The organism is Yinghuangia seranimata (genome assembly GCF_029953285.1).
Classification (GTDB): domain Bacteria; phylum Actinomycetota; class Actinomycetes; order Streptomycetales; family Streptomycetaceae; genus Yinghuangia; species Yinghuangia seranimata.
In genome coordinates, this window is record NZ_JASAOI010000031.1 from 57,672 (window position 1) to 115,342 (window position 57,671).

Genomic DNA, 57,671 nt, shown 5'->3' on the forward strand with positions numbered 1-57,671 from the left:
GCGCGGCGGCGTTGAACGCCTCGACGAGGGCCTGGCCTCCGTCGGCGGTCCACTCGGCGCGTTGGACGGCGTGCATGTTGTGGTCGAGTTCGCACCAACAGGCGACCTCGACGGTGGCGGTCACGCTGACGCGGGGGCCGTCCTGCTGCCAGACGTCGAGCCCGAGTTCGAGCCAGTCGCCGTCGGATTCGTAGAGCAGCAGCGCGGTGCCGAGCACGTGCGGCTGCGCCTCGGGTTCGGGCTGCGGGTCGTCGGGGTCGGGCTCGTTCCAGAACCAGCGTGCCGGGTCGTCGAGGGACCGGCGCAGGTCGAGGGCTCGCGCGGCGGTGCTGAGGCGGTCGCGGCCGGAGTCGTCGAGCTGCGGGAACAGCCGCTCGAACGGGATGTCCGAGGCCGGGCGTTCGGTGGGGGGCACGCGGGCATTCTGCTATGCGGTGGGGTCGCCCCGTCAATGTCGGATGGGTGATCGGTCGGTGTTGTGGTGTGTTCTTGACCCGCCGATGTCCTCGTGTGTGCCCTGTGGCCTGCGGTGACGCCCCGCGGGCGGGGGTGGTCCGGCCGGTTGCGAGAATTCGTGTGGATCGTTGGTTCGGGCCGGCCCTGGAGGGGATTCGCGTGCGTATAGCCGTTTTCGCAGGTTCGGCGTCGGGGGTGGGGCCGCGGTACCGCGAGGCCGCCGAGGAGTTGGGCCGGACGTTGGCCCGGGCCGGTGTGGGGATCGTGTACGGCGGTGGTCACGTCGGCCTGATGGGGGCGGTCGCGGACGCGGCGCTCGGGGAGGGCGGCGAGGTGATCGGTGTGATGCCGCGTGACCTGGTGGAGCGGGAGATCGCGCACCGCAGGCTGACGAAGCTCGAGGTGACGGAGACGATGCACGAGCGCAAGGCGTCGATGGCGGCGCTGGCGGACGCGTTCGTGGCGCTGCCGGGCGGTGCGGGCACGTTGGAGGAGGTGTTCGAGGTCTGGACGTGGCAGCACCTGGCGATCCACGGCAAGCCGGTCGCGCTGTTGGACGCGGCGGGGTTCTGGACGCCGATGCTGGCGGCGTTGGACGCGATGGTGGAGGCCGGGTTCATCAAGGCGCGCTACCGCGAGACGCTGCTGGTGGCCTCGGACGGCGCGGGGCTGTTGGCGGCGTGCGAGGCGTGGGTGCCGCCGGCGCCGAAGTGGGAGGGCGGGCTGGATCCGCAGGCTGTGGGGCGCTGAGCGTGGTGTGCCGCCCCGGTGGTGTGCCGGGGCGGCGCCGCGTCATTCCAGGATTTTCTTCAGGTCCGTCTTGATGGTGACGGGTCCTGGGGTGGCGACGGTGATCTGCGTCCACTCGTCCTTGTCGTCGGCGCGGATGTGGACGCCCTCGCGGTCCGCGGTGAACCAGAACGTGGGGTGGATGCGGATCCGGAAGACGCCGGGCTGGTCGGCGACGAAGGTGAACTCGGACGGGGTGAGCCGGGTGAGCCGGCCGGGCCCGTCGAGCAGCGGTGAGGGGTTCTGGACCTCCCACACCTGCCAGTGCTTGTCGGACCAGACGGGTTTGAGCCACGGGACGCCGGACTTGATGAGGTCGACCTCGGGCTGTGCCGACTTGTCTATGGGCACGTCGGGGAGGGCGACGAACCGTACGCCCATCTCCTCGACCCAGGCGCGGTATTCGGGGCCGGTGAGGATGGGCTTGTAGAGGACCTCGTTGACGGAGCGGTCCATCTGTCGGAGCCAGCCGCGTGCGAGCGGCATCTTGTCGGCGACGTAGACGCTTTCCCAGTGGCCGCGGGTGAAGGGGATCTCGATGCGGCCGAGCGGCTGGTTGGCGGTGCCGAGGTACTTCATGACGTCGGCGTAGTACTCGTACTTCTCGCCCTTGCTGTCCTCGCGGTCGTGGTTGATCGCGATGGTGGCGGACTGGAAGCCCCACACGAGCAGCGGGATCGCGAGGATGACGACCAGGCGGCGGCGGCCGAGGGAGAGCAGGACGATCGCCATGATCGGGCCGGCGATCATCTCGCCGAGGCGCGCCAGGTTGCCGCCGAGGGAGGTCGGTACGAAGAAGAAGACGACCGCGGACGCGGCGTAGAGCCACAGGAAGCGGCGCGCGGTGCGTTGTGTGGTGGGCAGCAGCCACAGGCCGACGGCGGCGAAGCCGATGATGGGCCAGAACCGCCACCACGGGAACGGGAACGTGCCCTCGTCGGGGAACAGCAGCGCGGTGACGAGGCCGAGTGCGGCGGGGCCGAAGGCGAGCCGGGTGGGCCACACACGCTCGTGGGGCACCCAGGCGAGGGCGGCCATCAGCAGGAACGCGGCGGAGAGCGGGCTGGCGAGGCCGCAGACGAGGGCGGCGACGCCGGTCAGCACGAGGCGCTTGTTGCGGGCGGCGAGCAGCGCGAGGAGGCCGGCGGCGACGCCGAGGGCGAACGGTGTGCGGCCGATCAGGTAGTCGACGCTGGCCATCACGGCGAACCAGACGGCGCCGGTGCGGCGGGCGAGGTCGTTCTTGCCGACGTCGAGGCGGGACCACGCCCACGCGGAGACGATGCAGGACAGCGCGGTCAGCGTGTGGGTGCCGATGGCGCTGGACAGTACGGGGGTGACGACGCTGTAGCCGGGGAGCAGGTGGCCGCCGTACCACTGGTTGTTCCAGAGGATGGCGCCGTGGTCGCGGACCAGCTGGGTGCGGAATATCGCGGCGGGCCAGTCGGGTCCGGACAGTCCGAGCAGGATGATGAGCCCGATCAGGGCTCCGGTGATCAGGTACGGCCGGTCGGCTATCGCGAGGCCGAAGGCGGCGAGGCGTGTGCGCAGTCGACCGCGGGTGGGTCGGGGCGTGCCTGCCGTGGGCGGCGCGGGGGCTTCGGTCGTCACGTGGGTGGAGTCTTCCAGAAGGCGGCGCCGGCGGAGGATCCCGGCCCGTTAGGTCCAAATTTGTCGGTTTGTCGTCTCTCAGTATCGGGTGGGCGGGGCGATGGCGGTGACCTCGCGGGCGCACGGGACGGCCGCGAGCGGCACCGGATAGCCGGGCCGCGTGCGGACGGCCCAGGTCACGCGGGGTGCGCCGGGGCGGGGCCGGTGGCCTTGGTCGTGCGTCACACCGTCCTCGTCCCCGGTGCCGTCGCGGGGTCGACGTTAGTCGCGGGCCGGCCCGGGTGTCCGCTGGACAACCCTCACATTGACGGCCGCCCGGGCCGTGACCTTTGTGTGGTCACGGCCCGGGCGGCGGCGGGTGGGTTCGGGGGCTTACCGGGCCGAGGCGTCGCCGCCGCGGACGGTGGCCGCGACGAGTGCGCCCAGGACGCTGAGGGCCACGCCGACCAGGATCGCGCGGTCGCCGCCGGCCGCGAGGGCCTCGGCGGGGGTGGAGCCGGACGCCGACTGGACGATGGCGACGACCATCGCGCCGCCGAGGCTGGCACCGGTGTAGCGGGCGGCGTTGGCGGCGCCGGCGCCCATCGCGGCGCGGTCGGCGGGCACGCTCTCCACCGCGAGGCGGGTCGAGGAGGCGTTCAGCAGGCCGAGGCCGATGCCGGCGACGACCAGGCCGGGCACCACGCGGACCCACGATGTGCCGGTGTCCATGCCGTACAGGCCGAGGAAGCCGACGCCGATGACGGCGAGGCCGAGCGCGACCTGGCGGCGGGCCCGCACCTTGGCGGACAGCCGCCCGGCGGCGACGGCCGCGACGACGGAGGTGGCGGACCAGAACGCGAGCAGCCCGGCGGACTGGACGGGGTCGAGGCCGAGGACGCCCTGGAAGAGGGTCGGCAGGTAGGACGCGATGGCGATGACGGCGAGGCCGGTGACGACGGAGCCGAACATCGACACGGCGAACACGGGGCGGCGCAGCAGCCGCAGGTCGAGCATGGGCTCGCGGCCGCGCAGGGCGGTGGCCGCGTAGGCGGCCAGGAACGCGACGGCTATGGCGAGCAGGACGAAGACGGTGCCGCGGGTCCAGCCCTGGCGGCCTTCGACGAGGGCGGCGGTCAGGGCGCCGATGCCGCCGCCGAGGGTGAGCGCGCCGAGCGGGTCGAGGCCGCGGCGGACGGGGGAGCGGGACTCGCTGAGCGTGGCGACGGCGACGAGGGCGAGCAGCGCGCCGGCGGCGGTCTGCGCCCAGTAGGGCGCGGCGTGTCCGGCGGTGCGGGTCAGGCCGGCGGCGGCGAGCGGGCCGAGGGCGATGCCGCCGCCGATGGCGGCGCCGACGGCGGCGGTCGCCCGCACGCGGGCCGCGCCGGTGGGGAAGGCCTGGCCGACCAGTCCGAGTCCGGCGGCGAGCAGGGCGGCGCCCGCGATGCCCTGGAGGACGCGGCCGACGACGAACGGTACGAGCGATCCGGCGAGCGCGGTGAGCGCGGACGCGGCGGCCAGCAGGAGCGCGCCGGCGAGGAAGACGCGGCGCCTGCCGAGGATGTCGGCGAGGCTTCCGGCGGTCAGCTGGGTGGCGGACAGGCCCAGGCTGATGCTGCTGAGGATCCAGGCGGGTCCGGTTGGCCCGGCGTCCAGATGTCGGACGGTGTCGGGAAGCACGGCGAACGGCGCCGTGTAGGTCATCAGGACGAGCAGGGTCGCGGCGACGACGACGGCCAGGGTGACGCCGGGTGCGCGGCGGCCTGACGTCTGGGCGGCGGAGTCGGTGGCGGTGGTGCGGGCGGGGACGGCGGTGGCGGACATCTGGATTCCTCGGGTGCGTGGCGGAAGGCGCGAGGGACAGGAGTGCCGCACCTCGGCCCGTGTTGGTTCATTCATTGAACCGAGGCGACGGGACGACTGTAGCACCAAAGTTCAATGAATGAACCAAGGCGGGGTAGGCTCGTCTCATGGCACTCGGAAAGGACTACGCGGGCCAGGACTGCGCCCTCGCCCGCGCCCTCGAACTCGTCGGCGAGCGGTGGACCCTCCTCGTCGTGCGCGACGTCTTCTACGGCGTCCGGCGCTTCAGCGACTTCCAGGCCCACCTCGATATTCCCCGGGCCGTCCTCACCGCACGGCTGTCCGCCCTCGTGGACGGAGGCGTGCTCGAGCGCCGCCGCTACCAGGACTCACCGCCGCGCGACGAGTACGTGCTCACCGAGGCCGGCGTCGCCCTGTGGCCGGCCGTCTACGCGCTCGCCCAGTGGGCCGTCGCGTTCCTCCCCACCGCGGCCGGCGCCATCCGCGAGTTCGCCCACGTCACCTGCGACGCCGTCGTCGACCCCGCGGGCCTGTGCGCGGTGTGCGGACGCGTCCCGCCGGCCACCGAGCTCGAGACCCGGCCCGGGCCCGGCATGGCGACCTATCACCGCGACGACCCGGTCAGCGTCGCGCTCCGCCGCCCCCACCGGCTCATCGAACCGCTCCAGCCGGCACTGGCCGAAGCCCGCGCCTGACCACCGCCCCGAAGCCGGCATCCCGTCCGCGCCCGGCCGCAGCCCTGAGCCAATAGGGTGTGCACCGGCGGCCGGGCCAGGCCGCCGGGCCGCCGTGCCACGGCGGCGCGACGACGCGGCGGAGGAGTCGTTGGGCGTGAAGGCTGCGGGACTGCGGGCGTTCGTCGCGGTCGGGGTTCTCCTCGCGCTCTATGTCGCCCTGTCGCTCCCGTTCGTCGTCGCGGCCCTGTTCATCGGGCTGCTCGTCGGCGGCACCGACCTGTTCGCGTCCGGGCAGGCCGTCATCGTCGCCGAGCTCGTCATCGTGCTCGTCGCCCTGGTCATCGAGGTCGCCGGCCCGCGCCGCCTGCCCGCCGGAGTCTCCGTCGGACCCCGCGACCAGCCGCGGCTGTGGGCCCTGGTGCGCGCCACCGCCCGCGAACTCAACGTCCCCGAGCCCGACGGCATCGTGCTCACCGGCGGCACCGCGGTCGGCGTGCGCGCCGTCCGCCGCCCCGGGATAACCCTGCACAAGCACCTCGTCCTCGGCTCCGCCGTGCCCGGAGCGCTCACCGAACCGCAACTGCGCGCCGTCATCGCCTGCGCGCTCGCCGGACTGCGCCGCCGCAGGCCCCCGCTGCCCGACCAACTCGCGCTGCACGGCCTCGACATGGTCGCCGGGCTCGCCGAATCCGCGCGCTACCGCAGCGCGCTCGGCGACGCGGCCGCCGCCTTCGCCGAGCGCTACGAGTCCATCTGCGCGCCCGTCGTCGACCTGCAGGAACGCGTCCAGGACCGGTACGCCGCGAACGTCTACGGCACCGACGCCGTCGCCGACGGCCTCGACGCGCTGCGCCGCGTCCGCACCGCGTGGGGCTGGTACCGCCGCGGCTACCTCAGCGCCGGACTGGCCTCCGGCTGCGTCTCCGCCGACCCCCTCGGCGACTTCAAGGCGCTCCTCGCCGACCCGGTACGCGCCGCCGCACTGGCCGAACTCCCGCCCGGCGAACCGCCGCACCCGCTCGCCGCCCGCGCCGACCGGCTGCGCCGGCGTCCGCTGGACGGCACCCTCCCGCTGCGCGGCGGCGAGGCCGGCATCGCCCTCGGCCTGGACGACCCGCGCCGCGTCAGCGCCCACCTGCACGCCTACCTGATCGCCACCGACGACGAAGGCCTCGCCGCGAGCGGCGCGTTCGAGGTGCTGGACGGCATGACCTCGCTCGACCGCGAGGCCTTCCTGCGCCAGGTCAGCGGCTACCGCGCCGCGTACCGCGGGTCGCGCATCGCCCCCGCCGCCCGGCAGGCGGGCGCCGAACTCCCGGTCACCCTCGGCGGCGTGCTCGGCCTCCTCGTCGAAGGACGCGGCGAGACGCTCTCCCGCGAGTACGCCAACCGCAACGCGCACCGGCGCCCCGCGTCGGCCGCCACGGACGCGGGCGGCCCCGACGCCGTCGACCCCGCGGTGACCGCCCTCGCCGCGCTGCTCGCCTGCGCCTGGGTCGACTCCGGGCGCGCCCGCTGGAAACTGACCTGGTCCGGCCACGACGAGGTCACCGCCCACGACGGCACCCCCCTCGACCTGCCGGGACTCGCCGCCCGCGCGCTCGCCGGGCCGGAAGGCGCCCGCGAGCTGCGCACCGCGATCACCAGCGCCGGGGTGTCCCTCTACTACGAGGCCAAGCTCCCCGTCTCCTTCGCCGCCGCCACCGAGCGCGAGACGGCCGTCGGCCACCGCTAGGGCCTGGTGGAAGACCCGCTGGGCGCGCGACGCCTGGCACCGCGCCTTGGGGCATTGCGCGGGTGGGCTGTCAGCGCCCGGCGTCCTCCGAGTACGACCGAGTCCGGAAGCGAAGGCAGCCGTGCATGGTGGCCGTTCCCGTGGTGCTTCTCGGCCGAACGCCGGGGGGAGCCTTGCGATGCACGGCACGAGAAACCGCGTGCCGTCCGACGCGGGTCATGGCCGTCGGGCGTTCTTCACGGACCTCCTCGCGTGGTCGCCCGTCCGGTGATTCGGGTCGCCGCGTCCGGCCGCTATAGCCTGGAGGCGTGCCCATCCCCAAGCAGTCCCGCGCCACCGCGGCCGAGCCCGTCGCGCGGACCGGGGCGGACGAGCCCGGCACCGCCGCGACGAGCGTGGCCGAGGCCGCACCGGCGCCCGCGCGGAAGCCCGCTGCCGCGGCCGCGAAGACCGCGGTGAAGAAGGCCGCCGCCAAGCAGGCCGTCAAGAGGACCGCCAAGGCGGCGGTGAAGAAGACCGCCAAGAAGGCCGCGAAGAAGGCCCGCCCGGCCGGGCCGACCGATGTGATCGAACGCGAACTGATCGCCGCGGGCGCGCAGGTGGTCGCGGGCGTCGACGAGGTCGGTCGCGGCGCGTGGGCGGGTCCGCTGGTGGTCGGCGCGGCGGTGTCCGCGAGCACGCCGCCGCCTGTGGGGCTGACCGACTCCAAGCTGCTCACCGCGCGCAGGCGCGAGGAACTCGCGCCCGCGGTCGCGGAGTGGGCGATCGCTTACGCGTACGGCGCGGCCTCGCCGGAGGAGATCGACGCGCTCGGGATGACCGCCGCGCTGCGGCTCGCGGCGGTGCGCGCGCTGGAGGCGCTGCCGGTCCGTCCGGACGCCGTCGTCCTCGACGGCAGCCACGACTTCCTGGGCGCGCCGTGGCAGGTGCGCACCGTCGTCAAGGGCGACAGCACCTGCGTCGGCGTCGCCGCCGCGTCGGTCCTGGCGAAAGTCCATCGGGACGCGATGATGGCCGAACTCGGCACAACACACCCCCAGTTCGCATTCTGCGACAACGCCGGCTACCCGTCGCCGACGCACCGTGCGGCGCTGGAGGAGCTCGGGCCCACGCCGTACCACCGGATGTCCTGGGCATACATGGACGACCTGCCTCGCTGGCGGCACCTGAAGCGGGTGCGCAGCGAGCTCGAGGACGCCGGACAGACCGCGTTGGACTTCTGACGGCCCGGCGTCGCACGGGGTGCGGCGCCGTTGCCGCGGCCGGGGCGTGGGAGGCGACGCGCGTCACGGTTCCCTATAGCGGCTCCCGCGATCCGGTGGGCGGGCGGTAGTTTTCCCCGCGTGACTGCCTCGATACCTCCCGGCTGGTACGACGACCCTTCCGCGCCCGGCATGGAGCGCTGGTGGGACGGCAACCAGTGGACCGAATCCTCGCGCCCGCGGTCCGACGCGCCCAGCGTCCCGCCCGCCCCTGCCTCGGCTCCCGGCTTCGGCGCCGAGCCGATGCCGCCGGGCGGCATCGGCGGGCCCGGTGCGCCGCCGCCGTTCCCGCCGGGTTACGGGCCCTACCCGCCGATGGGGCCGCCGCCCGCGCAGAAGCGCAACCGCGGGCTGGTCCTCGGCCTGGTGGCGCTGCTGGTGGTCGGTGGCCTGATCGCGATCCTGGTGTTCGCGCTGGGCGGCGGCGGGGGCGGCGGCACCGCGACGTCGGGCCGGCTCGCGGACCCGACGACGGGTGTCTCGGTCCCGCAGATCAAGGGCTGGGAGCACACCGACAAGCACTCGCCGACGCACCAGATCAAGGACCGCATCCCGTGCTCGGACGAGAGCAGCAACCCGTCCCTCGGGCCGTCCGACAGCCCTTCGGACAGCAGCGACGAGTCCGAGTCGCACTGCTACCTCGGTGAGATCGAGGTCGGCGCGATCCCCGGCAAGTCCTTCGACAGCGCGGTCAGCAAGATGAGCACCAGCGCGGCGAAGAACAGCGGTTTCAAGATCACGAAGACCACGCGTGACGAGCGCATCAAGATCGACGGCAAGGACGCGCACATCCTCGTCTACGAGGTGGAGGACAAGAAAGGCAGCGCCAAGCGCTCCGCCACGGTGCAGTTCATCGTCATCGACGCCAGCGTCGAGGACGGCGGCAGCAAGGCGTACCCGATCGTCTTCACCGGCGTCGACCACGACTCCAAGGCGCCGGACAAGTCCGTGCTCGACACGGTCCGCAACGGCATCAAGGTCGGCCAGCCGACGCCGACCGACAGCGCGTCTTGACCGTATCCGGACCTTGCACAGCGGCGGGGCACGGGTGATCGGGCGTACAGTTCGGTCACCCGTACGCCGTCCCGTCCTCGCGTGCGAGACGCCGCGAACGGGTAACTTCCTGGGCTGAGGGATCCGCCGGAGACCCTCATGCGCCGTCCGGGGTGCCCCGCACCGCCCGCGGTCGGCAGAGATCATTTGGGGGGTGACCGTGCGTCTTGGGGACCGCCTGCAATGTCCGGGCTACGCCGTGGTCGGCGTGGAGACCACCGGGCTGTCGCCGCACCGCCACCGCATCGTCGAGATCGCGGTGGCCCTGTGCGACACCGACGGGCAGGTGACCGACTTCTTCACGACGCTGCTCAACCCGGACGCCCCCGTCGGGGACTTCCAGACGCACGGCCTCTTCGACGACGACGTCGTGGACGCCCCGGCGTTCGGCGACATCGCGCCGTGGCTGGTCGGCCTGCTGCGGCAGCGCGTCGTCGTCGCCCACAACGCGCGGTTCGAGCTCGGCTTCCTCGAGCGCGAGTTCCAGCGGCGCCGGCACCCGACCGTGCCGCCGCTGACGATGCTGTGCACGATGCGCGAGGCCCCGGAGTACCTGCCCGAGGCGCCGCGCTTCACGCTGATGGCGTGCTGCGAGGCCGCCAGCGTCCCCGTCGACTCGGGGTACGGGGCGGCGGCCAAGGCGATGGGCGCGGCCCGGCTGCTGGCCTACTACCTGGAGCAGGGCGCGGGCGAGGCGCGCCACTGGCAGCAGGCCCGCACGGTCGCCGCGTCGCTGAACTGGCCGCGCCGCAAGGCCGACCACGCGCCGCGGGTGTTCTCCCGCGACGACGCGCACGCCGCGCGGCGGGCCCGCGAGGAGGCCGAGCAGGCGCGTCGCCGCGTTGCCGTGTCCTACCTGGAGAAGGCGCGCGCCTCCGGCCCGCCGACCGGTGTCGGGGAGGGCCCGGACAGCTACCTCGCGGTCCTCGACGCCGCGCTCGAGGACCGGGTGATCACCCCGGAGGAGGCCACCGACCTGGCCGAACTCGCGGTGACGCTGGGCATCTCCGAGGAGCAGCGCAAGGACCTGGACCGGCTGTACGTGACCACGCTCGCCGCCTCCATGGTCGCGGCGGGCCCGGTCATCGACCGTGAGGAGCGCGCCGACCTCACGCGCGTCGCCGCCCAGCTCGGCATCCCCCGGATCGCGCTCGACGAGATCATCGCGATGGCCCGCGACACCGCCCACGACCAGGGCGCCGGTCCCGGTGCCGCCCGCATCCTCGCGACCGGGCGCGCTCTGCTGCGCGGGCAGCACGTGCTGTTCCACGGCTATCTGGCGGTCTCCCGCTCGGAGTTGGAGCAGCGGATGGCGCGCGCCCGCCTGGAGCTCGCGTCCGGGATCCACGACCACGTCGACGTCCTGGTGGTCGCCGACCCCGACGAGTCGGCGGACCGCACCTACTGGGCGCGGCAGCGCGGCATCCGCGTGCTCATCGAGCCGGTGTTCCTGGCGCTGCTGTCCGACCTGGAGCGCGAGAGCGGCTCGGCCGCGGACGCGGCCTCCCGGGTCGCCGCCGCGGGTGCGCTGGCGCATGTGGGGGCGCCCGCGGGAGCGGCCGCGGCGGCGTCCGGCGGCGTCCCGGGGCCGCGTACGACGAGCGGGTTCCTCCTGCCGCGACCGGGCAGTTCCGGCCATACTCCGCCGCAGACGGCCGGCCTTCCGCCGTACGGCACGGACGACACCCCGACCGGGCCGGTCACCGGCGACGCCGGGATCGGCGAGGACGAGACCGAGGCCGGGACGGTGCCGATCCCGCCGATTCCTCCTCCGCCGTCGCCCGAGGTGACGGCCGCCATCAGCTCGGCGGGTACGGAGGTCCCGACGATGTCCGAGGCGCCGCTGCCCGGTGTGCCGGCCAAGCCGACCGAGCCGCCCGCCCTGACGCAGGGCGTTCCCGTCGGCGGGGCCGGGACCGGCGGCGCTCCGCTGCCGCGGACCACCGCGTCGCCGGTGCCCGGCACGCTGCCGGCCGATCCCGTCGGCAAGTCGCCGGACGGCCCCGGCCGCCCGGTTCCGCCGAAGCCGGCCGCGCCGCCGCCCGGGACGATCGCGGCCCCGGCGGCCGCCAAGACCGCGCCCGTCGCGGCCCCGGCGGCCGCCAAGACGGCGCCTGTCGTGACCCCGCAGACGCCTGTCCAGCCCTCCGTCCCGGCGGCCGCCCAGCCGCCCGCCGAGCCGGTCGAGGAGCCCCGCGCGCTGCAGCGCGGCCAGGCCGTCACCATCGACGAACTCGGGACGTTCACCGGCGCGCTGCGCGTCGAGGCGGCGTGGTGGGGTCCGGAGGAGGTCGACGCCGACGTCATCGTGCTGGTGCTCGACGACGACCGCCGCGTGGGCGCCGACGAGGACCTGGTCTTCTACAACCAACCGGTGCACCCGAGCGGCGCCGTCCGCCTCGCGGGCAAGGTGCAGGACGGCAAGCCGGGTTCGGACTCGGTGGACATCGACGTCACCTCGCTCGAGCCGGGAAGGGTCCGGGTGCTCGTTGCGTTGACGCTGGACACGGGCTCGGGGGTCACCTTCTCCCAAGTCCCGGTCGCCGTCGGTATCGTCGACCCTGTCACACGGCGCCGCCTGGCCGACTTCCGGCTTACGGGCGGGGAGGAGACCGTGATGATCCTCACCGAGGTGTACCGTCGCGGGGACTCGTGGCGGCTGCGCACGGTGGGGCAGGGGTACGCGGAAGGTCTGGCGGCCCTGGTGACCGAATACGGAGTGGTGGTGGACGAATGACGCGGTAGCGACCTCCCGACCGCCGCGACCGCTCCGCTCGTTTCCGGCGGGCGCCCACCCGGGTCCGGCCGGTGTCCGGCACCCGCTCCGCCCGCCCGTCCCTGTGTGACCCACCCGCCCACACCGACCCGGTCTGTGCACGCCCGGGGCGGCTTTGATAAGACTGGCGACCATGCCGCGTGTGTTTTCCGGGGAACCGGACGCCGACCTGTCCGGGGCGTCCCCGCGTACCTCCGCCTCCGGGCACTCCGGACCCACGACAGACGACCACACCGTTCCCCAACTCACGACTGCGAATCCGGTGACGACAGCAAAGTCCGCGGCACCCAAGCCGTCCGCTCCCCGTAACCCCGTCCACGCCTCGGGCGTCCCCAAGCCCGGGCCGCCGCGCCCTGCCGCGCCGAAGCCCGGCCCCCCGCGTCCGCAGGCCGCGGTGCCCGCACCGGCCGCTCCCGTGGAGCGGACCGAACCGACCCCCAAGCCCGCTGCCGGCGGGGCGTCCGTCCCGGCCGCGCGCCAGGAGACGCAGCCGTCCGGCCCCGACATCCGCCTGGTGTCCGCCACGCCGGAGACCGCGCTGGACGTCGCGGACGAGACCGTGGACTCGCTGCTCGACCAGGGCACCGCGCCCGACTCGATCCTCGTGCTGACCACCGGTGAAGCGCACCCGTGGCAGCAGCACGAGGAGTCGTTCGGCGCGGAGCAGTACTGGCGCCAGTTCACGGAGGGCCGCGACGTGTTCTACGCACCGGCCCTGAACGACCGTCAGCTCCGTCGCGACACCGTCGTGCTCGTCGTCAACGGCTTCGCCGACCAGGCGCGCTCGACCGACGCGATCGTGTCCGCGCTCGGCGCGGGCCGCGCGGTGATCGTGTGCGGCGACCTCGACCAGGTCCGGGCGCTCACCGGACTCTGATCGCGGAAACCGCCGCGGAGGACCGCCCGGTGCGCACGATGCGGCCGGGCGGCTCGACGCTGCCTACCACAGGCGGGGTTGCGGCGACGCAGTCCACGGACGACCCGCACACGCGGGCCGGAAGTCGGCTACGGTTCCTTCCCATGTCGGAATCGTCTTCGGTGGCCCGGCAACCGGGCCCGTTCTCGGCCGAACCCAGTGGGCTACGGTTCCCTTCCATGTCCGAATCCCCGTCTATAGCCCAGCTGCTCGACCGCTTCCTGAGCGATCAGGAAGACCGGTTGACCCTCCAGCAGTACCGCGCGTGCAGCACCGTCGTGGACATGCTGGCCGCGTACCTCAACCGCTATGCGTTCGCGACGCTCAACGTCGTGGACCGCAAGGAGTGGGACGAGGCGTACGAGGCCGGGGACACCGAGGCGTTCTGCAACCTGTTCGGCGTCCGCAAACTGGTCATCGGGATCAAGCCGTTCCACGGCGAGCACCTCAGGGGGCGTCTCCGCGCTCCTGAGATGGTCCAGGAGCATGCTCTGACGGTCACCTCCGAGCTCGCCGACTGGCTGGCGTCCGAGGGCCTGTCCGGCGGCGCGTGAGGCGATCTGCGGCCCGTTGAGGGCCGCGCGGGCCGCACCCTGAGGCGAGACCGACGCGGCGCGTCTCGCCGCCCGTTCCTGACGTCCAGTCAGAGGCGGTGTGCGGAACCGCGATCCGAGCCTGCCCCGCGGCGGCCGCGGCGGACCGCCCGAGTCGGGCCGTGCCGCGTGCCCTCGTCGTGCCCCGGTCCGAGCGACGGCCCGGCGCGCGTGACCGTTCGACGGCTCGGCGGCGAACTGCCGCTGGGTGCACACCTCGTGGAGCGTCGGCACGGTCGCGAGGACGGCACGCGGCGCTGATCCGTGCCCGGCGGGATTCCGGTCCCGCGCGGGTCTGGCGTCAGGACCAGGCGGTCAGGGGCGGGGCCACGTCCGACAGGTAGCGCACCGACGCGGTCGCGTGCAGGGCGGGAACATCGCCTGCCGCGATGCTTCCCGGTTCTTCCACGCGTCTTGGCGCGGACGGGAGTTCGACCGCGCGGGCGACCGCCACCAGTTCACCGCCACCCGCCACGCGGACCGGCGGGGCCGACGACGCGGCGGGCGCTGCTGCGGGTGCCGGGTTCGCGACGATCGCCGCAGCGGCGGGACGTTGCGGCCTGCTCGGCGTGACCCGGCTGGGACGGGTGCCGCGCCGCCGGGTTCCGGCGGCCCGGGACGGATCGCGCGGCGTTTTCCGCGCGCTCTGGACAACGCCCGCCGTCGTGCCCGGTACGCGGACCGGCACCGGGGTGCGTCCTTCGCGGCCGTCGCCGACCACCTGCCAGCCGTCCTCCGCCAGGACGACCGCCGCGCCGCAGCGCAGGCCGTGCAGCTCGCAGGCGTCGCGCAGGCCCCACATCCACCGGCCGTCGTCCGGCTCCCAGCCGCGCGAGCCGTCGCGGCACAGCAGCAGCACGGTGGTGCGCACCGGTGCCGGGCGGCGCAGGTCGTCCGGGACGATCATGCGCAGGTTGGCCAGGATCACGTTGCGGCACTGCCAGCCGTCCGGCTCGCCGTCTCCGGTGTCGAGCGGGAACGAGGCGCTGGCCACCGGCCGCCCTTCCGCGTCCAGGACGGCGACGACCGCGGTGCCGGCCTCGGGCCGGTGCAGTTCGTGGAGCCGCGCGACGAGTCGGCGCGGATCGCGCAGCAGCGGCACCCCGGAGGCCTGCCACGCGGCGGGGTCGAGCAGGCGCACCGGCTCGGCGGCGATGCTTCTGGTCAGCGGGGTCCGGACGGCTGAGGCGGTGGCGGCGGTGGGCACGGCCCTCCTTCGGTCCGGGGGCGGGCCCGGTCAGCGCGGACCCCGCCGTCAGCCGATGTAGTCGCGCGCACGCCGAACCAGGGCTATCGGACCACAAAGTGATTCGATGCCTGAAGATCGCCAGGGCGCTAAGTCGATTCTCGCGTGTGTGTGGGAGGACCGGCAACACGCGGGCGTGATCGGCTGCATAGGAAATGCAGGTTTCACGTCCCTGTCATCTGTGCGCCGGGCGGAAGCCGCATGCTCCGGATCAATCGGAATTGATAAGGAAAGCGTCATTTGCGGCAAATTCCCGAGCGTGCTCACGCCGACAGCCCCGCCTGCGGGTCGGCGTCGACCGTGGTCCTGGCGCCGCCGCTCAGGCTTCGACGGCGAGGACGAACGGCAGGACCTCCTGGGCGCCGGCCTGCCGCAGCAGCCGGGCCGCGACCGTGATGGTCCAACCCGTGTCCGCCCGGTCGTCGACCAGGAGGACGGGCGCCCCGAGGCCGCGCACGGCCTCCGCCAGCTCCGGCGGGACGGTGAACGCGCCCGACAGCGCTCGCAGCCGCTGCGCGCTGTTGCTGCGGGCCGGGGCCGGCACCGCCCCGGGCGCGTACTCGATCCGCCCCAGCAGCGGCAGCCGCCCGACCTGGGAGAGCCGGGCCCCGAGGCTGTCGACGAGCGTGCCGTGCGTGCGCGAGGCGAGGGTGACCACGCCCCCGGGCCTGCGCTCCCATCCCCAGGTCGCCAGGACCTGGACGACGGCGGCGAACACGTCGTCGGGCACCGGGCCGTCCGCCGCGTCGGGGGCCAGCAGCGGCCGCAGCCTGTTGCCCCACCCGATGTCGGACAGACGGCCCAGCGCCCGCCCCGTCCCGGCCTGCTCGCCGGCCGGGATGCGGCCCTTGAGCTCGACCCCGGCCTCGCTCATGCCGGTCGGCCACATGAGGCGGGGCTTGAGATCGACGCCGGGGCGGCCGAGTTCGGCGCGCGCGGCCTCGAGCGCGGCCGGGTCGACGCGGTCGTCGTAGCGCGGTCCGGCGCACGCGTCGCAGCGGCCGCACGGCCCGGCCTGCTCGTCGTCGAGCTGGCGGCGCAGGAACTCCAGTCGGCAGCCCTTCGTCGCCACGTAGTCCCGCATTGCCTGCTGCTCCTGGGCGCGGGCCTGGGCGACGCGGTCGTAGCGCCCCGCGTCGTACCGCCACGGCTGGCCGGTGGCGATCCAGCCGCCCTTGACCCGGCGGGCGGCGCCGTCCACGTCGAGCACCTTGAGCATGAGCTCGAGGCGGTTGCGGCGCAGGTCCACGCGCGGCTCCAGGGCGGCGGTGGACAGTGGGCGCCCCGCCTCGGCGAGAACGTTCAGCGTGCGGTGGACCTGGTCCTCGGGCGGGAAGCCGAGGGAGGCGAAGTAGCGCCAGATCGCCTCGTCCTCCCGGCCAGGGAGCAGGAGGACGTCGGCGCGCTCGACGGCGCGGCCCGCGCGGCCGATCTGCTGGTAGTAGGCGATGGGCGACTGCGGCGCGCCGAGGTGGATGACGAAGCCCAGGTCGCCCTTGTCGAAGCCCATGCCGAGGGCCGAGGTCGCGACCAGGGCCTTGACCCGGTTGGCCAGCAGGTCGGCCTCGGCGGCCTGCCGCTCCGCGTCCTCGGTCTTGCCGGAGTAGGCGGCCACCGTGTGGCCGCGGGCGCGCAGGTAGGCGGTGACCTCCTCGGCCGCCGCGACCGTGAGGGTGTAGATGATGCCGGAGCCCGGGAGCTCGTTGAGGTGGGTGTCGAGCCAGGCGAGCCGGTGCGCCGCGTCGGGCAGGCGCAGCACGCCGAGGGTGAGGCTCTCGCGGTCCAGCGAGCCGCGCAGGACCATGGCGTCGGTGTTGTCGGCGCCGGTGCCGAGCTGCTCGGCCACGTCCGCCGTGACGCGCGCGTTGGCGGTGGCGGTGGTGGCGAGGACCGGCACCCCGTAGGGGAGGTCGCCCAGCAGGGTGCGAAGCCTGCGGTAGTCGGGGCGGAAGTCGTGGCCCCAGTCGGAGACGCAGTGCGCCTCGTCGACCACGAGCAGGCCGCAGGTGGCGGCGAGCTTGGGGAGCACGGTGTCGCGGAAGTCGGGGTTGTTGAGGCGCTCGGGGCTGACGAGCAGGACGTCGACGTTTCCGTCGGCGACCTCGGCCTGCACCGCGTCCCAGTCGTCCATGTTGGCGGAGTTGATCGTGCGTGCGCGGATGCCCGCTCGGGCGGCGGAGTCGATCTGGTTGCGCATGAGCGCGAGCAGCGGCGACACGATGACGGTCGGGCCCGCGCCGCGTGCCCGCAGCAGCGCGGTCGCCACGAAGTAGACCGCGGACTTGCCCCAGCCGGTGCGCTGCACGACCAGCACCCGGCGCCGCTCCGCGACCAGGGCGTGGACCGCGCGCCACTGGTCCTCGCGCAGCCGCGCGGAGTCGCCCGCCAGGCCCCGCAGCACCGCGTCCGCCTCGGCGCGGAGCGCGGCCGCGTCGGGGTGTGCGGAAGCGTCGGAGGGGCCTGGGCCTGGGGTGCCGGCTGCGGTGGTCATGCGCTCCTTTCTAGTCGGTGTGCCGGACAAACCGGGAATCCGCGCCGCGCGGCAGTGGAGAAACGTTCAGGCTCGGCCGTCGGCTGTGGATTTCCGGTGCCGGGGCTTGGCCGGCGGCGCGCGGCGCGGAAGTGTGGGCGGAAAGCGGGCGAAACGCCGGCGGAGGGCTACCGGGGAGGACCAGGTGCGCTATCTCGACGTCGAGGGGTTCCCGAGGATCAGTCGGATCGGCCTGGGCACGTGGCAGTTCGGCTCGCGGCAATGGGGCTACGGCGACGCGTACGACACGGTGACCGCCCGCGCGCTGGTCGGCCGCGCCCTCGAACTCGGCGTGACGCTCTTCGACACCGCCGAGGTCTACGGCCGCGGCGCCAGCGAGCGGATCCTCGGCGAAGCGCTCGGCTCGGAGGCGTCGCGGGTGGTCGTCGCCACGAAGTTCGCGCCGGTCCTGCCCCTCGCCCCGATAACGCGCGCGCGGGCGCGCGCGAGCCTCGGCCGGCTCGGCGTCGAGCGGATCAGCCTCTATCAGGCGCACTTCCCGAACCCGCTGTTCGGCATGGACACGGTCATGCAGGGCCTCGCCGAACTGCGGGACCAGAAGCTCGTGGACGAGGTCGGGGTCAGCAACTACGACCTGGCGCGGTGGCGGCGGGCCGAGCACGCCCTCGGCCACCGGGTGCTGAGCAACCAGGTCGAGTTCAGCCTCGTCCGGCCGGGGCCGGCGCGGGACCTCGTGCCGTGGGCCGCGGAGCACGGCCGGGTGGTGATCGCGTACAGCCCGCTGGGCCAGGGGCTGCTCGGGTGCCGGTACGACGCGTACAACCCGCCTTCCGGATTCCGGGCCCGGCGGCCGCTGTTCCGGCCGGACAACCTGCGGCGGGCCACTCCGCTGCTCGAACTCCTGCAGGAGGTCGCGGCCGTGCACGGCGCCTCGCCCGGCCAGGTCGCGCTGGCGTGGGTGCTGCGGCACGGGCCGGTGGTCGCCATTCCGGGCGCGTCGAGCGTCGAGCAGCTGGAGCAGAACGTCGCGGCGGCGGAACTGGATCTGACGGACGACGAGTTCGCGGCGCTGAGCGAGTGCGCGGCGGCGTTCTCGCCGCTCCGGAGGGTCGGGCATTTTCCCGTCAAAGGCGGGTCGGCGCCATTCCCCGGCAGGGTGAACTCTCCCTGATATCCACGGATTTAATGGCGCATTTTGGGTTGTCCACAGGCCGTTTCGCGTCGAGCTTGCGATTGGCCCACGCTCATGGGCATGAGCGACATCGCCCTGAACCCGATGACCAATCAGACCGTGATCAACGTCTCGACCCCGGCCGACCTGATCGAGGCCGTCCCCTACCTGCTCGGCGCCCAGCCCACGAACAGCCTGGTGATGGTGGGCATCCAGCCCGGCCCGAACGGCCGCGTCGCGCCGGTGCTGCGCGTCGACCTGCCGAACCGCACCCGGTTCGCGCAGGCCGCCGAGCGCTTCACCGGCGTGCTGATGCGGCACGGCGCGGTCGCGGCCTCGCTGATCGTGCACGCCGACGCCGCGCCGCCCGAGGGGGACGCGCGCGACTACTACCGCCCGCTCTACCGGGCGATCGGGGCCGTCAGCAGGAGGGAGGGCCTGCGGCTCTTCGAGGCCGTGTGTGTAGCGGACGGCAGGTTCTGGTCCTACTTATGCGAGGGCTTCAGCTGCTGCCCCGAGGAGGGGCGGCCCGTGCCGGCCGGAGGCGACTCGGTCGTGGCGGCGGCCGCCGTGAGCGTAGGACTGCCGCCTCCGGTCCCGCTCGCCGACCTCGCCGAGCGGATCCGACCGCCGGAGGGCGACGAACAGGCCGCGGTGGAGGCCGCGTTCCGTGAGTGCAGGGCGCGCCTGCGGGCCCGCGCGCACGAGGACCACGGCGCGGTGGCCGGCCTGCGCCACGAGTCCATCGCGCTGCTCCAGGCGGCGCGCTCCCGGTTCCGCAAGGGCGACCGGGAGCTGACCAGCGCCGAAGCGGCCCGCCTGGTCTGCGGCATGCACGACCTCCAGGTCCGCGACCACGCGATGTCGTGGCAGGACGACAGGGGCGGCGGCCTGCTGGCGCTGTGGACCGGCCTCGCGCGCCTCTCGCCCGCCCCCGACTCGGCCGTTCCGCTGACGCTGGCGGCGTGGATCGCCTGGACCACCGAACAGCCCGCGTTCGCGCGCGTCGCGGTCAACCGCGCGCTGTACGACGACCCCGACTACACGATGGCCGGCCTGCTGCGCACGGCCGTCAACAGCTCGCTCAGCCCCGAGGAGTCCCGACGGGCGTTGTTCCCCAACGGCCGCGCCCCGCGGTTCAGGACGGAGATGTGATGCGTACCTTCCGAAGCGCCCTGCTGCCACACGCCCTGCTCGCCGACCCGCTGCTGCGAAGCCCGCTGACCGAGGCGCTCCGGCGGGGCCGGGACGCCGCGCTGTCACGGCTGCGCGCCCTGCCCGCGTCGACCGCGCAGGGGTGGCGGACGGGGGTGGCGTGGGCCCGCCCGCGGCTGACGGATGTGCGTTCGCGTGTGCTCTCGCGTGACCCCGGCGGCCTCCGCGCGTTGGCCCTGCGAACGGGCACGCGGATCCGGACGTGCCTCAAGCCCGGCTCGGGGGCGGTCCTGTGGCCTCCGTGGGCGGCGACGCGAAGGCGGCAGGCCGGCGAGGAGCTTTCAGGTGACCGGGACAAGAGCGCCGCACCCGCTCGCGCACGACGCGTTGATCTGCGTCGACGCTCCGGGCATGGCGGTCTGTCCGCAGGACGGGCAGCTGCGCGGCCGGGGCGTGACGGGCCTGTTCCACGACGGCCGCAGGCTGCTGGCCCGCTCCCTGCTGACGGTCGGCGGGACCGAACCGGAGCCGATCTCCTCGCAGGTGGTGGGCGCGGGGACGGCGCGGTTCCTGGCGATGCACCGGTTCGTCGCGGACCCGACGCCGGATCCGGCGCTCGTGGTGGACCGCACCCGTCAGGCGGACGGCCGCGAGCGGGTGGTGGTGCGGAACACGGCGGCGCGGCCGGTGCGCGTGCCGGTCGAGCTGAGCCTGGGGACGGACCTGGCGGGTCTGGGCGAGCTGCGCCTCGGCCGGCGCGGTCCGGACCTGCCGGCCCGGGTGTGCCCCGGCGGGCTGAGCTGGACGGCGCCCGACGGGTGGGGGGTGCGCGCGACCGCGAACCCCGCGCCCGAGACCGCGCTGGCGGCGACCGGCCTGCTCCGCTGGGACATCACGCTGGAGCCGGCCGCGTCGTGGGCGGTCGAGCTGCGGGTCACCGGGGAGCCGGCCGGCGCAAGGGTCGGCCACGCGGCGGGCCACGGGATTCCGGCGCCGAGGGCCCCGCTGGGGCCGCCGCCCTGGTCGGAGGCCCGGGTGCGGTGCGACGACGTCCGGGTCACCGCCTGGGTCAGGCAGAGCCTGATGGACCTGCGCGGGCTGCTGATCGCGGACCCCGAGCACCGCACGGTGCCGATGCCGGCGGCGGGCGCGCCGTGGCAGCTTACGCCGACCGGCCGCGACAGCGTGTGGACCGCGCGGATGCTGCTGCCGCTGGGCACCCGCCTGGCCGCCGGCACGCTGCGGATGCTGGCCGACCGGCAGGGCGTCCGGCACGATCCGGTGACCGGCGAGGAACCGGGCAAGATCCCGCACTCGCTCGGCCCGGGCGGCCGGGCCCCCCGGTGGGACTGCGCGGGCTCCACGGCGCTGTACGTCACGTTGATGGGCGAGGCGCGCCTGTGGGGGCTGACCGACAGCGAGGTGGAGCCGCTGCTCCCGCACGCGCGGCGCGCCCTGGACCATCTGGCGGGCCTGCTGGAGGCGCACGAGGACGGGATCGTGCGCCTGGGCCCCGGGGGCCCGGCGCCGTGCGAACTGCAGGGGCAGGTCTACCAGGCGGCGTCGCACGGCGCGGCCCTGCTGCGGGAGGAGGACGCGGAGGCGGCGGAGCTGTGGGCGGAACGCGCCGCGAAGTTGGCCGCGCGGTTCCGGCAGCGGTTCCGGACGGAGGACGGCGCGGGCGCCTACTACGCGGCGGCGCTGGACCGGGAGGGGCGGCCCGTCCCGGTCCCGAACTCCGCGATGGGGCAGCTGCCGGGTACCGGGATCCTGGACGAGGACGGCTGCGCGGACGTGGCCCGGCGGCTCTTGAGCCCCGACCTCAACTGCGGGTGGGGGTTGCGTGGCGTCGGTTCCCGCACGCCGGGCTACCACCCGCTGGCGGTGCGCGGGGGAGTGGTGCGTGCGCATGAGACCTGCGTGGCCGTGGCGGGCCTGGCCGTGAGCGGGCAGGCCGACGCGGCGTACGAGCTCCTGTCCGGACTCCTTGAGGCCGCACCGCACTTCGGCTACCGGATGCCGGAGATGCACGCGGGCGAGCAGCGGGTTCCGGGGCACGGGCCGGTGGCCCATCCGCTCGCGTGCCGGCCGCTGGCCCGGTCGGCGGCGGCCGTGCTGCCCGCGCTGGTGGCACTGGCCGGCGTGCGCCCTGACGCGCGGGAGGGCAGGGTGACGGTGCGCCCGCCCGCCGCGCCCGCGTTCGGCGAACTGGAGCTCGCCGACCTGCGGATCGCCGGCCACCCGTTCACCGTCCGGGTGAACCGTCAGGGGCAGGCCGTGGTGGAGGAGGCCCCGGACGGGCTGCAGTTGGCGGTGTAGCGTGGCGTCGGCCATACGCTCTCGAATGGGTGGTGCCAGGTTTCGCCGGGGCGGCTGTTTATCGTCAGGCAGACGACTAAGATCGACTCATGTCGCCCACCGACGCCTCGCAGTTCCCGCCGTTCGGGGTCACCGTCGACCTTGTCGTGCTCACGGTCCGGGACCACACGCTCAACGCCCTGACGATCCGCCGCGGCGAACCGCCGTTCCAGGGTCAGTGGGCGCTGCCCGGCGGCTTCGTCCGGCCGGACGAGGGTCTGGAGGCGGCGGCCGCGAGAGAGTTGGCGGAGGAGACCGGTCTCGACCAACTCCCGGTGCACCTGGAGCAGTTGGCGACCTTCGGCGACCCGGGCCGGGACCCGCGCATGCGCGTCGTCAGCGTCGCGTACCTCGTGCTCGCGCCGGACCTGCCCGCGCCGCGCCCCGGCGGCGACGCGGCCGGCGCGCGATGGTCGCCGGCCGCGGAGTTGGCGGACGGCTCGCGGCTCGCGTTCGACCACACGCGGATCCTCGAGGAGGGCGTCGAGCGGGCCCGCGCCAAGATCGAGTACTCGTCGCTGGCCGCGGCGTTCTGCCCGGAGGAGTTCACCGTCGGCGAGCTGCGGCGGGTCTACGAGGCCGTGTGGGGCGTCGCGCTGGACCCGCGGAACTTCCACCGCAAGGTCACCGGCACGCCCGACTTCCTGGTGCCGACCGGCGGCACGACCACGCGCCAGGGCGGCCGCCCCGCGCAGCTGTTCCGGCGCGGCTCGGCGGAGAAGCTCAACCCGCCGATGCTGCGGCCCGAGCCGTAGAAGCGCGCCTCACTCGGCGTCGAGGTCGTCCCACGGCAGTTCGAGCAGTTGCTCCAGCTCCTGGGAGAACCGCCGCGTGCGCTCGTCGCCCAGGCCGCCCAGCGGCGTGAGGAGCCGGTCGAGCAGGTCGTGGACGACCGTGATGGCCCGGTCGGTCGACGCCCGGCCGTGCTCGGTCAGCGACAGGCGCACCGCGCGCGTGTCCACCGTGTCGCGGGTCCGCTCGATGAACCCGTCGGCCTCGAGCGCGCGGGCCAGCTTGGAGACGTACAGCGCCTCCAGGCCGGTGTGGTCGGCCAGTTCGCGCTGGCTGGGGCGCAGCCCGGCGCGCTCGATGCCGTACAGCGACGCCAGCAGGGAGTACTGGGCGTGCGTGAGCCCGAGCGGGGCCAGTGCGCGGTCGACCGCGACGCGCCACTTCATGGACAGGCGCCACACCAGGAAGCCGGGCGTGGGGCCGGCGGCTGCTGAGCTCATACCGGATACGCTACGCGGATATTAAGTACATGGCTACTATCCGGTGGAGGGCGGCATGAAAGCGGTGCCGCGGGGTCCGCGGCACCCTCGTTCGTCCCGGTCAGTCCTGGCCGCCCAGGTCCAGCGACACCGCGTCGTACGCGAGCTGCGTGTCGCGCCGCCGGTGGCTGCCCCACTGCTTGAGCAGCGCCCGGATCCGGGGCCGTACCGCGTTCAGCCGTGACGGGTCCTCCTCGGCCTCGGACGCCCAGGCGCTCAGCTCGTCGACCGTGTCGCTCAGCTTCCCGTGCTCGCGGCGCAGTCGGGTGACCGCGCAGGCCAGTCTCGGATCGCTGCGCCGGACCTCGTCGTACAGCCCGTTCGGGCCCTCGGTGGCGGCGATGTGCTCGCGCAGTTCGTCGCGCAGCTGCCGCAGGCCCGAGCGGAGCTGCTCGACCCAGTCGGCGGGTGCCGACGCGGACAAACCGCCGCGCAGCTGGGCCAGGGTGTCGACGGCCCGTGGGGGCGGGGCGGTCGGGGTGCCTGGTACGCCTGGATACATGGGGGCTGGGTACATGGGGGACATGCCGGCCTCCGGGCGCGATCGTGGTCGGTCTTTCGATGGTCCCTCCGTCGCGCGAGCTCTGTCCAGACTTGAACTTCTCCTTTGCTATTCAGATTCTTCGCCGCTTATGCGGCATGGATCCGAAGAAAAGCGTATTCGTCCATGTACCGTGCGAAATGTCCGCAGGTCCGCGGGCATCCCGGCGCGAGGGACGTGGCGATGATCGAGGCCCAGGGGCTCACGCGGAAGTACGGCGGCGCGGTCGCCGTCGACCGGCTCTCGTTCACGGTGCACCCCGGCCAGGTCACCGCGCTCGTCGGACCCAACGGTGCGGGCAAGTCGACCGCGCTGCGGCTCATGCTGCAGCTCGAGCGCGGGCGCGGGCGCACGCTCTTCGGCGGCCGCCGCTACCGCGACCTCAGGCACCCCGTCCACGAGGTCGGCGCGTGGCTGGGCAACCGCCCCTCCGAACCGCGCCGCCGGGCCCGCACCGAACTGAGGGTGCTCGCCGCGGCGTACCGCATCAAGCGCGCTCGCGTCGACGAGGTGCTCGACCTGGTCGGGCTCGCCCCGGTCGCGGGCGTCCGGGTCGGGGCGCTGTCCGCGGGCGCCCTGGGCCGGCTCGGGCTGGCCGGCGCGCTGCTCGGCGACCCCCACACCCTGGTCCTCGACGAGCCCTCCGCGGGCCAGGACCCCGAAGGCGTGCGCTGGATGCGCGAGTTCCTGCGCGCCTACGCCACCCAGGGCCGCACCGTGCTGGTCGCCGGACACGGCCTGACCGAGCTCGCCGACAGCGCCGACCGCGTCCTCGCCCTCGCGCGGGGCCGGCTGGTCGCCGACCAGTCCGCCGCCGACTTCAGGACCCGCGCCGAAGGGCCCGAGGTCTATGTCCGCACGCCCCAGGTCGACCGGCTCACCGACCTGCTGCGCTCCGAGGGCCTCCTCGTGCACCAGCACGGCGGCGCGGTGCTCACCGTGACCGGCGCGGACCGCGCGCGGATCGGCGAGATCGCCTTCCGCGGCGGCGTGCTGATCCACGAACTCGCGCAGCGCGAGGCCAGCCTGGCCGACGCGTCGTGCGCGCTGGCCGCCGCGATCCGCGTCGCCACGGCGGAACGCGCCGCCCGGGCCGCGCGGGCGGAGGAAGAGGCGCGCGCCGCGAAGTCCCGGCGTGTGCGGGGCAGGGCGGCCCGGCGTGCCGTCCCCGCCGTGGCCGAGCCGCAGGCCGACCAGTACGTCGGCGAGAAGACCCAGCCGTTCCGGATCACCGACCCCGTCGAGGGCGTCCTGCCGTTGAGCTTCGGGCCGGTGACGACACGGAACGGGGGAGTGGTTCCGGACGGCGCGCCCGCACACACGGACCCGTTCGTGATCGAAGGCGCCCTGTTCACCTCGGCGACCGTTCCGACCCCGGCCCCCTCCCCGTCGACGCCCGCCGCGCACCGCCGCCCCAAGCGCCGCCGCTGGCTGAGCCGCCAGCAGCCCGAGGCGCCCGAGCCGACCGTCGAAACCCCGGGCCCCGCCCGGCGGACGTTCGCCGACGAGGTCAACGCGTGACCGAGCGGCCCCGCGCGGCACCGGCCGAACACACCGGTGAAGCCCGGGCCGGCGGGCGGACCGCCGTCGCAGCCGTCGGGCTTCCTCGAGCGCGGCGTGAGGCACGGGCCGGGTGCCGCGTGCACGCAGCCGCTGCGGTCCTCAGGGCCCGCCCGACGAGATCCATGTCGCCCGCCGCCCGTCGCCGGTGCCGTGGGCGCCTCGTCCTTCCGTCCGTTCCCCTCATCCGCGAGGTGACCGCGTGAGTGCCATCCGCTACGAGCTGGCCCGGCTGCGTACCGTCCGAACCACGTGGCTCGCCGCGTTCGGCGTGCTCGCTCTCGGGGCCGCGGCGACCTGGGTCGAGGCGCGTGACTTCAACGCGGTGCCGGCGCGGGCCGGGGAGGCCGCGCAGTTGATCACGTCGGGGGCCGGTGCTTCGACGCCGTTGGCGGTGATGGCCGTCGTGTTCCTCGCGGTGCGTTCCTGCACCCGCGAGCACCGCGCGGTGTCTCTGCCGTCGCTGCTGATCGCCCTGCCGCGGCGCACCCGTTCGCTGGTCGGCAAGGCCCTGGTCACCGCGCTGGTGGCGGCGGGGGTCGCGGTGGCCGGGCTCGTGGTCAACGCGTCGGTCGCGGCGGCCGAGTTCGGCCCCGGGTTCCAGTCGCTGGTGTGGGACCAGGTCCCCGCGCCGCGGCTGCTCGCCGGGTACGTCGGCTACGTCGTGCTCGCGGCGCTGTTCGGCCTGGGCGTCGGCGTCGTGACGCGGGGGTCGGCGGCCGCCGCCGTCGCGCTGGTCGCGCTGCCGTTGGCCGTGGAGCCGTTGGCGGCGCGGGCCGCCGAGCTCGCCGTGCCCGCGCCGTACCGGGACTGGGTGCGCTACCTGCCGTTCAACGCGGCCGACCGCATGCTCGCGATCGGGGGCGGCGGGGGGCTGTCTCCGACGGCCGGCGCGCTGACCTTCGGGGCCTGGACGCTGGCGGCGCTGTTGCTCGCCGTCGTCGTCTTCGCGCGCCGGGACGCCTGACGACAACCAGTGCAAAGGCGATGTAACGGCATGCAGCGGGCGATTCAGCACGAGTGGACCAGCCCCCGTCCCACGGACGAGGGACGCCGACGCAAGGCCGATCACCCTTTCGTGTTTTTTTCAGCCGGGAACGCCGGAACGGCTCAAGCCCGACGCGCGCCGCGCCGAGATGAAGGAGCGTGAGTATCGCTCCCCACCACACCATGCCCGCCGCGGGCGCGGCCGCCGTCGCGCCGCCGGCCGACCCGTACCGGGTCGCCGTCGCGGATCTCCCCAAGACCGGTGCGGAGGCCCTGCCCCCGCAGCACTACGCGTGGGACGGCGGCGACCTCGTCGAGCCCATGCGCGTCCGCAAGCCCGGCGGCGGCCGCGGCCGCGGCCTGCACGGCCAACTCGTCCAGCAGCTCGGCCAGATGATCGTCGCCGGCGAGGTCGGCGCCGAACGCCCGCTGGTTCCCGAGGAGATCGGGCAGCGGTTCGAGGTCTCGCGCACGGTGGTCCGCGAGTCCCTGCGGGTGCTGGAGGCCAAGGGCCTGGTCAGCGCCCGCCCGAACGTCGGTACGCGGGTGCGTCCCGTCGCAGACTGGAACCTCCTCGACCCCGATGTCATCGAGTGGCGCGCCTGCGGGCCGCAGCGCGACGCGCAGCGCCGTGAGCTGTTCGAACTGCGCTGGGGAATCGAGCCGTTGGCCGCGCACATGGCGGCTTGCCGCAACCACCCCGAGGTGGTCCGGCGGCTGACCGAGGTCGTCGTGATCATGCAGCGCGCGGTCGCGCAGCCCGACCCGCTGACGTTCGGCCGCGCCGACGCCGAGTTCCACGGCCTGCTGCTCCAGGTCGCGGGCAACCGCATGCTCGAACACCTCGCGGGCATCGTGGCGTCCGCGCTCCAGGTGTCCGGCGGCCACACCGCCGGCTGCGAACACCTGTCCGACGCCTCGGTGTCGCTGCACTCGCGCCTGGTCGACGCGGTCGCCGCGGGCGACGGCGAGGGCGCGGAGTCCGCGATGCGCTCGCTGCTCGCGGTGCACCCCGAGGTGGAACGCCTGTTCCCGGCTCCCCGGGAAGGTTGACAGATCGTCAGGACGGCGGCGTCGGCGGCCCGTTCCCGGGGTAACCATGCACTACCCGGACGGTGCTCCGCCGGCGCCGACCCGCCCGAAGGCGCCCGGTTCGGACACCGCATTGGTACACAGAGAGTCGTGCCAATCACTCCCGGTGAGACGGCAGACGTGATTACCCTCGTTGTCTGACTCGTTTTCGGACCGGTCCACCACAGGCGTTCGGGCGGACCGAGGCGACAGGTGGGGAATGGCGGCAGTGACCGACGACATGGTGCGGGACGGCCCATCAGAAGCGTCCGACACGTTCGAGACGGCGGTGCTCGACGCCCTGGGCGGCGAATCCGCCGTGGCGTTCGCGCTCTACGACAGAGACCTGCGCTATCTGCGGATCAGTGAGGCGCTGGCCCGGCTCAACCGGGTGCCCGCCGCCGACCATCTCGGCCGCCGCCCCACCGAGTTGCTGCCCGAGGGGCTCGCGCGGGAGATCGAGAAGACCATCGCGATGGTGTTCGCGCACGGCCTGCCGTACACCGAGACCGACATCGTCCTGTCGCCGCCCGACTGGTACGAGACCCGGCACCACGAGGCCCGCTGGGTACCGGTCCCCGGCGCGGACGGCGGCGTGGAGGCGGTGCTGGCGATCGTGTCGGACGTGACCGAGCACCGACACCGCGAGGAGTTGCTGCGGTCCAGCCAGTGGCGCACGTCCCGGCTGCAGCTGATGACCGCGCGCCTGGCCGGCGCGCTGACCGTCGCCGAGGTGGAGGCGGCGGTCAGCGAACTCGGCCGCAGCATCGACGCCGACGAGTCCGAGTTGCGGCTCCTCGACGACGTCGCACCGGTGTTCCCGTGGCCGAACGTCCCGGGGCCGGGCGTGAACCGGCGGCTGCGCGTGCTGCCTCCGGAGTGGCCGAACGCGCTGCTGACCGCGGTGCGCGAGGGCACGCCGATGTACCTGGGCGCGGCACCGGAGCACGACCCGAAGGAGTCCTCGCCGGTGCCGGCGATGCGCCGGGCGCGCACCGCGTCACCGCTCACGCGCCGCTCCTCGGTGGTCCTGCCGCTGCTGGGCTCGGGAGCGCCGATGGGCGTGATCCGGTTCGCGTTCCACGACTCGCGTGCCTTCGGCCCGGACGACAGGGTCTTCCTGGAGGCGTTCGCCGGGCAGTGCGCGCTCGCCGTCGAGCGGTCGCGGCTGTACGAGCGGGAGCACCGCACCGCGGTCGCCCTGCAGCGCAGCCTGCTGCCGGACCGGCTGCCGATCGTGGACGGCGCCGAGTTCGGTTTCCGCTACCTGCCCGGCGCCCCCGACTACGAGGTGGGCGGCGACTGGTACGACGTCTTCAAGCTGCTGGACGGCCGGGTGGCGATCGTCGTCGGCGACGTGATCGGCAAGGGGCTGACCGCCGCCGCCGGCATGGGCCGGGTGCGGGCCGCGCTGCGCGCCCTGGCGTTCACCGACCCCGACCCGGTGGCAGTGCTGACGGGGCTGGACCGCCTGTTCACCGCGACCGAGGACGACGAGTCGCTGACCACGCTCATCTACGGCGTGATCGACCCGGAGACCGGCATCCTGGACCTCGTCGACGCCGGCCATCTGCCGGTGATCATCGTCTCCGCGTACGGCAAGGCCAAGCTGGCCGACGCGGGGCCCGCCTCCACGCCGCTGGGCGTCGTGGAGCCGCGCACCAAGCACACGATGCGCCTGGACCCGGGCGACATCCTCGTCGGATTCTCCGACGGGCTGATCGAGAACCGGGCGCGCGGCATCGACGAGGGCCTCGAGCAGATGCTCGAAGTGGCCCGGAACGCCACGGGAGGTTTGGAATCGCTCTTGTCGAGCATCCTTGAACGTCTGCTGGACGGTCAGGACCGCGACGACGACGTGACGATCCTGGGGGTCAGGATCGTCGAGTCGCAGGGGTCCGCGGGCTGATGTGACGCCCGCCACCGAGGGGACGCGTAACACTTCGCCGCCCAGCCCGATGAGTACGAAGGTGGCAGCCTTCAGGAATACCGGCGAGTGCCAGAATGCTGTGTTGCACACAGTCGCTGCACGGCCGGGCCTCCTGCACACTGCCCCCGCCTGAGTGTCGTTCGCCAGGCGGCGAGCGACTGGACTCATGTCGAACGCCGTCCAGATCCGTCGAGAGGTTGTTTGTGTCGGCCAGCACATCCCGTTCGCTTCCCCCGGAGATCGCCGATTTCGTCAACGTGAAGGCGTTGATCGAGCGGGGTGAGGCTCAGGGGTCCATCGCCAGCGACGAGATTCGCCAGGCGTTCGAGGCCGACCAGATCCCGGCCACCCAGTGGAAGAACGTCCTACGCAGCCTCAACCAGGTCCTTGACCAGGAGGGTGTGGACATCGTGGTTAACGCCGCCGATTCCGCGGCTCCCAAGCGCACCCGTAAGAGCGTGGCGGCGAAGAGCACCGCCAAGCGCACATCCACAAAGACCGTCGTCTCGGGCACCGCGCCCCGGGCCGCGGTACCGGCGTCCGCGGCCCCGGGCGCGGACGACGCCGCCGAGCCGGGCAGGCCCGCGGCGAAGACGGCGGCGGTCAAGAAGACCGCGGCGAAGTCGGCGGCGGCCCCGGCGGCGAAGAAGGCCGCGGCGAAGAAGACCGCGGCCCCGGCGGCGAAGAAGGCCGCGGGCAAGGACGGCGAGCCCGAGCTCGACGCCGAGGACCTGACCGACGAGCTCGAGCCGCCGGCCGACCCGGCGGCGGCGACGGAGCCGGAGGACGAGAACCAGGGCTTCGTCCTGTCCGACGACGACGAGGACGACGCGCCGGCCCAGCAGGTGGCCGTCGCGGGTGCCACGGCGGACCCGGTCAAGGACTACCTCAAGCAGATCGGCAAGGTGCCGCTCCTCAACGCGGAGCAGGAGGTCGAGCTCGCCAAGCGCATCGAGGCCGGCCTGTTCGCGGAGGACAAGCTCAACTCCGGCGAGAAGCTGGCTCCGAAGCTCAAGATCGAGCTGGAGATCATCGCCGAGGACGGCCGCCGCGCCAAGAACCACCTGCTCGAGGCGAACCTGCGCCTCGTGGTGTCGCTGGCCAAGCGCTACACCGGCCGCGGCATGCTCTTCCTGGACCTGATCCAGGAGGGCAACCTCGGTCTGATCCGCGCGGTCGAGAAGTTCGACTACACCAAGGGCTACAAGTTCTCCACGTACGCCACGTGGTGGATCCGCCAGGCGATCACCCGCGCCATGGCCGACCAGGCGCGGACCATCCGCATCCCGGTCCACATGGTCGAGGTCATCAACAAGCTGGCCCGTGTGCAGCGCCAGATGCTCCAGGACCTGGGCCGCGAGCCCACCCCGGAGGAGCTGGCCAAGGAACTCGACATGACCCCGGAGAAGGTCATCGAGGTCCAGAAGTACGGCCGCGAGCCGATCTCGCTGCACACCCCGCTCGGCGAGGACGGCGACAGCGAGTTCGGTGACCTGATCGAGGACTCCGAGGCGGTCGTCCCGGCGGACGCGGTCAGCTTCACGCTGCTGCAGGAGCAGCTGCACTCGGTGCTCGACACGCTGTCCGAGCGCGAGGCGGGCGTGGTCTCCATGCGCTTCGGCCTGACCGACGGCCAGCCGAAGACGCTGGACGAGATCGGCAAGGTCTACGGGGTCACCCGTGAGCGCATCCGCCAGATCGAGTCGAAGACGATGTCGAAGCTGCGGCACCCGTCGCGTTCCCAGGTGCTGCGCGACTACCTGGACTGATCCGGCCGCCGAAACCGGTCCGGACGATCCGGACGAGCGGTGTACGAGGGCCCGGAGGCTTCCCGCCTCCGGGCCCTCGCGCGTGTCCGGACGGCCCGCGCACGGGCCCTCCTTCACTCGGTCTTCACTCGATCGGGCGACGAGGAGGGGCACCGGTTGCAGCCCGGTGCCGATGGCCGTTCCCTGAAAGTAGTTGGTCGGGGACCGAGCGTGTTCGGCGAGGTGGGGACGGAGGCTTGTGGTGACGACAGCGGGGAGTGCGGGCGCGGGCGGGAACCGGGAGTCGGCGCGGGGCGCGGCGGCCGGGCGGGTACGGCGGAGGAGGCGGGCCGCGGCGGGCGTCGCCGGGGCGCTGCTGGCGCTGGCGGGCGCGGGTGCGGTGCCGGGCCCGGTGTGGGCCGCGGACAGCGCGCCGCAGGGCCCGCCGAAGGTCATTGTCGGCGGCTCGCCGGCCGACACCGAGACGCATCCGTGGATCGTCGCGCTGTCGAGCCGGAAGACGTACGGCTCGGCGCGCTCGGGGCAGTTCTGCGCGGGCACGCTGATCGCCCCGGACAAGGTGCTGACGGCCGCGCACTGCATGTTCGACGAGAACGGCCGGCCCGCGAAGCGGTCCGACCTGAAGGTCGTCCAGGGCCGTACCGACCTGCGCACGAGCGCGGGCCGCGAGGTCGCGGTGGCGTCCTCGTACACCAATCCGACGTTCGACCTGGCCGAGGTGTCGCGGGACTGGGCGGTGCTGACGCTCGCCGAGCCGCTGTCCACGGGGGTGCTGCCGATGGTGGGCGCGGGCGAGGACGTGTACGCGGAGGACACCCCGGCGACCGTGCTGGGCTGGGGCGACACGACGGGCCGCGGGGACTACTCGTCGGTGCTGCGGCAGGTGGACGTCCCGATCACGTCGGACGCCACGTGCCGCACCGCGTACCCGGGCGGCGCCATGGGCTCCTACGACCAGGCCTCGATGGTGTGCGCGGGCCTGCGCCAGGGCGGCAAGGACGCGTGCAGCGCGGACAGCGGCGGCCCGCTGCTGATCGACGGGCGGCTGGCCGGGATCGTGTCGTGGGGGGACGGGTGCGCGCTGCCGCGCAAGCCAGGCGTCTACACGCGGGTGTCGGCGTTCGCCGCGGACATCCGCAAGGCGGCCGGGATGTGAGGCGCCGCGGCACTGTGAGGCAACTCACCCCGCGCGATGCTCCACGGGTGTTGCGGAAGGGGCCGTAGAGACCACAGTGGCGGCCACCGCATGGGGTGGCCGCCACTGCTGCGATCCATCAGGGTGCTTCAGGAAGCGCACAAACGGGGTCTCGTCGGGTTGTCGAAGGGGTACGTCTCAAGGTCAGCGTTCGTCCTCCGGCGCGTTGGCCGGAGTCGCCGTCAGGCGGTCGGTTTCATCCTGTATCTCGACCGCGACCTTGCGCAGCTCGGGCTCGAACTTGCGTGCGTGGTGAGCGCAGAACAGCAGCTCTCCACCGCTGGCCAGGACGACCCGGAGGTATGCCTGTGCGCCGCACCGGTCACAACGGTCGGCGGCCGTCAACGGACTGGCGGGAGTCAGAACCGAATTCACGTCGCCTCTTCTCTACTCGACGAGGACTGCTTCCGATGTTCACAACATCAAACCAGCCTCGAACGTTCCCGGGGGTGATCGTGTCACGTTCCACCCCGGTTGGGCACACCCCATTTTCTCTTACTTCGTACGAGGGTCCCTCCGTGATGTGCGTCTCGGTGTGGTCTCTGTTGCTTAAGGACGTGCCCCGGCGCGGATCGGTTCATGCCATCACTCGATCGTGAATCGAACACGGGTTCGAGACTCGGGTAGGCTGTAGCGGCGAGCCGTCGCCGGACGGTCACCCCGCCCCGGTAGCCTTGCGTCGGCGCGGCGCGGGTGATCACCGGGGGAGCGGGCGAAACGACCCGTGGTGGGACCTGCCGCGCGGCGCGCCAACAGCAAACTGCACTCGGAAAAGCCGACGCACCCAACGACTCAGGGGAGTTGCACCGCGTGACCGCCCAGACGACTGCGCAGTCGACCGCGCTGCTGGCGGGCGAGCCCGACCACTCCAACTACACGGCACGGCACCTGCTGGTCCTCGAAGGACTGGACGCGGTGCGCAAGCGGCCCGGCATGTACATCGGTTCGACCGACAGCCGCGGCCTCATGCACTGCCTGTGGGAGATCATCGACAACTCGGTCGACGAGGCGCTCGCCGGCTACGGGACCCGCATCGACGTGGTCCTTCACGACGACGGATCGGTCGAAGTGCGCGACCAGGGACGGGGTATCCCCGTCGACGTCGAGCCCAAGACCGGCCTTTCCGGCGTCGAGGTCGTCATGACCAAACTGCACGCCGGAGGCAAGTTCGGCGGCGGTTCGTACGCCGCGTCCGGCGGCCTGCACGGCGTCGGCGCCTCCGTCGTCAACGCCCTCTCGTCGCGGCTCGACGTGGAGGTCGACCGCGGCGGAGCGACACACAGCGTGAGCTTCCGGCGCGGCACGATCGGCCAGTTCGCCGCCGCCGGGCCGGACGCGAAGTTCACGCCGTCGGGAGGACTGCGCAAGGGCGGCAAGGTGCCGCGCGCGCGAACCGGAACGCGTGTGCGTTACTGGGCCGACCGGCAGATCTTCCTCAAGGACGCCAAACTCGATCTTGAACTGCTGCACAATCGGGCGCGGCAGACCGCATTTCTCGTCCCCGGGCTCACTCTCGTTGTTCGCGATGAGCGAAATCCGGGAGCGGTCGACGAGCAGACGTTCCACTACTCCGGCGGGATCAGCGAGTTCTGTGAATTCCTCGCCCCCGACCGGCCGATTTGCGACGTTATCCGCATCACCGGCGAGGGCACCTTCAAGGAGACCGTTCCGGTTCTCGACGACCAGGGCCACATGGTCCCGACCGAGGTCCAGCGCGACCTCGGCGTGGACGTCGCGCTGCGCTGGGGCACCGGATACGACACAAGTGTGCGGTCGTTCGTCAACATCATCGCCACCCCGAAGGGCGGCACGCACATCGCCGGCTTCGAGCAGGCGCTGCGCAAGACCGTGAACGACGCGCTCCGCACGGCGAAGCTGCTGCGGGTGTCCGAGGACGACATCACCAAGGACGACGCCCTCGAGGGGCTGACCGCGGTGGTGACGGTGCGGCTGGCCGAACCGCAGTTCGAGGGCCAGACCAAGGAGGTGCTCGGCACCTCCGCCGCGGCGCGCATCGTCGGCAACGTCGTCTCGCGCGAGCTCAAGGCCTTCCTGGGCACCGCCAACCGGGCGCACAAGGCACAGGCCCGCGCGATCCTGGAGAAGGCCGTCTCGGCGGCACGCACCCGCATCGCCGCGCGCCAGCACAAGGACGCGCAGCGACGCAAGACCGCGCTGGAGACCTCGGCGCTGCCGGCGAAGCTGGCCGACTGCCGCAGCGACGACGTGGACCGCAGCGAGCTGTTCATCGTCGAGGGCGACAGCGCGCTGGGCACCGCGAAGCTGGCGCGCGACTCGGAGTACCAGGCGCTGCTGCCGATCCGCGGCAAGATCCTGAACGTCCAGAAGGCGTCCGTCTCGGACATGCTCAAGAACACCGAGTGCGCCGCGATCATCCAGGTCATAGGGGCGGGCTCGGGCCGTACGTTCGACATCGACCAGGCCCGCTACGGCAAGATCATCTTCATGGCGGACGCGGACGTCGACGGCTCGCACATCCGCACCCTGCTGCTGACCCTCTTCCAGCGCTACATGCGGCCGATGATCGAGGCGGGGCGGGTGTTCGCGGCGGTGCCGCCGCTGCACCGCATCGAGCTGTCGAACCCGAAGAAGGGCCAGGAGAAGTACCACTACACGTACTCCGACAGCGAGATGAAGCAGACGCTCCTCGAGTTCCAGCGCAAGGGCGTCCGCTACAAGGAGCCCGTGCAGCGCTACAAGGGCCTCGGTGAGATGGACGCGGACCAGCTCGCGGAGACCACGATGGACCCGCGCCGCCGCACGCTGCGCCGCATCAACCTCGGCGACCTCGAGGCCGCCGAGCGGGTGTTCGACCTGTTGATGGGCAACGAAGTGGCGCCGCGCAAGGAGTTCATCACCAACTCCTCGCAGCTGCTGGACCGGTCGCGCATCGACACCTGATCCGTCCGGCCGGCGTCGGCCGCCTGGAAGGGCCCGGAACCCGTGTGGTTCCGGGCCCTTTTGCACGTCTTCCGGGCGAAGCGGCCGCGCTCGCCGCGCATTTCATCCGATCGTGTGAATCGGCTGCGGCCCCGGCGTCGCGTTCCGGGCGTACTGCCCATGCTGAAGACCGGTCCGCCCCGACTTCCCCGAGGGTGCGACGCGCACGACCGGCGGGCGGACACCGGACGAGGAGAGCTTTTCGTGACCACCAGTTCGTACCGAGAACGGGAGTACGGGCGGGCACCAGTGGACCGGGGTCCCGTGCCGGTCGCGCGTTCCGGGCGCCACGCGCGCCCCGAGGACCCGCGCGGGGACGTCTACCTCCAGGTGCAGGCGAGCCCCGAGTTCCAGGAGATCCGCCGCCGCTACCGCGACTTCGCCTTCCCCATGTCGGCCCTGTTCCTGGCCTGGTACCTGGCGTACGTCCTCGCCTCGACCATGGCCCGCGACCTGATGGCCCGGCGCATCGTCGGCGAGTTCAACGTCGCCCTGGCCTTCGGGCTCGCCCAGTTCGCCTCGACGTTCGTGTTCACCTGGCTGTACGCGCGGCACGCGGTCCGCAAGCGCGACCGCGCGGCGTTGGACCTGCGCTGGGTGACCCAGGAGCGCTTCCGGTGATCGCGGCACGCGGCTCCCTGGCCGCGGCGACGGGGAACGACCACCGGATGCTCACCGTGGGCCTGTTCCTCGGCTTCGTCGCCATCACGCTGGGCATCACGATCTGGGCCAGCCGGCACAACCGCACCGCGAACGACTTCTACGCGGGCGGCCGGGAGTTCTCCGCGGCGCAGAACGGCCTGGCGATCTCCGGCGACTACATGTCGGCGGCGTCGTTCCTGGGCATCGCCGGGCTCATCTCGCTGGTGGGCTACGACGGCTTCCTGTACTCGATCGGCTTCCTGGTGGCCTGGCTGGTCGTCCTGATGCTGGTCGCCGAACTGGTGCGCAACTGCGGCCGCTACACGATGGCGGACGTGCTGGCGTTCCGGATGAGCCAGCGTCCGGTGCGCACCGCGGCGGGGGCGTCCACGATCGTGGTGTCGATCTTCTACCTGCTCGCGCAGATGGTCGGCGCGGGCTCGCTGGTCGCGCTGTTGCTGGGCGACGGCAACGGCTCGGCGCAGACGCTGACGATCATCGTCGTCGGCATGCTGATGATCGTGTACGTGACGTTCGGCGGGATGAAGGGCACCACCTGGATCCAGATAGTGAAGGCGGCGCTCCTGATGGCCGGCGCGGTGCTGCTCACCGTGCTGGTGCTGGTCCGCTTCCACGGGAACGTCAACGAGATCCTGCGCTCGGCGGCCGCGACCAGCGGCAAGGGCGACGCGTTCCTCCAGCCGGGGCTGCAGTACGGCAGTTCGCTGACCAGCCGCATCGACTTCATCAGCCTCGCGCTGGCGCTCGTGCTGGGGACCGCGGGGCTGCCGCACATCCTGGTGCGCTTCTACACGGTGCCGACCGCGCGGGCCGCGCGTCGTTCGGTGATGTGGGCGATCGGGCTGATCGGCTCGTTCTACCTGATGACGATCGTGCTGGGCTTCGGCGCGGCGGCGGTGCTGGGCTCGGACCGGATCCGCGCGTCGAACAAGGCGGGCAACACCGCGCTGCCGCTGCTGGCCGAAGAGGTCGGCGGCGGCGGGGACTCGATCGGCGGCGTGGTGCTGCTCGCGGTGATCGCCGCGGTGGCGTTCGCGACGATCCTCGCGGTGGTGGCGGGCCTGACGCTGGCGTCGTCGGCGTCGGCGGCGCACGACCTGTACGCGGCGGTCATCCACAAGGGCCGGGCCAGCGAGAAGGAGGAGCTGGCGGCGGCGCGGCTGTCGGCGATCGTGATCGGCGCGGTCGCCATCGCGTTGAGCCTGACCGCGCAGAAGCTGAACGTGGCGTTCCTGGTGGCGCTGGCGTTCGCGGTGGCGGCGTCGGCGAACCTGCCGACGATCTTGTTCACGTTGTTCTGGCGCCGGTTCAACACGCGCGGGACGATGTGGGCCATCAACGGCGGCCTGGTGTCGTCGGTGCTGCTGGTGGTGTTCTCGCCGGTGGTGTCCGGCGGGCCCAACCCGCTGATCACCGCGGTCGACTTCCACTGGTTCCCGCTGGCCAACCCGGGGATCGTGTCGATCCCGATCGGGTTCCTGAGCGGCTGGATCGGGACGCTGCGGTCGAAGGAGGACGTGGACGACTCGAAGTTCGCCGAGATGGAGGTCCGTTCGCTGACCGGGGCCGGCGCGTACTAGGCGCCGGTCCTCACAGCGCGGGCGTGGGGGTGACCAGCCGCGGGCGCATGCTCAGCGGGTTGCCGAGCCCCTTGCCGCAGCTCTCGGGGCGGGCGGGCTCCTCGGCGGCGGCGGTGACCTCCACCGTCCACGTGCGGCCGTCGGTGTGCGCGATGCGGACGGTCCACGCGTGCTCGCCGTGCTCCTCGGTGGCGTCGACGCGCAGGGCGTCGGCGGAGGTCTCGCCGGTGTCCTCGCGTACGGCGATCTCGGCGGCCTGCTCGGGGCGCGACCAGGTGGACCGGCCGCGGCAGCCGTCGACGACCATGGCGCCGCCGCGGGCCGCGTCGAGGGCGGCCAGCGCGGAGTCGGCGTCCAGGCGCCCGTAGACGTATCCGTGGGGCAGGACGACGGCGGTCGGGGCGAACCGGTGCCCGCCCAGGTGGGTGGCCTCCCAGACGGCGTCGGGGGCGCGCCCCGCGAGGGCCTCGGCGAGCGGCCGGCCCTCGGTGGCGCAGCAGCGGTCGCGCTTGCCGTTGGTGCACACCAGCGCGAGCGGTTCGGTCCACGCGGTGCCGAGCGCGGGTTCCGCGGGGCCGGCCAGCGCCGCGAAGTCGAGGGCGAGCAGCTCGCCGAGCGAGTCCACCGTGAGCCGCCGGGCCCAGGTCGCGCCGGGTTCGGTCCAGACGAGGAACGCGGTGCGGCGTGCGACCGTCTCGGTGGTGCGTCCGGGACGGCGGATCAGTGTCGCGCGGAAGCCCGCCGCGGCGGCCTGCCGCTCGAGGGCGCCGCCGAGTTCCGGGTCGATGCCCCGGGTGCCGGTGAGCGCCTTCGCGGCCCACGGGCCGGGGTGCTCGACGAGCAGCCAGCCGGGGCTCGTGGGCGCGGAGCCGGCCATCGGCTCGGCGTACCGCCAGGACAGTTCGGTGCACGTTTCCACGGATGTGTACCGTACATGGTCAACTTTTCGGGCGGACCGGCGTCGCGGGGGCATCTCGATCGTTGCCGGTGTCGGTCCGGGATCTTCCGGGAGGAACCGGTCGGCGGAGATCGCGCCGACCGGCCGCGGTGATCGCGGAGGGCTACGGTGGTGGGAACGAACCGAGACCGGGGGAGTGGACCGGCATGGACGTGAAACACGCATTCACCCTCGACGACGCCGTCGTGCTCGCCCGCCGCGCGCACGCGGGCCAGCTCGACAAGGGCGGCAAGCCGTACATCACCCACCCGCTGCGCGTGATGCGCCGGGTCGAGGGCGAGTGGGCGCAGATGGCCGCGGTGCTGCACGACGTCATCGAGGACACCGCGGTCTCCGCGGCGGACCTGCGTGCCGAGGGCTGCCCCGAGCGGGTCATCGAGGCCGTGATCGCGCTGTCCAAGCTGCCCGGCGAGCCGCTGGAGGCCAGCATGGCCCGCGCCGCCGCGGATCCGATCGCCCTGGTGGTCAAGCGCGCCGATATCGCCGACAACCGCTCGGAGGCCCGGCTCGGCCAGCTCGACGAGGTCACCCAGGTGCGGCTGCGCGCCAAGTACACGCGTTCGATCGAGCTGTTGGAGCAGTACGCCGCCGACTACGCGACCCACTGACCCCGAGACGTCACCAAGGTAGAACGGCGACGCGCCCCCGCCGCGGAGGCGGGGGCGCGTCATCGTTCACGCCGTCAGGCGCCGGCGGGGCCGCCGATCACCGTGAGGGGCTTCGCGAGCGGCGCGCCCGAACCGTCGCGGCGCCGGTCGATCTCGGGGAGTTCGACGGGAGCGCCGGTCGCGTTGGCGGCGCGCGCCGGGGCGGGGCCCGCCCACGCGAGGGCCAGTGCGGACTCGCCCTTGAGGAACCGCTGGCAGCGCACGCCGCCGGTGGCCCGGCCCTTGCGCGGGTACTCGGCGAACGGGGTGACCTTGGCGGTGCCGTGCTCGGCCCCGAACAGCGCGTCGCCGCTGAACGCCGCGACCGTGACGACCACCGCGTCGGCGGCGGGGTCGACGGCGGTGAACGAGATCACCGAGCGGCCGTCGGCGAGCTTGATGCCCGCCATGCCTCCCGCCGGGCGGCCCTGCGGCCGCACGAGGGACGCCTGGTAGCGCAGCAGCTGGGCGTCGTCGGTGATGAACACCAGGTCCTCGTCGCCGGTGCGCAGTTCGACGGCGCCGACGACGCGGTCGCCCTCCTTGAGGGCGATGACCTCGAGCTCGTCCTTGTTCGGCGGGTAGTCCGGGGTGACCCGCTTGACGACGCCCTGCAGCGTGCCGAGCGCGAGCCCTGGGGAGTCGGCGGACAGCGTCGTCAGGCACAGGACGGTCTCGTCCGCCTCCAGGCCGACGAACTCGCTGACCGGTGCCCCTCCGGACAGGTTCGGCGCGGTGTGGGACGGCGGCAGCGCCGGCAGGTCGACGACGTTGAGCCGCAGCAGCCGCCCGGTGCTGGTGACCACGCCGAGCTCGGCGCGCACCGTGGTGGCGACCGTCGAGACGATCAGGTCGTGCTTGTGCCGGGCGCCCTCGGTCGGCAGCGGGTCGGCGCCGGGGGTGCGCGCCAGGAGGCCCGTGGAGGACAGCAGGACGTGGCACGGGTCGTCGGTGACCTCCAGCGGCACCGCGGTCGCGGGGGCGCCGGCCGACTCGAGCAGCACCGTGCGGCGCGGCGTGCCGTACTTCTTGGACACGGCGGCCAGTTCGTCGGAGACGATCTTGCGCAGCAGCTGGTCGGACTCGAGGATCCGGGTGAGCTCCTCGATCTCGGCGGTGAGCTTGTCGCGTTCCGCCTCCAGCTCGATGCGGTCGAAGCGGGTGAGGCGGCGCAGCGGGGTGTCGAGGATGTAGGTGGCCTGGATGTCGGAGAGCCCGAAGGCCTCGATCAGGCGTTCCTTGGCCTGCGCCGCGTTGTCGCTGCTGCGGATGAGCTCGATCACGCGGTCGATGTCGATGAGCGCGACGAGCAGGCCCTCGACCAGGTGCAGCCGCTCCTGGCGCTTGCGGCGGCGGAACTCGCTGCGCCGGCGCACCACCTCGAAGCGGTGGTCGAGGTAGACCTCGAGGAGTTCCTTGAGGCCGAGGGTGAGCGGCTGTCCGTCGACGAGGGCGACGTTGTTGATGCCGAAGGTCTCCTCCATCGGCGTCAGCTTGTACAGCTGCTCGAGGATGGCCTCGGGGTTGAAGCCGTTCTTGACCTCGATGACCAGGCGCAGGCCGTGCGCGCGGTCGGTGAGGTCCTTGAGGTCGGCGACGCCCTGGAGCTTCTTGGCCTGGACCAGCTCCTTGATCTTGGAGATGACCTTCTCGGGGCCGACGTTGTACGGGAGTTCGCTCACCACGATGCCCTTGCGGCGGTTGGTGACCGTCTCGATGGTGGCGGTGGCGCGGATCTTGAACGTTCCGCGGCCGCTCTCGTACGCGTCGCGGACGCCGGACAGGCCGACGACCCGGCCGCCCGTGGGCAGGTCGGGGCCGGGGATGTGCTTCATGAGGTCGTCGAGGGTGGCGTGCGGCCGGCGGATCAGCTCGCGCGCGGCGGCGACGACCTCGACGAGGTTGTGCGGCGGCATGTTCGTGGCCATGCCGACCGCGATGCCGGTGGTGCCGTTCACCAGGAGGTTGGGGAACGAGGCGGGCAGGACGTGCGGTTCGCGCTCCTGGCCGTCGTAGTTGGGGCCGAAGTCGACGGTGTCCTCGTCGATCGACTCGACCATGAGCATCGCGGCGGGCGACAGGCGGCACTCGGTGTAGCGCATCGCGGCGGGCGGGTCGTCGTTGCCCAGCGAGCCGAAGTTGCCGTGCCCGTCGACCATGGGCAGTCGCATCGAGAACGGCTGCGCCATGCGGACGAGCGCGTCGTAGATCGCGGTGTCGCCGTGCGGGTGGAGGCGGCCCATGACGTCGCCGACGACGCGCGCGCACTTGACGAAGCCGCGGTCGGGGCGCAGGCCCATCTCGTTGGCCTGGTACAGGATGCGGCGGTGGACCGGCTTGAGGCCGTCGCGGGCGTCCGGCAGGGCGCGCGAGTAGATGACCGAGTACGCGTATTCGAGGAACGAGCCCTGCATCTCGTCGACGACGTCGATGTCGAGGATGCGTTCCTCGAAGTCGTCGGGCTGGTCCTGGCCAGGCGTCTTCGTGCTGCGGCGGGCCATGCTGCGGCGGGCTCCTTAGGCTTGAGGCGGTCGCGCCCATTGTGTCCCCCCGGTACGACACTCGGGTGCAGCGACCCGGTACCGCGCGGGGGATCGTCCGGGTTTGCGGGCATGACCGGCACTCGTACGGGGAAAGGGACGGTGCTCGGCCGATCGGGTTACCCGTCGGAGACGAGTATCCGACGACAGCAATCCGGACAGGGGAGCGCCATGGACGACCCGCAGATCCTCGACCGCATCCGTTCGATGGTCGACACCGAGCACGCGCTGCGCGAGCAGCTCGCGACGGGGAAGATCACCGCCGAGGAGGAGCAGCAACTGCTGCACGCCATCGAGGTGGAGCTCGACCAGTGCTGGGACCTGCTGCGGCAGCGCCGGGCGCGCCGGGACGCGCGCGAGGACCCGAACACCGCGGCGGTGCGGCCGGCCCGTGAGGTCGAGGGCTACCAGCAGTAGCGGGCCGCGCGGGGCCTGTCGGGCCCGTGTACGGCCGGGTGCGGGGTTTGTTCCCGAATTCGCCGGACGCGAACGGCGGCTTCAGCGCCCTGGCCGTGTCGTTCCCCTCAGTAAGGTGGCTTGCGGGCCGCCGTCGCGGCCCCTCGCTCCGGTCGCGCGTCGGCCGCGAGGCGTCTGCGGAGAGGACGGATGGGCATGGCTGGTCTGGCCGGGACATTCACAGCGACCGAGCACCGGCTCGCCAACGGGCTGCGTGTGGTGTTGTCCGAGGACCACATCGACCCGGTCGCCGCGGTGTGCCTGTGGTACGACGTGGGCTCGCGGCACGAGGTGCCGGGGCGTACCGGTCTCGCCCACCTTTTCGAGCACCTGATGTTCCAGGGCTCGGCGAACGTGCACGGGAACCAGCACTTCGAGTTCGTGCAGTCGGCCGGCGGTTCGCTCAACGGCACCACGAGCTTCGAGCGCACGAACTACTTCGAGACCATGCCCGCGCACCAGGTCGAGCTGGCGCTGTGGCTGGAGGCCGACCGGATGGGCGGCCTGCTGCAGGCGCTCACCGAGGAGAGCCTGGACAACCAGCGCGACGTGGTGAAGAACGAGCGGCGCCAGCGGTACGACAACGTGCCGTACGGCACCGCGTGGGAGCGCCTGGTGGCGATGGCCTTCCCGGCCGGCCACCCGTACCACCACATGCCGATCGGCTCGATGGAGGACCTGGACGCCACGACGCTCGCGGACTGCCAGGAGTTCTTCCGCACGTACTACGCGCCGAACAACGCCGTGCTCACCGTGGTCGGCGACATCGACCCGGAGCAGACGCTCGCGTGGATCGAGAAGTACTTCGGCACGATCCCGGCGCACGACGGCAAGCCGACCCCCGCGGACGGCACGCTGCCGCCGGTGATCGGCGGCGAGCTGCGCGAGACGGTCTACGAGGACGTCCCGTCGCGCTCGCTGATGGCGGCCTACCGGCTGCCGGTCGACGGCACCCGTGAGGCGGACGCCGCGGACCTGGCGCTGACCGTGCTCGGCGAGGGCGAGAGCTCGCGGCTGAACACGCGCCTGGTGCGGCACGACGAGCTCGCGGTGTACGCCGGGTTCGGCATCATGCGGCTGGCCGGTGCGCCGTCGGTGGCGCTGCTGGACGTGAAGGCGTCGGGCGAGGCGCGGAACGAGGACGTGGACGCGGCGGTCAACGAGGAGCTCGCGCGGTTCGCCGCCGAGGGCCCCACGGCGGCCGAGCTGGAGCGCGCGCAGGCGCAGATCGAGCGCGGCTGGCTGGACCGCATGGCGACGGTGGGCGGCCGGGCCGACGAACTGTGCCGGTACGCGGTGCTGTTCGGCGACGCGTCGCTGGCGTTCACCGCGCTCGACCGGGTCCTGGAGGTCACCGCGGAGGAGGTCCGCGCGGTCGCCGCCGAGCGCCTGCTCCCGGACAACCGCGCCGTGCTGGTCTACGAACTGTCCGACGAGGACAGCGACGACGACACCGACGGCGACGACACCGACACGACCGACCAGAACGACCGCGGCGACAGCAACGCGGACGACGCCGAGGGGCAGGCCGCCTGATGACCGAGACCACGATGGTGTTCCACCCGCGCCCGTCGGCCGGCCCGGAGAAGGCGTGGACGTTCCCGGCGCCGACCCGCACCCGCCTGGCCAACGGCCTGTCGGTACTGCGCGTACACCGCCCGGGTCAGCAGGTGGTCGCCGCCGAACTGCTGCTCGACGCGCCGCTGGACGCCGAGCCGGAAGGCATCGACGGCGTCGCCACGATCATGGCGCGGGCGCTCAGCGAGGGCACCGACACCATGGACGCCGAGACCTTCGCGGCCGAACTGGAGCGCTGCGGCGCCACGATGGACGCGGGCGCCGACCACGCCGGCGTGCAGGTGTCGCTGGACGTGCCGGCGTCGCGCCTGGAGCGCGCGCTGGGCCTGATGTCCGACGCGGTGCGCGCCCCCGCGTTCCCCGCCGACGAGGTCGACCGCCTGGTGCGCCAGCGCCTGGACGAGATCGTCCACGAGCTGGCGAGCCCCGCCCGCCGCGCCGCGATCGCGCTGTATGCGGAGCTGTTCGACGCGGCGGCGCGCGTGTCCCGGCCGCGCGCCGGGTCCGCGGAGACCGTCGCGCGCGTTGAGCGGGACGCCGTCGTCGACTTCTTCACCAAGCACGTGCGTCCGGCCACCGCGACGCTGGTGATCGTCGGCGACCTGGACGGCGTCGACCTGGACGGCATCCTGGAGCGCACGCTCGGCACGTGGACGGGCAGCGACGCGCCCGCGAGCACGGTGAAGCACGACGCGGCGGACGACAGCGCCCGCGTGGTCGTCGTGCACCGGCCGGGCAGCGTGCAGACGCAGGTGCTCGCCGGGCGGCTCGGCGCCGACCGGCACGACCCGGCGTGGCCGGAGCTGAGCATCGGCACCTACTGCCTCGGCGGCACGCTGACGTCGCGCCTGGACAAGGTGCTGCGCGAGGAGAAGGGCTACACGTACGGCATCCGCGCGCTCAACCAGCCGCTGCGCTCGGGCGCGCTGCTGGCCGTCACCGGCTCGGTCGAGACGGACGTGACCGGGCCCGCGCTGGCGGACATGGTCACCGTCCTGACGACGCTCGCCGCCGAGGGGCTGGCCGACGACGAGCGGGACGCCGCGGTGCAGAACCTCGTCGGGGTGGCGCCGCTGAAGTACCAGACGTCGCGCTCCGTGGCCGACTCGATCGCGGACGTGGTCGCGCAGCGGCTGCCCGACGACTACCTGCCCGGCCTGTACGCGCGGCTGGCCGAGGTGGCCACCGGTGACGCGTCGGACGCCGTGGTGGCGGGCTTCGACCCCTCGCGCCTGGTCGTGGTGCTGGTCGGCGACGCGACGGTGATCCGCGAGCCGCTGGAGGGCCTGGGCCTGGGCCCGGTCACCGTGGTCGAGTAGTTCCGGCGTCCCGGGGGCGGGGCCGCACGGCCCCGCCCGCACGGCAAGCGCCAACTCCTGGCAAAGTAGTTCCCAAGGATGACTTGGGTGCGCCTCCGCCGTCGCCCGAACGGCGGAGGCGCGCTGCTACCCGGGTCGGATCATGAACCCTGGTTTGTACGCCAGCCTTTCCAGCCGCATACGGTGAGGTCCATGACGCAGGAGACGCAGACCGACGACGCGCCGGAGCACACCGCCGTGCTCGACATCAGCCGCGGGCTGTCCGCCGCCGACGTCGCCGAACGCGTCGCGCGCGGCGAGGTCAACGACGTTCCGGTGCGCTCCAGCCGCTCCGTCGGCGAGATCGTCCGCAGCAACGTCTTCACGCGCTTCAACGCGATCATCGGCGTGCTCTTCCTGATCATCCTGGCGGTCGGCCCGATCCAGGACGGCCTGTTCGGGTTCGTGATCATCGCCAACACCGGCATCGGCATCGTCCAGGAGATGCGCGCCAAGCGCACCCTGGACCGCCTCGCGGTGATCGGCGAAGCCAAGCCGCGGGTGCGCCGCGACGGGAACGCCGTCGCGATTTCGGCCGCCGAGATCGTGCTCGACGACGTCATCGAACTCGGCTCGGGCGACAAGGCGGTCGTCGACGGCGTCGTCGTCGAGGCGGCTGGCCTGGAGGTCGACGAGTCGCTGCTCACCGGCGAGGCCGACCCCGTGCTGAAGAAGCCCGGCGACCCGGTCATGTCCGGCTCGTTCGTGGTGGCAGGCAACGGCGCCTTCCGCGCCACCCGGGTCGGCAAGGACGCCTACGCGGCGCAGCTGATGGAGGAGGCCAGCCGCTTCACGCTGGTCGCGTCCGAACTGCGCGGCGGCATCAGCACGATCCTCAAGTACGTCACCTGGGTGCTCATCCCCGCCGCGATCGCGCTGGTCATCAGCCAGTACCGGATCAACGAGGACGACATCCCCGAGGCGATCCGCCGAATGGTCGCGGGCGTCGTCCCGATGGTCCCCGAGGGCCTCGTGCTGCTGACCTCGCTGGCCTTCGCCGTCGGCGTCGTCCGCCTCGGCCGCCGCCAGTGCCTGGTGCAGGAGCTGCCCGCGATCGAGGGCCTGGCCCGCGTCGACGTCGTGTGCCTGGACAAGACCGGCACGCTGACCGAGGGCGGCATGAACGTCACCGAGGTCCGCTGCCTCGACGACGCGCTCCCGGTCCGCGCCGCGCTCGGCGCGCTCGGCACCACCGACAAGCGGCCCAACGCGAGCCTCCAGGCGATCATCGACGACTGCCCGGCGCCGACCGGCTGGACCGAGGTCGCCACCATCCCGTTCTCCTCGGCGCGCAAGTACTCGGGCGCGACGTTCGAGGTCGCCGGCGAGCGGCAGAGCTGGCTGCTCGGCGCGCCGGAGGTGCTCGCGCTGCCCGGCACGCCGATCCTGGCCGACGCCGAGGAGCTCGGCACGCACGGCCTGCGCGTGCTGCTGCTGGTCCGCACCGGGGCGCCGGTCGAGGACCTGTCGGCGCCGTACGACGCGGCCGCCGCGCACCCCGCCGCGCTCGTCGTCCTGGAGCAGCGGCTGCGCCACGACGCCGCCGACACGCTCGCCTACTTCGCCGACCAGGGCGTCGCCACGAAGGTGATCTCCGGCGACAACGCCGTCTCGGTGGGCGCGGTCGCCGCCAAGCTCGGCATCCCCGGTGCCGAGCATCCCGTCGACGCGCGCACGCTGCCGACCGACAAGGCCGAGCTGGCCGAGGTCCTGGAGAAGAACACCGTCTTCGGGCGCGTCACCCCGCAGCAGAAGCGCGACATGGTCGCGGCGCTGCAGTCCAAGGGCCACACCGTGGCGATGACCGGCGACGGCGTCAACGACGTGCTCGCGCTCAAGGACGCCGATATCGGCGTGGCGATGGGCTCGGGCAGCGAGGCGGCCCGCGGCGTCGCGCAGATCGTGCTGCTGAACAACAGCTTCGCGTCGCTGCCGTCGGTGGTCGGCGAGGGCCGACGGGTCATCGGCAACATCGAGCGGGTCTCGAACCTGTTCCTGACCAAGACGGCGTACGCGGTGCTACTGGCGATCCTCGTGGTGATCGTCAACGTGCCCTACCCGTTCCTGCCGCGCCACCTGACGCTGCTGGCCTGGTTCACGATCGGCACCCCGGCGTTCTTCCTGGCGCTCGCGCCGAACAAGGAGCGGGCCCGCACCGGGTTCGTGAACCGCGTCCTGCGGACGGCGGCGCCGGCAGGTGTGATCGCGGGTGCGGCCTGTTTCACCGCGTACCTGATCGCCCGGAACTACTACGGCGCCACCGAGGCCACCCGCAGCGCCGAGACGTCGATCGCCACGCTGACGCTGTTCCTGGTCGCGCTGTGGGTCCTGGCGATCATCGCGCGCCCGTACACGTGGTGGCGGATCGCGCTGGTCCTGGCGATGGCGGCGGGCTTCGCCCTGGTGATCACGGTTCCGGCGTTCCAGAAGTTCTTCGACCTCAAGCTGGTCGGCACGACGATGCCGTGGACCGCGGTGGGCATCGCGGTGGTCGCGTCGGCGCTGATCGAGGTCGTGTGGCGGCTCATCGGACGCCGCAACCTGGCGGTCGACGCGTAGCTCAGCGGCGCTCCCGGTGTTCGGCGGACACGAGGGCGGCGGCGATCTCGGCGGCCAGGGCCGCGGTGCGTGGGCCGCGCTCGTCGTCGGCCGGGACCGGTTGGGCGAAGAGCACGCCGCGGTCGGCGAGCCCCAGGGCGTCGCATGCGCGGATGAGCCGGGCGGCCTCGTCGGGGTGGTCGACCCGCCACTCCAGGGTGTGGTCGGAGTCGGCCGGCCGACCGGGGAAGCGGTCGGTGCCGTAGCCGACGACCGGCACGTTCAGCGACGCCAGGCGGTCGAGGGTGGCGCCGACGTCGAAGAGCGGCGCGACCCCCGAGCAGACGAGCGCGACGCCGCAGCGTGACAGGGCCTCCAGGTCGGCGGACGCGTCCCACGCCTCGCGGGCGCCGGGGCGCGCCCCGCCCAGGCCTCCGGCGGCCAGCACGCGGATGCCCGCGAGCCGGGCCAGGTGTGCCGCGGCGCCGACGGTCGTGGCCGCGTCGCGCCCGGCCGCCACGGCCGGGGCCAGGTCGCGCAGGCCGGCCTTGGCGAGCCCTCCGGCGGCCGCGACGTGATCCAGGGCGGCGGCGTCCAAGCCGATCCGCACCCGGCCTCCGATCACCGCGATCGCCGCCGGGACCGCGCCCGCGGCGCGTACGGCGGCCTCGGTCCGGCGGAGTGCCCCCAGGGGGTCGGGCCGGTGCGTGGCCCGGCACACGGCGGTGCTCGCCAGCGCGACCACCGGGCGTCCCGCCGCCAGTGCCGCCGCGACCTCGGGGAGGACCTCCACCGGGTGCGCGGCGCCGCTGCCGCCGGGCTCGCGCACCGAGGGGCGCGCATGCGGACTGCTCGGGGCGGGCGGGCGCCGGGCGCTCGGGAAGGGCGGACGAGGCGGGCCCTCGAACGCGGGCGGCGGAGGGCGACGCGCGGGCGGGAGCCGCACGGCGTCCGCGTGGGGTGCCGGCCGCACCGGCGCTCCGGGGCCCGTGGGCTCGTCGCGGGCCGGGGCGGCGGCCCGGCCCTGCGCGCGGGCGTCCGCGGCGGTCCTGGCGGCCCCGGGGCCGTTCCCGCCGACATCCCCCGGCTCGTCGCCGGAAACGGTGTCAGGGCCGTCCCTGGACGGTGCCGCGGCATGCTCCCGCGGCCCGTCCCCGGGCGGCGGCACGGGCCGGGCGGACACTCCGGGTGCCCCGGGCACTCCGATGATCATGGCGTGGCGCGGCCTCCCCAAGGCGTCGCCGGCCGCGGCCCCCGGTGGACGGGCCGCGCTGCACGGACCCGGCGGCGCTTACCCGCGCGGCTGGTACAGCACCGCGGCCCAGCCGTCGGGGCCCACCACCTGGGCGCGCACCTCGTGCGGCCCCTCGACGGGCTCGGCGACCTTGAACCCGGCCTCGCGCAGCGGCGCCAGCGCGGCCTCCAGGTCGGCGACCTTCACCATCACCGACGCGCCCTCGCCCTCGCGGTCGGTGCCCGACAGCGCGATGCGGTTGCCGTTGAGGTCGAACTGCGCCCAGCGGTCGCCGTCCACGAACGTCGGCTCGGTGCCCAGCACCGCGCGCATGAACGCCACGGCGGCGGTCATGTCGGCGACGGGGAATGCGGCGGACAGGCCCAGGGCGGACATGGCGACCTCCAACGTGAGTGACCGGTGTATGGCGGTTCGGACTACGTCTGATGGTCTATCAGATACGTTGCCGTGTCGGGCCGGTCGCGCGCGGTGACACCGATCACGACGGGAACTGGTCGGCGGACACGTCGGTCTTCGACGCGTTGCCGCCCGCGACCGCGTACAGCGTCAGCGTGTACGCCATGTACTGCGACCCCTTCGTCTCGAAGTCCAGGGTCTCGTCGAAACGTTGGAACCGGCAGTCCCGGCTGAAGCGCTTGCCGTCCGGGTCCCAGTCCGTGCCGGTCGTGTAGTACGCCGTCAGCTTGCCGTCGGGAATGCCGTCGACGGTCACCGTCGCGCCGGCGCGCACGTACAGCTCGCGCACGATCGTGTCGCCCTTGGTGAGCTCGACCACGGCGTCCCCGGCGCCGTCGGCGTTCTTCACGGTCAGCTCGCCGGGCCCGCCGCGCCGGCCGCCGCCCAGGCTGCCGTTCGCACCGCGCCGGCCGGGCTCGTCCTGCCGCTCGGGGACGAACGACCCGACCCGGTACGCCCCGTCCACGGCCGCGAGCGCGGCCGCCGCGTCGCGCACCGCCTGCGCGCCGGGCAGGTTCGACGCCCGGGGGATGCCGGACGCCCCCGTGCATAGCCGCCCCGAACGCGCCGATCCGGAAAGGCCGTCGAGGTCCTTCTCCAGGCCCGACAACGCCGCCGTCAGCGTCCGGGCGCCGGCCTCGGCAGCCTCGGGCGGTGTGACGGCCGCCAGTGCGGTCCGCGCCGCGCCGGCGCGCCGGGCGGCGTCCGTGAACGCCGAGGCGAGCGCCTGCGGCGTTCCCGCGGCCTCGACCGCGGCCATTCCCGGGGCGATCTGCGCGTCGACGGCGGCCAACGCCGCGCGGAACTCCTCGGGGCCGACGCGCGCGACCGAGGCCGGCGCGGACGACGGCGACGAGGGCGACGGCGACGCCGGCGTATCGGGCGCGCTGTCCGCGGGGGCGACCGACGCACCGCTCGGCGACGGCGTGGTCCCCGAGGCCCGCACCCCGCCCTGGCCGCATCCGGCCGCCGCGAGAACGGCGACGCATGCGACAGCGACCCACGGCGTCCTCGGTCGTGCGGACATGCCCGGCATCGTGCCCCCCGTGGTCTCGACCCGACCGCCCCTTCCACGCTAGCCACAGCCGGAGCCTGCCGCTGCGGGACGGCCCGGGAACTCCCGTGCCCCGCAGCGGTGATGGCCACCGCGCGACGTCGCAGGCCGGGCGGCACTTTAGTGCGTACGACCATCGCCCCCGACGGGGTGGTCCCCGGCGAGGCCGGGGGCGCGACGGCGGTCCGGCCGACAGCCGCGCCCACGACGCACCGTCACGTGCCGCGCACCACGCGCGGGGGCGCGCCGGGCTCCTCGCTGAACCGCCCGGCCGTGGCTTAGTGTCGGCAGCGTGGAGCCGACCGAGCCGCACCCCTCGGCGCCCGGCACCCCGCCGACCGGGCGGGTGCCCGCGCCCCCGGCCTTTCCCGAGCACTGGGAGGCCGACGTCGTGCTGCGCGACGGCGCGACCGCCCACCTGCGCCCGGTGGGGCCGCACGACGCCGACCGGCTCGTCGCGTTCTACGCACGGGTCTCCGACGAGTCGAAGTACCTGCGGTTCTTCACGCCGTACCCGCGGCTGTCCGAGCGCGACGTGCGGCACTTCACCAACCACGACTGGGTCGACCGTGTAGGGCTCGGCCTGTTCGTCGGCGACGAGATGGTGGCGATCGTCCGCTACGACCGCATCGGCCCGGACGGCCGCGCGGTGAAGACCGGCCCGCACGGGCGCTCGTCGACCGCAGAGGTCGCCTTCCTGGTGCAGGACGACCAGCAGGGCCGGGGCGTCGCGTCCGTCCTCCTCGAGCACATCGCCGACGTCGCCCGCGAGCGCGGCATCCGCCGGTTCGTCGCGGACGTCCTGCCGTCCAACCGGCGCATGATGAAGGTCTTCACCGAGGCCGGGTACACGCAGCAGTCCGCCTTCGAGGACGGCGTCGTGCGCCTCAACCTCGACCTCGCGCCGACCGACACCTCCACGGCCGTCATGCTCGCCCGCGAGCACCGCGCCGAGGCCCGGTCCACCGCGCGGCTGCTCAATCCGCGGTCCGTCGCGGTGATCGGCGCCGGCCGCAACGAGGGCACGGTCGGCAACACGCTGCTGCGCAACCTGGCCGCCAGCGGCTTCACCGGTCCCGTGTACGCGGTCAACCCCAAGGCCGGCGACGAGCCGATCGAGGGCGTGCCCGTCTACCGCACCGTGCTCGACGCCCCGGGCGAGGTCGACCTCGCGATCGTCGCGGTGCCCGCCCCGGCCGTGCAGCGGGTCGTCGAGGAGTGCGGCCGCCACGGCGTGCGCGGACTGGTCGTCATCTCCTCGGGATTCGCCGAAACCGGCCCCGAAGGCCGTGCGTTGCAGCGCCGCCTGGTGCGCACCGCGCGCGCCCACGGGATGCGCGTGATCGGCCCGAACTGCCTGGGGATCCTCAACACCGACCCGGACGTCAGCGTCAACGCGAGCCTGTCGCCGCGCATGCCGCGCCGCGGCCGGGTGGGCATGTTCGCGCAGTCCGGCGCGCTCGGCATCGCGATCCTGGAGTCGACGGTCAACCGCGGCATCGGCCTGTCCACGTTCGTGTCCGCGGGCAACCGCGCCGACGTCTCCGGCAACGACCTCCTGCAGTACTGGGAGGACGACCCGGCGACCGACGTGGTTCTGCTGCACCTCGAATCGCTGGGCAACCCACGCAAGTTCACCCGCCTCGCGCGCCGTGTCGCGCGCCGCAAGCCGGTCGTCGCCGTGAAGAGCGCGCGGCACGCGCAGGGCGTCCCGCTCGGGCACGCCGCCCGCGCGCTGACCCTGCCGGACCAGGCCGTCGACTCGCTGTTCCGGCAGGCCGGCGTCATCCGTGTGCCGACCGTCGCGGAGATGTTCGACGTCGCCCAACTCCTCGCCTACCAACCGCTTCCCGCGGGCGACCGGGTCGCGATCGTCGGCAACTCCGACTCGCTCGGACTGCTCGCGCAGGACGCCTGCACGAGCGCCGGCCTCGTGCCGCTGCGGCCGGTCGACCTGACCACGTCGGCGACCGCCGAGGACTTCCGCAAGGCCCTCGGCGACATGCTGGCGTCACCCGAATCCGACGCCGTGGTCACGGTGTTCATCCCGCCGCTGACCACGTCGGGCGACGAGGTCGCGGCCGTCATCGCCGAGATGGCCGAACGCGCCGCCGAGGTCGGCAAGCCGCTGCTGGCCACCTACCTCGCGCACGAGGGCCTGCCCACCCAGCTGCGCCGCCTGGACGTCGACGGCGTCCCCGCGCTCGGCTCCGTGCCCTCCTACCCGGCGCCCGAGAACGCCGTGCGCGCGCTCGCCGAGGTCGTCCGCTACGCGGCCTGGCGCCGCCGCCCGGCAGGCGACGTCGTCGAGTTCGAGGACGTCCGGCCCGACACCGCGCGCGCCCTGGTCCGCGCCCGGCTCGGCGCCGCCGACGCGGCCGGGCTGTCGCCCGGCGAGGCCGCCGAACTCCTCGGCTGCTACGGCATCCACCCGCTCCCGGCCGTCCGCGTCGACAACGAGGACGCCGCGGTCGCCGCCGCCGAGCGGATCGGCTACCCGGTCGTGCTCAAGACCATCGCCGAACACCTGCGGCACCGCGTCGACCTCGACGGCGTACGCCTCGACCTGGGCACCGAGGTCGGCCTGCGGCGCGCGTTCCGGCGGATGGCGGCGCGCCTCGGCGGACCCGACCAGGCGCGGCTCGTGGTGCAGCAGATGGCGCCGCGCGGCGTCGCGACCACGGTGGGCCTGACGTACGACGAGTCCTTCGGCGCGCTGCTGCGCTTCGGCCTCGCCGGCCCGGCGTCCGAGCTGCTCGGGGACGTCGCGCACCGCGTCGTCCCCGCGACCGACCAGGACGTCGCCGACCTGGTCCGCGACATCCGCGCGGCGCCGGTGCTGTTCGGCTACCGCGGCGCGCCGCCGGTCGACGTCGAGGCGTTGGAGGAACTGCTGCTGCGCCTGTCGCAGTTGGCCGACGACCTGCCGCAGGTCACGTCGGTGACGCTCGACCCGGTCGTGGTCACGGGGGAGGGCCTGCGGGTCCTCGACGCGCGCGTGCGGCTCTCGCGGCCGCCGATGCGGACGGACCTGGGGCCGCGGGCGATGCGCGACCCGCACTGAGCCGCGGGCCGCGGCGGTACGCCCCGATCCGGACGTACCGCCGTGGGCCCGGCCGCTGCGACGCCGATGCCACCCCGAGCCGTGGCACCCGCGCCGCCGCTGCGGCCTCCGGCCGACCCTGTCGTCATGCCCCTCCGCGCACGCCCTCCACGTGGCGGCGCATCATGCCGACCGGCCCGCCCGGACCGACCGCCCCCACGCCGGGTTTCCCCGATCCCGCCGACGCGGATGCGGTGCTCGTGCCGGCCGGCGGGGTTTCACCGCGAACGGTGCGTCCCTGTTCTCCCCGTCCGTCCTGCACACCGCACAGTCAACAGGTTCACGCCAGTCCGGGGGAGGGCGCGCAGAGGGCGCGCGGTTGCGCTTCGCGCGTGGGGGTCCGCGATCGTGCCCCTCCGTCACCCGTACGGGGACTGTCAAGACATCGACAAAGAGTCACAGCGTCGATGCTTTGCGTTGCGGATCGGCCTGGTGGCCGCGCCGCCGGGAGGGCGCGGCCGTGCGCGGCAACGCGCGACGGGGCACGGATGGCGCACACGTGCCGCCGAAGATGCCAGGATGGGGGCATGGCGAAGACCACCACCTCGACCCAGGGCCTGCGTACGGCCATCGAGCGCAGCGGCTACTACCCGAGCCTCGTCGCCGACGCGGTCGAGTCCACGATCGGGACCGAGCAGGTCGACGCGTTCCTGGTGCACCAGGAGACCACGTTCGACTCCAACGAGGTCCGGCGGCACGTGACCGTCCTCGTGCTCACCCCCGGCCGGTTCCTGGTCAGCCACACGGACGAGCACGCTCCCGACGACACCTCGCCGACCCCGTACGCGACCACGTCCACCGAGACCGTGCGCGTCGACCGGATCGAGTCGGTCGTCGTCAGCCGCGTCGTCGGCAACCCCGCCGAGTACGTGCCCGGCGCGCCGCCGCGCGAGGTCGTCCTGACCATCGGCTGGGGCGCGGTGGGCCGCATCGACCTGGAGCCGGCCGGCTGCGCGGACCCGAACTGCGACGTCGACCACGGCTACACCGGCGCGATGACCGCGGACGACCTGTCGCTGCGCGTCAGCGAGGCCGCCGACGGTCCCGACGCGGTCGAGCGCACGCTCGCGTTCGCGCGCAGACTGTCCGAAGCCATCGCCGGCTCCGGCCGGTGAGCGCCGCCGCCTGGCATCCGGAACCGCCGCCCGTACCCGTCCCGCGCTACGGCACCGGGGCGCTGTCCGACCTGCTCCCGTCCGTCGCCGCGTCGCTGGGGATGCCCGGCGAGCGGAACGTCCTCGGGCTGCGCGAGACCGAGCGCGCCGTGGTGTTCCTGGTCGACGGCATGGGCTGGGAGCTGCTCAAGGCGCACCCCGACTGGGCGCCGTTCCTGACCTCGCTGATCCCCGGCGCGTGGGGCGGCCGCGGCGAGCCGCTGACCGCGGGCTTCCCCGCGACCACGGCGACCAGCCTCGCGTCGTTCGGCACCGGCCTGCCGCCGGGCGGGCACGGCCTGCTCGGGTACACGGTCGCGATCCCGGGTGACGCGCGGCTGATGAACCAGCTGCGCTGGGATCCGTACGTGCCGCCGCGCGAGTGGCAGCCGCATCCGCCGCTCATGGAGCGCGCCGCCGCGGCCGGCATCAGGGTCGCGCAGGTGTCCGACCCGATGTTCGAGCGCACGCCGCTCACCCAGGTGGCGCTGCAGGGCGGGCGGTACGTCGGCGTGCAGGGCGGCCCGGTGCGCATGCAGGGCGTGGTGGAGCAGCTCAAGCAGCCGGGCCCGGTGCTCGTGTACACGTACCTGAGCGAGCTGGACAAGGCCGGCCACGGCCACGGCGTCGACTCGGACGCGTGGCGCGTGGAGCTGTCCCGTGTGGACGGCCTGGTGCGCCTGCTGGCGGAACAACTCCCGCCGGGGAGCTCGCTGTACGTCACGGCGGACCACGGGATGATCGACATCCCGATGGAGGACCGCATCGACGTCGACACCGACCCGGAGCTGTCCGCCGGTGTCGCGCTGCTGGGCGGCGAGGGCCGGGCGCGGCACGTGTACGCGCTGCCGGGCGCGGTGTCCGACGTCGTCGCCATCTGGCAGGACGTGCTGGCCGACAGCTGCTGGGTGCTCTCGCGCGACGAGGCCATCGAGGCGGGCTGGTTCGGCGAGGTCGAGGAGCGCGTCTACCACCGCATCGGCGATGTGGTGGCCGCCCCGTGGGCGGACGTCGCCATCATCGCGACGCGCAGGGAGCCCAACGAGTCGCGCATGGTGGGGCTGCACGGCTCGATGACGCCGGTGGAGCAGCTCGTCCCGCTGCTCGAAGTGCACGCCTAGAACGCCCGGAGCACCTGGAACATCTGGAAGAACGACGCGTAAGGGCGCCTCCCGGCCGAGACCGGGGAGGCGCCCTTCACGGTTGTGGCACGAGTCCGCGGCTCAGGCCTGCTTGCGGCGCTTCAGCAGGACGGAGGCCAGACCGGCGACGATGGCGACCGGCAGGACGATCTTGAAAAGCTTGCCCATGGTGGCGAACCCCCTCGAATGGTCGACGCCGGGCGTGACTGGAAATCCGCCCGTGCCGACACCGCTGCGTTTGCGTGACGCGGTATCAACTCCCGGACGGGCCCGGCGGTTCCGACTCTACGTGATGAGATCCGCTGCGGCGGCGCGGGCTGCGGCGGGCACACCGCGGAGCGAAGTCCCGTGGCCGGGTCGCGCGAAACGCTTGACCGGGTGCCGCGGCAGGCTCTCGGCGGGGGCAGGATGGTGCCTGTGAACCCTGTGATCGACACCACCGAACTGGCCGCCGCGCTCGCCTCGCCGAACCCGCCGGTCGTGCTGGACATCCGCTGGAAGCTGGGCGGCCCGCCCGGCCACCCCGCGTACCTGGAGGGGCACGTCCCGGGTGCGCACTACGCCGACATGGAGGCCGACCTGTCGGCCGAGCCCGGCGTGGACGGCCGCCACCCGCTGCCCGACCCCGACGCGTTCACGGCCGCGATGCGCCGCTTCGGCATCTCCACGGACACGGACGTGGTCACGTACGACGGCGCGGAGGGTGTCGGCGCGGCGCGCGCCTGGTGGGTGCTGCGCTACTTCGGCCACACCCGGGTGCGCGTCCTGGACGGCGGCTACCGCGCCTGGCAGGCGGCCGGCCTGCCCGTCGAGACCGCCGAACCGGTGACCGGCACAGGGGACTTCACCGCGAAGCCGGGCGGGATGCCGCTGCTCGACGCCGTGCAGGCCGCCGAGTACGGCCAGGCCGACGACGCGGTCCTGATCGACGTGCGCGCCGTCGAGCGCTTCCGCGGCGAGACCGAGCCGGTCGACCCGGTCGCCGGGCACATCCCCGGCGCGGTCAACGCGCCCGAGCCGGGCACGCTCGACGACGACAACCTCTTCCTGCTGGCCGCCGCGGCGCTGCGCGCCCGCTACGAGGCCGTCGGCGCCCTCCCCGGGGTGAGGGTCGGGGCCTACTGCGGATCGGGCGCCACGGCGGCGCACGCGGTCCTGGCGATGGAGCTGGCCGGCATCGAGGCGGCGCTGTACGCGCCGTCGTGGAGCGGCTGGATCACCGACCCGAGCCGCCCGGTGGCGACCGGCGAATGACGCCCTGAGGGAACACCGGGGACACCAGGGAGCGGTCGGGGGAGCGGCACACGCCAGGCCGGCGTCAGATGGCCGTCCAGTGCGTCGCCTCTGACCGCCCCGCCGCCGTGAAGGCGACGAACCCCACGAGCCCCGACGGCAGATCCGCCACGGCGAACCGGCCGAGGTCGTCGGTGAGGACCGTGCGGACGCCCTCGGCGTGCCGAACCTCCAGGCACACCCTGCGGGGCACGGTGAGCTGTCCGAGGATGCGGCGCCGCGGTCCGGTCCGGAAGACCTCGACGACCACCTTCAGCGTGGCCGCGTCGAACGTCAGCACCTGAGGCGGATCGTCGGCGACGCCCCAGCCCGTCACGGCTCCCGGTGGTGCGGCGGCTGCGGCGGCGCGGGGACCGGCAGGCGCTCCGCCACGTCCCGCGAGAAGCGCGCGAGCCACGGGTCTACCGCGCCGAACAGCACGCGGACCTCGGCGAGCAGTACGCGCTCGTCCTGATGGCCGACCCGATCCGTTGTCCCAACGCCCATTCCCCCACCGTCCCCGGAGCAGTGACCGGAGCA

At 73.5% G+C, this 57,671-nt stretch carries 45 protein-coding genes and 1 pseudogene (1 of these 46 only partly in view); 30 read left to right on the plus strand and 16 right to left on the minus strand.

The genetic code is table 11. The features are described 5' to 3' along the window. Positions 1–415 carry the 5' portion of a hypothetical protein gene (locus QI554_RS21145; protein WP_281471729.1) on the minus strand. 131 nt of this gene lie to the left of the window's left edge, so the window shows 415 of its 546 coding nt (coding positions 1–415); its start codon is at positions 413–415; its stop codon lies off the left edge, out of view. A 200-nt stretch (positions 416–615) separates the two neighbouring features. Between QI554_RS21145 and QI554_RS21150 the strand changes: the two genes are divergently transcribed. Then, positions 616–1,206: an LOG family protein gene (locus QI554_RS21150; RefSeq protein WP_281471730.1), complete on the plus strand. Its 591-nt coding sequence runs from the start codon at positions 616–618 to the stop codon at positions 1,204–1,206. 42 nt (positions 1,207–1,248) lie between these two features. Here the strand turns inward: QI554_RS21150 and QI554_RS21155 are convergent, their stop codons facing one another. The 3 genes from QI554_RS21155 to QI554_RS21165 form a co-directional block, all read right to left on the minus strand. Beyond that, positions 1,249–2,856: a hypothetical protein gene (locus tag QI554_RS21155; protein ID WP_281471731.1), complete on the minus strand. Its 1,608-nt coding sequence runs from the start codon at positions 2,854–2,856 to the stop codon at positions 1,249–1,251. Positions 2,857–2,934: 78 nt separating this feature from the next. Next, the gene (locus QI554_RS21160; protein ID WP_281471732.1) at positions 2,935–3,081 is read right to left on the minus strand and encodes a hypothetical protein; all 147 of its coding nucleotides are present in this window, start codon (positions 3,079–3,081) and stop codon (positions 2,935–2,937) included. 147 nt (positions 3,082–3,228) lie between these two features. Continuing rightward, positions 3,229–4,659 (minus strand): MFS transporter, encoded by a 1,431-nt coding sequence (locus QI554_RS21165; RefSeq protein ID WP_281471733.1) that lies wholly within the window; start codon positions 4,657–4,659, stop codon positions 3,229–3,231. Between the two features lie 146 nt (positions 4,660–4,805). Here QI554_RS21165 and QI554_RS21170 point away from each other — a divergent pair, with 146 nt between their 5' ends. The 7 genes from QI554_RS21170 (at position 4,806) to QI554_RS21200 (ending at position 13,632) form a co-directional block, all read left to right on the plus strand. Beyond that, positions 4,806–5,354: a winged helix-turn-helix transcriptional regulator gene (locus tag QI554_RS21170; protein WP_281471734.1), complete on the plus strand. Its 549-nt coding sequence runs from the start codon at positions 4,806–4,808 to the stop codon at positions 5,352–5,354. 136 nt (positions 5,355–5,490) lie between these two features. After that, positions 5,491–7,071, plus strand: a complete 1,581-nt coding sequence (locus QI554_RS21175) for a hypothetical protein (RefSeq protein WP_281471735.1) — start codon at positions 5,491–5,493, stop codon at positions 7,069–7,071. A 506-nt stretch (positions 7,072–7,577) separates the two neighbouring features. Continuing rightward, a complete protein-coding gene (locus QI554_RS21180; RefSeq protein WP_281471806.1) occupies positions 7,578–8,294 on the plus strand; it encodes a ribonuclease HII in 717 nt (238 codons plus the stop codon). A gap of 120 nt (positions 8,295–8,414) precedes the next feature. Next, on the plus strand, positions 8,415–9,347 hold the full coding sequence (locus QI554_RS21185; protein ID WP_281471736.1) for a DUF2510 domain-containing protein: 933 nt from the start codon (positions 8,415–8,417) through the stop codon (positions 9,345–9,347). A 193-nt stretch (positions 9,348–9,540) separates the two neighbouring features. Beyond that, positions 9,541–12,123, plus strand: a complete 2,583-nt coding sequence (locus QI554_RS21190) for a TerD family protein (RefSeq protein WP_281471737.1) — start codon at positions 9,541–9,543, stop codon at positions 12,121–12,123. Positions 12,124–12,577: 454 nt separating this feature from the next. Next, positions 12,578–13,039 carry a hypothetical protein gene (locus tag QI554_RS21195; protein WP_281471738.1) on the plus strand — a complete coding sequence of 154 codons (462 nt, stop codon included), beginning with the start codon at positions 12,578–12,580 and terminating at the stop codon, positions 13,037–13,039. A gap of 218 nt (positions 13,040–13,257) precedes the next feature. Next, positions 13,258–13,632, plus strand: coding sequence for a hypothetical protein (locus tag QI554_RS21200; RefSeq protein WP_281471739.1), 375 nt, complete (start codon positions 13,258–13,260; stop codon positions 13,630–13,632). 631 nt (positions 13,633–14,263) lie between these two features. Here the strand turns inward: QI554_RS21200 and QI554_RS21205 are convergent. Further along, positions 14,264–14,839 (minus strand): annotated as a pseudogene (locus QI554_RS21205) (hypothetical protein); the annotation flags it as partial. Between the two features lie 397 nt (positions 14,840–15,236). After that, entirely contained in the window at positions 15,237–17,408 is a 2,172-nt protein-coding gene (locus QI554_RS21210) for a RecQ family ATP-dependent DNA helicase (RefSeq protein WP_281471740.1), read from the minus strand. Positions 17,409–17,592: 184 nt separating this feature from the next. Between QI554_RS21210 and QI554_RS21215 the strand changes: the two genes are divergently transcribed. The 4 genes from QI554_RS21215 to QI554_RS21230 all read left to right on the plus strand — a co-directional run bounded on the left by QI554_RS21215 (position 17,593) and on the right by QI554_RS21230 (position 22,847). Further along, positions 17,593–18,579, plus strand: a complete 987-nt coding sequence (locus QI554_RS21215; protein ID WP_281471741.1) for an aldo/keto reductase — start codon at positions 17,593–17,595, stop codon at positions 18,577–18,579. Positions 18,580–18,660: 81 nt separating this feature from the next. Beyond that, complete coding sequence (locus QI554_RS21220; protein WP_281471742.1) at positions 18,661–19,734, plus strand: DUF4192 domain-containing protein; 1,074 nt, start codon at positions 18,661–18,663, stop codon at positions 19,732–19,734. Positions 19,735–20,079: 345 nt separating this feature from the next. Continuing rightward, positions 20,080–22,053, plus strand: a complete 1,974-nt coding sequence (locus QI554_RS21225; protein ID WP_281471743.1) for an amylo-alpha-1,6-glucosidase — start codon at positions 20,080–20,082, stop codon at positions 22,051–22,053. Between the two features lie 89 nt (positions 22,054–22,142). Next, positions 22,143–22,847, plus strand: a complete 705-nt coding sequence (locus QI554_RS21230) for an NUDIX hydrolase (RefSeq protein ID WP_281471744.1) — start codon at positions 22,143–22,145, stop codon at positions 22,845–22,847. 9 nt (positions 22,848–22,856) lie between these two features. On the opposite strand, the gene QI554_RS21235 is transcribed toward QI554_RS21230, so the two are convergent. Together QI554_RS21235 and QI554_RS21240 are read right to left on the minus strand one after the other, a co-directional pair. Then, positions 22,857–23,324: a MarR family winged helix-turn-helix transcriptional regulator gene (locus tag QI554_RS21235; protein ID WP_281471745.1), complete on the minus strand. Its 468-nt coding sequence runs from the start codon at positions 23,322–23,324 to the stop codon at positions 22,857–22,859. A 100-nt stretch (positions 23,325–23,424) separates the two neighbouring features. Next, positions 23,425–23,865: a hemerythrin domain-containing protein gene (locus tag QI554_RS21240; RefSeq protein ID WP_281471746.1), complete on the minus strand. Its 441-nt coding sequence runs from the start codon at positions 23,863–23,865 to the stop codon at positions 23,425–23,427. 222 nt (positions 23,866–24,087) lie between these two features. Between QI554_RS21240 and QI554_RS21245 the strand changes: the two genes are divergently transcribed. The 6 genes from QI554_RS21245 to QI554_RS21270 all read left to right on the plus strand — a co-directional run bounded on the left by QI554_RS21245 (position 24,088) and on the right by QI554_RS21270 (position 32,377). Further along, positions 24,088–25,425 (plus strand): ABC transporter ATP-binding protein, encoded by a 1,338-nt coding sequence (locus QI554_RS21245; protein ID WP_281471747.1) that lies wholly within the window; start codon positions 24,088–24,090, stop codon positions 25,423–25,425. Between the two features lie 241 nt (positions 25,426–25,666). Then, a complete protein-coding gene (locus QI554_RS21250) occupies positions 25,667–26,431 on the plus strand; it encodes a hypothetical protein (RefSeq protein ID WP_281471748.1) in 765 nt (254 codons plus the stop codon). A gap of 203 nt (positions 26,432–26,634) precedes the next feature. Continuing rightward, on the plus strand, positions 26,635–27,504 hold the full coding sequence (locus QI554_RS21255) for a FadR/GntR family transcriptional regulator (RefSeq protein ID WP_425528019.1): 870 nt from the start codon (positions 26,635–26,637) through the stop codon (positions 27,502–27,504). A 238-nt stretch (positions 27,505–27,742) separates the two neighbouring features. Further along, positions 27,743–29,431 (plus strand): SpoIIE family protein phosphatase, encoded by a 1,689-nt coding sequence (locus tag QI554_RS21260; RefSeq protein WP_281471750.1) that lies wholly within the window; start codon positions 27,743–27,745, stop codon positions 29,429–29,431. 218 nt (positions 29,432–29,649) lie between these two features. Beyond that, positions 29,650–31,221, plus strand: coding sequence for an RNA polymerase sigma factor (locus QI554_RS21265; RefSeq protein WP_281471751.1), 1,572 nt, complete (start codon positions 29,650–29,652; stop codon positions 31,219–31,221). A 241-nt stretch (positions 31,222–31,462) separates the two neighbouring features. After that, positions 31,463–32,377: a S1 family peptidase gene (locus QI554_RS21270; RefSeq protein WP_281471752.1), complete on the plus strand. Its 915-nt coding sequence runs from the start codon at positions 31,463–31,465 to the stop codon at positions 32,375–32,377. Between the two features lie 183 nt (positions 32,378–32,560). Here QI554_RS21270 and QI554_RS21275 read toward each other — a convergent pair whose 3' ends face one another. Beyond that, a complete protein-coding gene (locus tag QI554_RS21275) occupies positions 32,561–32,791 on the minus strand; it encodes a DUF7455 domain-containing protein (protein WP_281471753.1) in 231 nt (76 codons plus the stop codon). A 435-nt stretch (positions 32,792–33,226) separates the two neighbouring features. On the opposite strand from QI554_RS21275, the gene QI554_RS21280 reads away from it, so the two are divergent. The 3 genes from QI554_RS21280 (at position 33,227) to QI554_RS21290 (ending at position 37,620) form a co-directional block, all read left to right on the plus strand. Next, positions 33,227–35,338 (plus strand): DNA gyrase/topoisomerase IV subunit B, encoded by a 2,112-nt coding sequence (locus tag QI554_RS21280; RefSeq protein ID WP_281471754.1) that lies wholly within the window; start codon positions 33,227–33,229, stop codon positions 35,336–35,338. 243 nt (positions 35,339–35,581) lie between these two features. Further along, the gene (locus tag QI554_RS21285) at positions 35,582–35,998 is read left to right on the plus strand and encodes a DUF485 domain-containing protein (RefSeq protein ID WP_425528016.1); all 417 of its coding nucleotides are present in this window, start codon (positions 35,582–35,584) and stop codon (positions 35,996–35,998) included. Positions 35,999–36,045: 47 nt separating this feature from the next. Continuing rightward, positions 36,046–37,620: a solute symporter family protein gene (locus QI554_RS21290; RefSeq protein ID WP_281471808.1), complete on the plus strand. Its 1,575-nt coding sequence runs from the start codon at positions 36,046–36,048 to the stop codon at positions 37,618–37,620. Between the two features lie 10 nt (positions 37,621–37,630). Here the strand turns inward: QI554_RS21290 and QI554_RS21295 are convergent, their stop codons facing one another. Then, positions 37,631–38,539: a ferredoxin family protein gene (locus tag QI554_RS21295; RefSeq protein ID WP_281471755.1), complete on the minus strand. Its 909-nt coding sequence runs from the start codon at positions 38,537–38,539 to the stop codon at positions 37,631–37,633. Positions 38,540–38,724: 185 nt separating this feature from the next. On the opposite strand from QI554_RS21295, the gene QI554_RS21300 reads away from it, so the two are divergent. Continuing rightward, a complete protein-coding gene (locus QI554_RS21300) occupies positions 38,725–39,186 on the plus strand; it encodes an HD domain-containing protein (protein ID WP_281471756.1) in 462 nt (153 codons plus the stop codon). 74 nt (positions 39,187–39,260) lie between these two features. On the opposite strand, the gene QI554_RS21305 is transcribed toward QI554_RS21300, so the two are convergent. Beyond that, positions 39,261–41,726 (minus strand): DNA gyrase/topoisomerase IV subunit A, encoded by a 2,466-nt coding sequence (locus tag QI554_RS21305; RefSeq protein ID WP_281471757.1) that lies wholly within the window; start codon positions 41,724–41,726, stop codon positions 39,261–39,263. A 210-nt stretch (positions 41,727–41,936) separates the two neighbouring features. On the opposite strand from QI554_RS21305, the gene QI554_RS21310 reads away from it, so the two are divergent. The 4 genes from QI554_RS21310 (at position 41,937) to QI554_RS21325 (ending at position 47,716) form a co-directional block, all read left to right on the plus strand. Beyond that, positions 41,937–42,182 (plus strand): DUF2630 family protein, encoded by a 246-nt coding sequence (locus tag QI554_RS21310; RefSeq protein WP_281471758.1) that lies wholly within the window; start codon positions 41,937–41,939, stop codon positions 42,180–42,182. Positions 42,183–42,377: 195 nt separating this feature from the next. Further along, positions 42,378–43,757: a M16 family metallopeptidase gene (locus QI554_RS21315; protein WP_281471759.1), complete on the plus strand. Its 1,380-nt coding sequence runs from the start codon at positions 42,378–42,380 to the stop codon at positions 43,755–43,757. After that, positions 43,757–45,118, plus strand: a complete 1,362-nt coding sequence (locus QI554_RS21320; protein WP_281471760.1) for a M16 family metallopeptidase — start codon at positions 43,757–43,759, stop codon at positions 45,116–45,118. Before QI554_RS21315 ends, QI554_RS21320 begins: the two co-directional genes overlap by 1 nt. Positions 45,119–45,310: 192 nt before the next feature. Next, positions 45,311–47,716, plus strand: a complete 2,406-nt coding sequence (locus QI554_RS21325) for an HAD-IC family P-type ATPase (RefSeq protein WP_281471761.1) — start codon at positions 45,311–45,313, stop codon at positions 47,714–47,716. A 1-nt stretch (position 47,717) separates the two neighbouring features. On the opposite strand, the gene QI554_RS21330 is transcribed toward QI554_RS21325, so the two are convergent. From QI554_RS21330 to QI554_RS21340, 3 genes are all read right to left on the minus strand, one after another. Further along, positions 47,718–48,524, minus strand: coding sequence for a pseudouridine-5'-phosphate glycosidase (locus QI554_RS21330; RefSeq protein ID WP_281471762.1), 807 nt, complete (start codon positions 48,522–48,524; stop codon positions 47,718–47,720). A gap of 462 nt (positions 48,525–48,986) precedes the next feature. Then, positions 48,987–49,325, minus strand: coding sequence for a VOC family protein (locus QI554_RS21335; RefSeq protein WP_281471763.1), 339 nt, complete (start codon positions 49,323–49,325; stop codon positions 48,987–48,989). 103 nt (positions 49,326–49,428) lie between these two features. Beyond that, positions 49,429–50,433: a hypothetical protein gene (locus QI554_RS21340; protein WP_281471764.1), complete on the minus strand. Its 1,005-nt coding sequence runs from the start codon at positions 50,431–50,433 to the stop codon at positions 49,429–49,431. A gap of 373 nt (positions 50,434–50,806) precedes the next feature. Between QI554_RS21340 and QI554_RS21345 the strand changes: the two genes are divergently transcribed. From QI554_RS21345 to QI554_RS21360, 4 genes are all read left to right on the plus strand, one after another. Continuing rightward, positions 50,807–53,524: a bifunctional acetate--CoA ligase family protein/GNAT family N-acetyltransferase gene (locus QI554_RS21345; protein ID WP_281471809.1), complete on the plus strand. Its 2,718-nt coding sequence runs from the start codon at positions 50,807–50,809 to the stop codon at positions 53,522–53,524. A 566-nt stretch (positions 53,525–54,090) separates the two neighbouring features. Next, positions 54,091–54,678: a DUF5998 family protein gene (locus QI554_RS21350; RefSeq protein ID WP_281471765.1), complete on the plus strand. Its 588-nt coding sequence runs from the start codon at positions 54,091–54,093 to the stop codon at positions 54,676–54,678. Then, positions 54,675–55,838, plus strand: coding sequence for an alkaline phosphatase family protein (locus QI554_RS21355; protein ID WP_281471766.1), 1,164 nt, complete (start codon positions 54,675–54,677; stop codon positions 55,836–55,838). Before QI554_RS21350 ends, QI554_RS21355 begins: the two co-directional genes overlap by 4 nt. A gap of 429 nt (positions 55,839–56,267) precedes the next feature. After that, entirely contained in the window at positions 56,268–57,113 is an 846-nt protein-coding gene (locus tag QI554_RS21360) for a sulfurtransferase (RefSeq protein ID WP_281471767.1), read from the plus strand. 64 nt (positions 57,114–57,177) lie between these two features. On the opposite strand, the gene QI554_RS21365 is transcribed toward QI554_RS21360, so the two are convergent. Next, complete coding sequence (locus QI554_RS21365) at positions 57,178–57,468, minus strand: hypothetical protein (RefSeq protein WP_281471768.1); 291 nt, start codon at positions 57,466–57,468, stop codon at positions 57,178–57,180. Continuing rightward, entirely contained in the window at positions 57,465–57,638 is a 174-nt protein-coding gene (locus tag QI554_RS21370) for a hypothetical protein (protein WP_281471769.1), read from the minus strand. Before QI554_RS21370 ends, QI554_RS21365 begins: the two co-directional genes overlap by 4 nt. Between the last annotated feature and the right edge of the window lie 33 nt (positions 57,639–57,671).

Coding starts and splice junctions, on each gene's coding strand:
- QI554_RS21165 (WP_281471733.1), bottom strand. CDS start 4,659: ATGTCCGCCACCGCCGTCCCCGCCCGCACCACCGCCACCGACTCCGCC.
- QI554_RS21170 (WP_281471734.1), top strand. CDS start 4,806: ATGGCACTCGGAAAGGACTACGCGGGCCAGGACTGCGCCCTCGCCCGC.
- QI554_RS21200 (WP_281471739.1), top strand. CDS start 13,258: ATGTCCGAATCCCCGTCTATAGCCCAGCTGCTCGACCGCTTCCTGAGC.
- QI554_RS21210 (WP_281471740.1), bottom strand. CDS start 17,408: ATGACCACCGCAGCCGGCACCCCAGGCCCAGGCCCCTCCGACGCTTCC.
- QI554_RS21220 (WP_281471742.1), top strand. CDS start 18,661: ATGAGCGACATCGCCCTGAACCCGATGACCAATCAGACCGTGATCAAC.
- QI554_RS21230 (WP_281471744.1), top strand. CDS start 22,143: ATGTCGCCCACCGACGCCTCGCAGTTCCCGCCGTTCGGGGTCACCGTC.
- QI554_RS21235 (WP_281471745.1), bottom strand. CDS start 23,324: ATGAGCTCAGCAGCCGCCGGCCCCACGCCCGGCTTCCTGGTGTGGCGC.
- QI554_RS21240 (WP_281471746.1), bottom strand. CDS start 23,865: ATGTATCCAGGCGTACCAGGCACCCCGACCGCCCCGCCCCCACGGGCC.
- QI554_RS21245 (WP_281471747.1), top strand. CDS start 24,088: ATGATCGAGGCCCAGGGGCTCACGCGGAAGTACGGCGGCGCGGTCGCC.
- QI554_RS21255 (WP_425528019.1), top strand. CDS start 26,635: ATGCCCGCCGCGGGCGCGGCCGCCGTCGCGCCGCCGGCCGACCCGTAC.
- QI554_RS21260 (WP_281471750.1), top strand. CDS start 27,743: ATGGCGGCAGTGACCGACGACATGGTGCGGGACGGCCCATCAGAAGCG.
- QI554_RS21290 (WP_281471808.1), top strand. CDS start 36,046: ATGCTCACCGTGGGCCTGTTCCTCGGCTTCGTCGCCATCACGCTGGGC.
- QI554_RS21300 (WP_281471756.1), top strand. CDS start 38,725: ATGGACGTGAAACACGCATTCACCCTCGACGACGCCGTCGTGCTCGCC.
- QI554_RS21305 (WP_281471757.1), bottom strand. CDS start 41,726: ATGGCCCGCCGCAGCACGAAGACGCCTGGCCAGGACCAGCCCGACGAC.
- QI554_RS21310 (WP_281471758.1), top strand. CDS start 41,937: ATGGACGACCCGCAGATCCTCGACCGCATCCGTTCGATGGTCGACACC.
- QI554_RS21315 (WP_281471759.1), top strand. CDS start 42,378: ATGGCTGGTCTGGCCGGGACATTCACAGCGACCGAGCACCGGCTCGCC.
- QI554_RS21320 (WP_281471760.1), top strand. CDS start 43,757: ATGACCGAGACCACGATGGTGTTCCACCCGCGCCCGTCGGCCGGCCCG.
- QI554_RS21325 (WP_281471761.1), top strand. CDS start 45,311: ATGACGCAGGAGACGCAGACCGACGACGCGCCGGAGCACACCGCCGTG.
- QI554_RS21335 (WP_281471763.1), bottom strand. CDS start 49,325: ATGTCCGCCCTGGGCCTGTCCGCCGCATTCCCCGTCGCCGACATGACC.
- QI554_RS21340 (WP_281471764.1), bottom strand. CDS start 50,433: ATGTCCGCACGACCGAGGACGCCGTGGGTCGCTGTCGCATGCGTCGCC.
- QI554_RS21350 (WP_281471765.1), top strand. CDS start 54,091: ATGGCGAAGACCACCACCTCGACCCAGGGCCTGCGTACGGCCATCGAG.
- QI554_RS21360 (WP_281471767.1), top strand. CDS start 56,268: ATGGTGCCTGTGAACCCTGTGATCGACACCACCGAACTGGCCGCCGCG.
- QI554_RS21370 (WP_281471769.1), bottom strand. CDS start 57,638: ATGGGCGTTGGGACAACGGATCGGGTCGGCCATCAGGACGAGCGCGTA.